The 49,172-nt window shown below is 68.0% G+C and carries 48 protein-coding genes (1 of these 48 only partly in view); 19 read left to right on the forward strand and 29 right to left on the reverse strand.

Annotation, left to right across the window (positions count from 1 at the left end):
- The 4 genes in view from AC5P99_RS10060 to AC5P99_RS10075 are tightly spaced (at most 6 nt apart) and all read left to right on the forward strand, a layout consistent with a single transcriptional unit that may run on beyond the window.
- Positions 1 to 35 carry the end of an ABC transporter ATP-binding protein gene (locus AC5P99_RS10060; RefSeq protein WP_108269906.1) on the forward strand. It extends 862 nt beyond the left edge of the window, so the window shows 35 of its 897 coding nt (coding positions 863-897); its start codon lies beyond the left edge, outside the window; its stop codon occupies positions 33 to 35.
- A complete protein-coding gene (locus AC5P99_RS10065) occupies positions 32 to 814 on the forward strand; it encodes an ABC transporter permease (protein ID WP_049449513.1) in 783 nt (260 codons plus the stop codon). Before AC5P99_RS10060 ends, AC5P99_RS10065 begins: the two co-directional genes overlap by 4 nt.
- A 6-nt stretch (positions 815 to 820) precedes the next feature.
- Positions 821 to 2,035, forward strand: a complete 1,215-nt coding sequence (locus AC5P99_RS10070) for a sensor histidine kinase (protein WP_108269904.1) — start codon at positions 821 to 823, stop codon at positions 2,033 to 2,035.
- Entirely contained in the window at positions 2,032 to 2,634 is a 603-nt protein-coding gene (locus AC5P99_RS10075) for a response regulator transcription factor (protein ID WP_005407733.1), read from the forward strand. Before AC5P99_RS10070 ends, AC5P99_RS10075 begins: the two co-directional genes overlap by 4 nt.
- Positions 2,635 to 3,284: 650 nt before the next feature.
- Here AC5P99_RS10075 and AC5P99_RS10080 read toward each other — a convergent pair.
- The 10 genes from AC5P99_RS10080 to AC5P99_RS10125 all read right to left on the reverse strand — a co-directional run bounded on the left by AC5P99_RS10080 (position 3,285) and on the right by AC5P99_RS10125 (position 11,796).
- Positions 3,285 to 3,821 (reverse strand): cytochrome b, encoded by a 537-nt coding sequence (locus AC5P99_RS10080; protein WP_088436371.1) that lies wholly within the window; start codon positions 3,819 to 3,821, stop codon positions 3,285 to 3,287.
- On the reverse strand, positions 3,818 to 4,921 hold the full coding sequence (locus AC5P99_RS10085) for a catalase family peroxidase (protein ID WP_495213114.1): 1,104 nt from the start codon (positions 4,919 to 4,921) through the stop codon (positions 3,818 to 3,820). Before AC5P99_RS10085 ends, AC5P99_RS10080 begins: the two co-directional genes overlap by 4 nt.
- Before the next feature lie 136 nt (positions 4,922 to 5,057).
- Positions 5,058 to 6,425 (reverse strand): leucyl aminopeptidase family protein, encoded by a 1,368-nt coding sequence (locus AC5P99_RS10090; protein ID WP_495213115.1) that lies wholly within the window; start codon positions 6,423 to 6,425, stop codon positions 5,058 to 5,060.
- A gap of 3 nt (positions 6,426 to 6,428) precedes the next feature.
- Positions 6,429 to 7,148: an HAD family hydrolase gene (locus AC5P99_RS10095; protein ID WP_024956412.1), complete on the reverse strand. Its 720-nt coding sequence runs from the start codon at positions 7,146 to 7,148 to the stop codon at positions 6,429 to 6,431.
- Between the two features lie 74 nt (positions 7,149 to 7,222).
- Positions 7,223 to 7,540 carry a hypothetical protein gene (locus tag AC5P99_RS10100; protein ID WP_223846454.1) on the reverse strand — a complete coding sequence of 106 codons (318 nt, stop codon included), beginning with the start codon at positions 7,538 to 7,540 and terminating at the stop codon, positions 7,223 to 7,225.
- A gap of 241 nt (positions 7,541 to 7,781) precedes the next feature.
- Positions 7,782 to 8,891, reverse strand: a complete 1,110-nt coding sequence (locus AC5P99_RS10105; RefSeq protein ID WP_038646216.1) for an AI-2E family transporter — start codon at positions 8,889 to 8,891, stop codon at positions 7,782 to 7,784.
- Between the two features lie 67 nt (positions 8,892 to 8,958).
- A complete protein-coding gene (locus AC5P99_RS10110; RefSeq protein WP_005411983.1) occupies positions 8,959 to 9,420 on the reverse strand; it encodes a hypothetical protein in 462 nt (153 codons plus the stop codon).
- On the reverse strand, positions 9,417 to 9,887 hold the full coding sequence (locus AC5P99_RS10115) for a phage holin family protein (protein WP_005407741.1): 471 nt from the start codon (positions 9,885 to 9,887) through the stop codon (positions 9,417 to 9,419). The genes AC5P99_RS10110 and AC5P99_RS10115 overlap by 4 nt, the downstream gene beginning before the upstream one ends.
- Before the next feature lie 8 nt (positions 9,888 to 9,895).
- On the reverse strand, positions 9,896 to 10,261 hold the full coding sequence (locus tag AC5P99_RS10120; protein ID WP_004153835.1) for a hypothetical protein: 366 nt from the start codon (positions 10,259 to 10,261) through the stop codon (positions 9,896 to 9,898).
- Between the two features lie 101 nt (positions 10,262 to 10,362).
- Positions 10,363 to 11,796, reverse strand: coding sequence for a Do family serine endopeptidase (locus tag AC5P99_RS10125; protein ID WP_012478904.1), 1,434 nt, complete (start codon positions 11,794 to 11,796; stop codon positions 10,363 to 10,365).
- Between the two features lie 491 nt (positions 11,797 to 12,287).
- Here AC5P99_RS10125 and AC5P99_RS10130 point away from each other — a divergent pair, with 491 nt between their 5' ends.
- Together AC5P99_RS10130 and AC5P99_RS10135 are read left to right on the forward strand one after the other, a co-directional pair.
- Positions 12,288 to 13,181, forward strand: a complete 894-nt coding sequence (locus tag AC5P99_RS10130; RefSeq protein WP_495213116.1) for a histone — start codon at positions 12,288 to 12,290, stop codon at positions 13,179 to 13,181.
- A gap of 107 nt (positions 13,182 to 13,288) precedes the next feature.
- A complete protein-coding gene (locus AC5P99_RS10135) occupies positions 13,289 to 13,981 on the forward strand; it encodes a hypothetical protein (RefSeq protein ID WP_005411986.1) in 693 nt (230 codons plus the stop codon).
- Positions 13,982 to 13,996: 15 nt separating this feature from the next.
- Here AC5P99_RS10135 and AC5P99_RS10140 read toward each other — a convergent pair whose 3' ends face one another.
- Together AC5P99_RS10140 and AC5P99_RS10145 are read right to left on the reverse strand one after the other, a co-directional pair.
- A complete protein-coding gene (locus AC5P99_RS10140) occupies positions 13,997 to 14,356 on the reverse strand; it encodes a DUF1428 domain-containing protein (RefSeq protein ID WP_005407745.1) in 360 nt (119 codons plus the stop codon).
- 91 nt (positions 14,357 to 14,447) lie between these two features.
- Positions 14,448 to 16,850, reverse strand: coding sequence for a S9 family peptidase (locus AC5P99_RS10145; protein WP_495213117.1), 2,403 nt, complete (start codon positions 16,848 to 16,850; stop codon positions 14,448 to 14,450).
- Positions 16,851 to 17,060: 210 nt separating this feature from the next.
- On the opposite strand from AC5P99_RS10145, the gene AC5P99_RS10150 reads away from it, so the two are divergent.
- Entirely contained in the window at positions 17,061 to 17,633 is a 573-nt protein-coding gene (locus AC5P99_RS10150; RefSeq protein WP_495213118.1) for an OmpO family porin, read from the forward strand.
- 190 nt (positions 17,634 to 17,823) lie between these two features.
- Complete coding sequence (locus tag AC5P99_RS10155) at positions 17,824 to 18,501, forward strand: response regulator transcription factor (protein ID WP_049449526.1); 678 nt, start codon at positions 17,824 to 17,826, stop codon at positions 18,499 to 18,501.
- 6 nt (positions 18,502 to 18,507) lie between these two features.
- Here the strand turns inward: AC5P99_RS10155 and AC5P99_RS10160 are convergent, their stop codons facing one another.
- Positions 18,508 to 18,945, reverse strand: coding sequence for a DUF6165 family protein (locus tag AC5P99_RS10160; protein ID WP_043035177.1), 438 nt, complete (start codon positions 18,943 to 18,945; stop codon positions 18,508 to 18,510).
- A 129-nt stretch (positions 18,946 to 19,074) separates the two neighbouring features.
- Between AC5P99_RS10160 and AC5P99_RS10165 the strand changes: the two genes are divergently transcribed.
- Positions 19,075 to 19,773: a TorF family putative porin gene (locus tag AC5P99_RS10165; protein ID WP_032967099.1), complete on the forward strand. Its 699-nt coding sequence runs from the start codon at positions 19,075 to 19,077 to the stop codon at positions 19,771 to 19,773.
- Here AC5P99_RS10165 and AC5P99_RS10170 read toward each other — a convergent pair.
- Positions 19,770 to 20,918 carry an MFS transporter gene (locus AC5P99_RS10170; RefSeq protein ID WP_219625406.1) on the reverse strand — a complete coding sequence of 383 codons (1,149 nt, stop codon included), beginning with the start codon at positions 20,916 to 20,918 and terminating at the stop codon, positions 19,770 to 19,772. The two genes, AC5P99_RS10165 and AC5P99_RS10170, sit on opposite strands and share 4 nt — an antisense overlap.
- A gap of 143 nt (positions 20,919 to 21,061) precedes the next feature.
- Between AC5P99_RS10170 and AC5P99_RS10175 the strand changes: the two genes are divergently transcribed.
- On the forward strand, positions 21,062 to 21,949 hold the full coding sequence (locus AC5P99_RS10175) for a LysR substrate-binding domain-containing protein (RefSeq protein ID WP_495213119.1): 888 nt from the start codon (positions 21,062 to 21,064) through the stop codon (positions 21,947 to 21,949).
- Here AC5P99_RS10175 and AC5P99_RS10180 read toward each other — a convergent pair.
- Entirely contained in the window at positions 21,918 to 22,385 is a 468-nt protein-coding gene (locus AC5P99_RS10180) for a YehS family protein (RefSeq protein WP_005411992.1), read from the reverse strand. The genes AC5P99_RS10175 and AC5P99_RS10180 overlap by 32 nt on opposite strands.
- Positions 22,386 to 22,468: 83 nt before the next feature.
- On the opposite strand from AC5P99_RS10180, the gene AC5P99_RS10185 reads away from it, so the two are divergent.
- Together AC5P99_RS10185 and AC5P99_RS10190 are read left to right on the forward strand one after the other, a co-directional pair.
- A complete protein-coding gene (locus tag AC5P99_RS10185) occupies positions 22,469 to 22,957 on the forward strand; it encodes a hypothetical protein (protein WP_005407755.1) in 489 nt (162 codons plus the stop codon).
- A 99-nt stretch (positions 22,958 to 23,056) separates the two neighbouring features.
- The gene (locus AC5P99_RS10190; RefSeq protein WP_049449531.1) at positions 23,057 to 23,809 is read left to right on the forward strand and encodes an SDR family NAD(P)-dependent oxidoreductase; all 753 of its coding nucleotides are present in this window, start codon (positions 23,057 to 23,059) and stop codon (positions 23,807 to 23,809) included.
- Between the two features lie 129 nt (positions 23,810 to 23,938).
- On the opposite strand, the gene AC5P99_RS10195 is transcribed toward AC5P99_RS10190, so the two are convergent.
- From AC5P99_RS10195 to AC5P99_RS10210, 4 genes are all read right to left on the reverse strand, one after another.
- Complete coding sequence (locus tag AC5P99_RS10195) at positions 23,939 to 24,838, reverse strand: SPOR domain-containing protein (protein WP_088436379.1); 900 nt, start codon at positions 24,836 to 24,838, stop codon at positions 23,939 to 23,941.
- Positions 24,839 to 24,859: 21 nt separating this feature from the next.
- Positions 24,860 to 26,548, reverse strand: a complete 1,689-nt coding sequence (gene argS / locus AC5P99_RS10200) for an arginine--tRNA ligase (protein WP_088436380.1) — start codon at positions 26,546 to 26,548, stop codon at positions 24,860 to 24,862.
- A gap of 113 nt (positions 26,549 to 26,661) precedes the next feature.
- Entirely contained in the window at positions 26,662 to 27,366 is a 705-nt protein-coding gene (gene radC, locus AC5P99_RS10205; protein WP_005407759.1) for a RadC family protein, read from the reverse strand.
- Positions 27,367 to 27,435: 69 nt separating this feature from the next.
- On the reverse strand, positions 27,436 to 28,062 hold the full coding sequence (locus AC5P99_RS10210; RefSeq protein WP_049449535.1) for a response regulator: 627 nt from the start codon (positions 28,060 to 28,062) through the stop codon (positions 27,436 to 27,438).
- Between the two features lie 228 nt (positions 28,063 to 28,290).
- Here AC5P99_RS10210 and coaBC point away from each other — a divergent pair, with 228 nt between their 5' ends.
- The 3 genes from coaBC (at position 28,291) to AC5P99_RS10225 (ending at position 32,378) form a co-directional block, all read left to right on the forward strand.
- Entirely contained in the window at positions 28,291 to 29,553 is a 1,263-nt protein-coding gene (gene coaBC / locus AC5P99_RS10215; RefSeq protein ID WP_495213120.1) for a bifunctional phosphopantothenoylcysteine decarboxylase/phosphopantothenate--cysteine ligase CoaBC, read from the forward strand.
- A complete protein-coding gene (gene dut, locus AC5P99_RS10220; protein WP_005411999.1) occupies positions 29,550 to 30,023 on the forward strand; it encodes a dUTP diphosphatase in 474 nt (157 codons plus the stop codon). The genes coaBC and dut overlap by 4 nt, the downstream gene beginning before the upstream one ends.
- A 75-nt stretch (positions 30,024 to 30,098) precedes the next feature.
- A complete protein-coding gene (locus tag AC5P99_RS10225; protein WP_024956364.1) occupies positions 30,099 to 32,378 on the forward strand; it encodes a phosphomannomutase/phosphoglucomutase in 2,280 nt (759 codons plus the stop codon).
- A 96-nt stretch (positions 32,379 to 32,474) separates the two neighbouring features.
- Here AC5P99_RS10225 and AC5P99_RS10230 read toward each other — a convergent pair whose 3' ends face one another.
- From AC5P99_RS10230 to pyrE, 8 genes are all read right to left on the reverse strand, one after another.
- On the reverse strand, positions 32,475 to 33,188 hold the full coding sequence (locus tag AC5P99_RS10230; RefSeq protein WP_005412001.1) for a response regulator transcription factor: 714 nt from the start codon (positions 33,186 to 33,188) through the stop codon (positions 32,475 to 32,477).
- A complete protein-coding gene (locus tag AC5P99_RS10235; protein WP_049449540.1) occupies positions 33,169 to 35,829 on the reverse strand; it encodes an ATP-binding protein in 2,661 nt (886 codons plus the stop codon). Before AC5P99_RS10235 ends, AC5P99_RS10230 begins: the two co-directional genes overlap by 20 nt.
- A gap of 36 nt (positions 35,830 to 35,865) precedes the next feature.
- Positions 35,866 to 36,516 (reverse strand): potassium-transporting ATPase subunit KdpC, encoded by a 651-nt coding sequence (gene kdpC / locus AC5P99_RS10240; protein WP_049449542.1) that lies wholly within the window; start codon positions 36,514 to 36,516, stop codon positions 35,866 to 35,868.
- The gene (gene kdpB, locus AC5P99_RS10245) at positions 36,513 to 38,570 is read right to left on the reverse strand and encodes a potassium-transporting ATPase subunit KdpB (RefSeq protein WP_049449545.1); all 2,058 of its coding nucleotides are present in this window, start codon (positions 38,568 to 38,570) and stop codon (positions 36,513 to 36,515) included. Before kdpB ends, kdpC begins: the two co-directional genes overlap by 4 nt.
- Positions 38,571 to 38,580: 10 nt before the next feature.
- Positions 38,581 to 40,290, reverse strand: a complete 1,710-nt coding sequence (gene kdpA / locus AC5P99_RS10250; RefSeq protein WP_033835003.1) for a potassium-transporting ATPase subunit KdpA — start codon at positions 40,288 to 40,290, stop codon at positions 38,581 to 38,583.
- A 12-nt stretch (positions 40,291 to 40,302) separates the two neighbouring features.
- The gene (locus AC5P99_RS10255) at positions 40,303 to 40,395 is read right to left on the reverse strand and encodes a potassium-transporting ATPase subunit F (protein WP_005407770.1); all 93 of its coding nucleotides are present in this window, start codon (positions 40,393 to 40,395) and stop codon (positions 40,303 to 40,305) included.
- 174 nt (positions 40,396 to 40,569) lie between these two features.
- Entirely contained in the window at positions 40,570 to 41,235 is a 666-nt protein-coding gene (locus AC5P99_RS10260; RefSeq protein WP_005407771.1) for a hypothetical protein, read from the reverse strand.
- Between the two features lie 19 nt (positions 41,236 to 41,254).
- Entirely contained in the window at positions 41,255 to 41,914 is a 660-nt protein-coding gene (pyrE, locus tag AC5P99_RS10265; RefSeq protein WP_005407772.1) for an orotate phosphoribosyltransferase, read from the reverse strand.
- 162 nt (positions 41,915 to 42,076) lie between these two features.
- Between pyrE and AC5P99_RS10270 the strand changes: the two genes are divergently transcribed.
- The 3 genes from AC5P99_RS10270 (at position 42,077) to AC5P99_RS10280 (ending at position 44,555) form a co-directional block, all read left to right on the forward strand.
- Positions 42,077 to 42,877 carry an exodeoxyribonuclease III gene (locus AC5P99_RS10270; protein WP_005407773.1) on the forward strand — a complete coding sequence of 267 codons (801 nt, stop codon included), beginning with the start codon at positions 42,077 to 42,079 and terminating at the stop codon, positions 42,875 to 42,877.
- Complete coding sequence (locus AC5P99_RS10275) at positions 42,874 to 44,247, forward strand: AmpG family muropeptide MFS transporter (protein WP_005412009.1); 1,374 nt, start codon at positions 42,874 to 42,876, stop codon at positions 44,245 to 44,247. Before AC5P99_RS10270 ends, AC5P99_RS10275 begins: the two co-directional genes overlap by 4 nt.
- Before the next feature lie 77 nt (positions 44,248 to 44,324).
- Positions 44,325 to 44,555, forward strand: coding sequence for a hypothetical protein (locus AC5P99_RS10280; protein WP_005407775.1), 231 nt, complete (start codon positions 44,325 to 44,327; stop codon positions 44,553 to 44,555).
- A gap of 79 nt (positions 44,556 to 44,634) precedes the next feature.
- Here the strand turns inward: AC5P99_RS10280 and AC5P99_RS10285 are convergent, their stop codons facing one another.
- Together AC5P99_RS10285 and AC5P99_RS10290 are read right to left on the reverse strand one after the other, a co-directional pair.
- The gene (locus tag AC5P99_RS10285) at positions 44,635 to 45,762 is read right to left on the reverse strand and encodes an anhydro-N-acetylmuramic acid kinase (RefSeq protein ID WP_005407776.1); all 1,128 of its coding nucleotides are present in this window, start codon (positions 45,760 to 45,762) and stop codon (positions 44,635 to 44,637) included.
- 65 nt (positions 45,763 to 45,827) lie between these two features.
- Positions 45,828 to 47,300, reverse strand: a complete 1,473-nt coding sequence (locus AC5P99_RS10290) for a M23 family metallopeptidase (RefSeq protein WP_005407777.1) — start codon at positions 47,298 to 47,300, stop codon at positions 45,828 to 45,830.
- Between the two features lie 167 nt (positions 47,301 to 47,467).
- Between AC5P99_RS10290 and tyrS the strand changes: the two genes are divergently transcribed.
- Positions 47,468 to 48,679: a tyrosine--tRNA ligase gene (gene tyrS, locus AC5P99_RS10295; RefSeq protein WP_495213121.1), complete on the forward strand. Its 1,212-nt coding sequence runs from the start codon at positions 47,468 to 47,470 to the stop codon at positions 48,677 to 48,679.
- The last annotated feature ends 493 nt before the right edge of the window (positions 48,680 to 49,172 follow it).

Below are 49,172 nucleotides of genomic sequence, written 5' to 3' on the forward strand. Positions count from 1 at the left end.
ACGCTTTCCTCGACATGACCCGGGAGGCCGCATGAACACGATGACCCGTACCGGCACCACACCCGCGCCGGTATCGGCGTGGCGCCAGGCCTTGCGCCCGTACGGCGCTGAACTGGTGGCCGAGCTGCGCCGCGCCTGGCGTACACCCGCCTTCGCGGTGCCTTCGCTGCTGTTCCCGGTGCTGTTCTACCTGTTGTTCGGCGTGCTGTTGGGCCGCGGCCATGCACCGCTCTACCTGCTGGCCACCTACTGCGTGTTCGGTGCGATGGCCCCGGCCCTGTTCGGCTTCGGCGTGCAGCTGGCGCTGGACCGAGAAAGCGGCCTGCTGACCCTCAAGCGAGCGCTGCCGATGCCGGCGGCGGCACCGTTGCTGGCGCGACTGGCGATGGCCGTGATGTTCGCGTTGCTGGTAGCCGCCCTGTTGATCGGGGTGGCGCGCGCGCTGGGTGGCGTGCAGCTGCAGGCAGTGCAGATGCTGCAGCTGCTGGCGGTGGCGGGCCTGGCAGCGCTGCCGCTGGGGGCGATCGGCCTGCTGATCGGCAGTCATGTCAGTGCCAGCGCGGCGCCGGCGATGGTCAACCTGGTCTACCTGCCGCTGGCCCTGCTGTCGGGCCTGTGGCTGCCGTTGTCGGCGCTGCCCAAGGTGTTCTCGATGATGGCACCGCTGTGGCCAACCTGGCATCTGGCGCAGCTGGCGCTGCCGGTGGTCGGGCTGCCGTCGGTGGGCAGCATGGCTGGCCACCTGCTGGTGCTGCTGGCGGTCACGGTGGTGGCGCTGCTGCTGGCGCGCCGCCGCCTGCGCCGGATCGGCTGAACTGGCATGATCGGCAGCGATCATTCCCGCCTGGATTCTTCCGTGTCGTCGAGCTGGCTTGCGTCCCTGCTGCGCCCCGCGCCGGACTCGGCGGTGGCCGACCTGCTGCGGCGTGGCAAGTCGCCCTGGAGCGGTGCGATCCACCTGCTGTGGTCGGTCTGGATCTTCCTCACCCCGGTGCTCGGCAATGGCTTCACGGTGCGCTGGCTGCTGCTGACCGTGGCCAGCTATCCGCTGTTCCTGCTGCTCTATGCGAAGGTGATGCTGGCGCCACGGCACCACGCATGGCGCTATGCGCTGGGCATGATCCTGATGGCCCTGGTGCTGCTGCCGTGGTATCCGTCGGGACTGAGCTACTTCGTGTTCGGTTGCGTGATGATCCGCATGAGCAGCCGTGGCGGCTGGTGGGTGTACCTGTTGCAGCTCACCGGCCTGAACCTGTTGTTCTGCGGCGCTGCACTCTACGTCGGTTATCCGTGGCAAGCCATGGTGTGGATGCCGGCCGTGTCGTTCATCGTCGGCCTGGTGGTGAACGTGGAGGCCTTGAGCCATCAACGGGACGTTGCCCTGCAGCTGTCCCAGGACGAGGTGCGGCGGCTGGCCACCACCGCCGAGCGCGAGCGTATCGGCCGCGATCTGCATGACCTGCTGGGCCACACGCTGTCGCTGATCACGCTGAAGCTGGAACTGGCGCGCAAGCTGTACGACCGTGATGACGCGCGCGCGCGGCAGGAGATCGGCGAAGCCGAGGCGATCGCCCGCGAGGCGCTGGCCCAGGTGCGCAGTGCGGTGACCGGCATCCGCGCCAGCGACCTGGCTGGCGAGCTGGCCTCGGCGCGCCTGCTGCTGGAATGCCAGCAGGTACACCTGCAGTACACACCGCCGCCGCCGATGCCGGTCGAAGTGGAACGTGGGCTGGCGCTGGTGCTGCGCGAGGCTGCGACCAACATCGTGCGCCACGCACAGGCGACCCGGGTGCAGGTGGATTTCATGCTTGAGGAACGACAGTTGGTGATGCAGATACGCGATGACGGCCGCGGTGGCGTACAGGCCGAGGGCAACGGATTGTGTGGCATGCGCGAACGGGCGATGGCGCTGGGCGGCCAGTTGTCACTGCAGTCGCCGCGCGGCGAAGGCACCCTAGTGACCGTGCGCGTGCCACTGGTGGCCGCGACCACGCCGCTGTCGTCAGCATCATTGGCACGGGATGGTGCCGCATGATCCGCATCCTGCTTGCCGAAGACCAGGCGATGGTGCGCGGTGCATTGTCGGCGCTGCTGGGCCTGGAGCCGGACATCGAGGTGCTGGGCAGCGCTGCTGACGGCGAGGCGGCGTGGCGCATGCTGCAGCAGCTGCAGCCGGACATTCTGGTCACTGACATCGAAATGCCTGGCCTGTCCGGGCTGGAACTGGCCCAGCGCATCGCCCGCCACGAGTTGCCGATCAAGGTCGTGATCGTGACCACCTTCGCCCGTGCCGGTTTCCTGCGCCGCGCGCTGGAAGCGGGCGTGCTGGGCTACCTGCTGAAGGACGCACCGGCCGAGAACCTGGCCGATGCCCTGCGCAAGGTGAAGCAGGGCATCCGCGCGATCGACCCGCAGCTGGCACTGGATGCGTGGTCGCAGGCCGACCCGCTGACCGATCGCGAGCGCCGCGTGCTGCGGCTGGCGGGCGAGGGCCGTACCGCCAGCGAGATTGCCGAGCAGCTGGGGTTGTCGCATGGCACGGTGCGCAATTACCTGTCCGAGTGCATCGGCAAGCTGGGGGTGGCCAACCGGATCGAGGCGTACCGGCTGGCGCGGCAGAAGGGATGGTTGTAGGGGCGTGCGCCGACGCACTGGTAGCGCCGGGCGCTGCCCGGCGGATTGTTTCCGCGACCGCGGAGGGGGTGTCACTTTCTTTGCTCGTGCACCACGCTGCAGGAGCAGCGTGGAACGGCGTAGCCGGCCCGTAGGGTGGCGCACATGGATGTGCGCCATCAAGAAAGTAACCAAAGAAACGCTCCGCCGGCCGCGAGCCGGCGTGCTTCGCACGCCGGTGCCCTGCGCTCCTCGGTCCGTCGAGGGACGGCGCGGGAACTCGCTGCGCTCAGACACCCGCACCTCTTCGCCCTCGCCGGACCTGCGGTGCTCGGCTCGCTCAAGGCGGACTGGAAGGTCAAGATCAACGGCAACAGCATCCACGCATGGCGTGGATCTACTGGGCGCAGCTGTCGCTCTTGATGTTGGGTCCGCCTTGAGCGAGCCGAGCATCGCAGGGGAATCAGGGGCGAAGAGGCGCCGGTGTTTGAGCGTAGCGAGTTCGGCGCCGTCCCCTGATTCACCGAGAAGCACAGGGTACCGGTGCGCAGCACCGGCTCGCGCTCTGGCGGCGCGTTTCTTTTGGTTACTTTTCTTTTCGCGCGAAAAGAAAAGTGACACCCCCCCGCGGTCGCGGAAAACAATCCGCCGGGAACACCCGGCGAACCCCATCAATCCTTCCCGCGCGCCATCGCCTGGAACACGCCATCCCGCCGCACCCACAAATGGAACAGCGCCGCCCCCACATGCATCAGCACCGTGGCGAACAACACATACGCCAGCAGGCTGTGCGCATTACGCAGCGCGGCATACAACGCCGGGGTGTGCGGCACGATCGGCGGCAGGTGCAGGCCGCCCCATAGCACGATCGGGTAACCGCCGGCCGACAGCATCGCCCAGCCGATCAACGGCATCGCCAGCATCAGCGCATACAGCATCCAGTGCGAGGCCTTGGCCGCCATCACCTGCCACACCGGCAGGTCGGCCGGCAGCGGCGGCGGGCGGTGGCGCAGGCGGTTGTACAGGCGCAGCAGCACCAGCAGCAGGATCGCGATGCCCAGTGGTCGGTGCAGGTCGATCAGCATCGGCCGCAGGTGCAGCGAGGCGACCATGGTCACGCCGATGAACAGCATGGCGATGATCATCAGCGCCATGGTCCAGTGCAGCACCCGCGCCAGCAGGTTGAAGTGGCCGTTGCCGGTGCTCATCGTGCGGCCTCCTTCGGTTGCTCGACGTTGCCGCTGGCGCGCTCGCGCTCGCGGCGGTTGAAGGATTGCGAGTACACCGCAGAGCGTGCGGCCAGGATCGGATCATCACTGCCGCGCACGCCACTGGGCAGGATCAGCGGATCGAAGTTGATCTGGCCGCAGGCGCCTTCCTCCTGCGACTGCATGCGGTCCAGGCTGAGTACGCCGGCCACCACCTGATCACGCGATTCGGGCCACGGTACCGACGGATCATCGATGGCATCGCGAGGCTCGGCGGTGGTCACGACCAGGTTCCAGCGCACCGGGCCGCTGGCCAGGCGTTGTTGCAGTTCCTGGCTGAGGAAATCGACGCTGGCCTGCTTGCGCGTTTCCGCATCCATCTCCACCACCGGCGCCTGCGGCTGCCAGCGCCAGCGCACCGCGCGCTTCTGGCCCTGCGCGTTGGTGAACCAGAAGCTGTTGACGCTGTTGAAGGTGGTGTCGGCCCAGCTGCTGGTCCACGGTGCCGTCCTGGCCCACTGCTGGAACGCCTGTGCACTGGGGTATTTCGCCAGCACCGCGGCCATCTTCTGCGGGTCGGGCTTGCCGGTGGCCGGGTCGGGAATGGAGGCGCGCGTCTGCTCGTAGAACGCCTCGGCATCGGGCACCGCGAAGAACGGGAAGCTGTTCATTGCCATCCGCCATTCCTGGCCGTCATCGCCGACCATCTGCACCGCCAGGCTGCGTACGCGCGCGGTGTTGTCGGCGCCGTAGGGATCACCGCCGCCGATCGACAGGCGGCCCATCACCGGCACGCGGCGCTGCGAGAAAACCCGTGCACTGGACAGGGTAGGGGCCTGTGCACTGGGTTCGAACCAGCCGCTCACGCAGATGCCCTTGCTGTGCGCCCGGCGGAACCCGGGATGTGCCGGGCCGGTGGCTTCGATGGTGTCGGTGAAGCGCTGCGCGGTCAGGCGGTCGCCAATCCAGCCGGCCAGCCAGGCGAAGGCCAGCGCGACGGCACCCAGAATGAGTGCGATCAGTGCGATCCAGAGCAGGGGGGAATGCTTGCGTGGCGCGCCCTGCGTCTGGCCAGCGCGGGTGTAGCGGAAGAGCGACATGGTCGGAGTCCTGCCTTCACGGAGCGTGTGGGTGGTCGACCCACACATCCTCGCAGAACCCGGCCGGGGCCGAAATTCAATTTTTCGTCAGAATTTCCGGGGACGGCGTGCCGACCAACGGTCGGCACCCAACCGATCAGCTGTAGCGCTGCTTCAGCATCGTCCACGCCGAGCGCAGCGCCAGCGCTTCGCCACCGGCCGGACGGCCCGGGCGCTCGCCGTCGTTCCAGGCATACACGTCCAGGTGCGCCCAGCGCTGGCCGTCTTCCACGAAGCGTTCCAGGTACAGCGCGGCGGTAACCGAGCCGGCCATGCGCGAACCGGCGTTGGCCAGGTCGGCGATGCCGCTGCTCAGGTAGCGCAGGTAGGGGCGCCACAGCGGCATGCGCCAGACCGGGTCGCGGGTCGCGTCACCGGCCTGCAGCCACTGCTGGGCCACCGTGTCGTCGTTGCTGAACAGTGCCGGCAGGTCCGGGCCCAGGGCGATGCGCGCGGCACCGGTGAGGGTGGCGAAGTCCAGCACCAGGTCCGGTTTCTGCTCACCGGCGAAGGTCAATGCGTCGCACAGGATCACGCGGCCCTCGGCGTCGGTGTTGTCGATCTCCACGCTCAGGCCCTTGCGGGTGGCGATGACCTCGCCCGGACGGAACGCATCGGGGCCGATCGCGTTTTCCACAGCGGGCACCAGCAGGGTCAGGCGCACCGGCAGCCCGCGCGCCATCACCAGGCCGGCCAGGGCCAGTGCGTGCGCGGCGCCGCCCATGTCCTTCTTCATGTTGCGCATGCCGTCGGCCGGCTTGATGTCCAGCCCGCCGGTATCGAAGCACACGCCCTTGCCCACCAGCACCAGTGCCGGGTCGGTCTCCCTGCCCCAGCGCAGCACGACCAGGCGCGGCGCACGATGCGAAGCGCGGCCCACGGCGTGGATGGCCGGGAAATTCTGCTTCAGCAGTTCGTCGCCGGTAATCGCCTCGACCTGCGCACCATGTGCATCGGCCAGCGCGCGCGCGGCGTCTTCCAGCTGCTGCGGGCCCATGTCTTCGGTCGGGGTGTTGACCCAGTCGCGCACGCGCAGGCTGGCGGCGATCAGGTCGGCCACTTCGCCGGTCGGCGAGGCCACCAGCTGCGCCGGTGCGCGGTTGCGCCTGCGATAGCGGTCAAAGCGGTAGCTGCCCAGGCCCCAGCCCAGCTGCAGCAGCGCCAGTTCGGCGGCCGGCAGTTCATTGGCCAGCTGCCAGACGCTGCCTTCCGGCAGCGCGTGCGGCGCATGCGCATAGCTGTAGGCATCGGCACGATCACCCACGCCCATCACGGCACCGGCCAGGCCGTCGGCGCCCGGCAGCAGTGCCACGCTGTGGGCGCCGGCGTTGAAGCCCTGCGATGCCAGCCACGCCTGCGTGGCAGCCGGCTGGCTGTCCTTCCAGGCGGCGAACTGCTCGCGGTCCAGCACGTACAACGGCAGCGCCGCAGCGGTGTCGGCGGTGAAACCAGTGATCTCGCTCATGCGTCAGGTACTCCGGGGTGCGGCGGCGTCGAGGTTGGCATCCAACCAGTCGGCCAGGCCGGTAAGGGTGTCGAACTGCAGGTCCGGCTGCAGCTGCGGATGGGTCCAGGTGGCTGCGTCGCGGTTGATCCAGCAGCCGCGCAGGCCGGCGGCAATCGCCCCGGCCACGTCCATGTCGACATGATCGCCGACGTGCAGCACCTGTGCCGGTGCCGCACCCAGGCGGGTGCACGCGGCATGGAAGATGCTGGCTTCGGGCTTGGCCGCGCCGTGTTCGCGCGAACCCAGCTGGAAGGCGAAATGATGGGCCAGGCCGATCCGCTCCAGGTCGGCGTTGCCGTTGCTCAGCGCCGCCACCGGTACCCGTGCGGCAATGCGCGCCAGCGCGTCGATCGCATCGGGATAGCACTCCACCTGGTTGCGCGCGGCGTAGAACACTTCGTACGCAGGCTCCAGCAGATCGAGGCTGGCACCGCTGGTGTGCAGTGCTTCGTGCAGGGTCAGCCGGCGCAGCGCACTCAGGTCGTGGTGGAGGTGCGGATGGGCGTGGTACAGCCGCTCGCGCAGTTCGCGCATCGCCTCCACCGGATACATCGCGGCGGTAGCGGGGCTGTGTTCGCACATCCAGGCGTGCAGAACCTGTTCGATGCGGGCGCCGATCGGAGCGAACGGCCACAGCGTGTCGTCAAGGTCGAGGGTGATGGCTTGGACGGGGAAATTCACCCCGCCATTCTACCCCTGCCCGCGCGGGCTTTCATGCGACGCGGCGGGCGGGTGGGCACTGTGGCTGGGCCGGGTCAGCGCAGGTTGTACGAGCAGGCGATGGTGGTCTGGCCGTCGAACTGCTGCACGTCCAGGTTGTGCCGCCCAACTTCCTTCGTGTAGGTGCCTGCTACCGGGTCGGACATCTTCGCCAGTGCCGCGACCTGTTCCACACTGGCCGAGCTGAAGTACGCGGTGAAACTGTCGATGCCATCCTCGCCGCTGTCGCCGTCATAGGACTGCAGCCGGTTCACGGGCTGGCCCAGCACCATCAAGGGCGTGGTCAGCCGGAACTCGCCGCTGGATTCGCCGTCCTGCACCCTTGCCGGGGCCGGTGTCAGCATCCGGGCCATGGCGTCGAACTGTATGGGCGTGAGGTGCCGCTTGCAGGTAACCGCCTCAGCAAGCTGGGTGCGCGCCTGATCGGCAGTCGGCGGTGTCGCGGCGAACGCGGGAGCGGCAATGCAGGCCAAGGCAAGGCAACGCGTGGCGAGAGAGTTCATCCGAGCGGATCCATCCGGGTAGGGCGCCATAGTCTGCCACTTCGTCCCTGTTTCTGGTTCCGCCACCTGCGTCCATCCGTTGTTGATGCCGTCACTCCAGCAGGCGTGCCCAGCCCTGCATGCCGTCCAGGCGTGCCAGCACCAGCTTGATGCACACCAGCAGCGGCACCGCCAGCAGCAGCCCGATCATGCCCCAGGCCCAGCCGAACACCATCAGCGCCAGGATCAGCACCAGCGGCGACAGCTTCATCCGACGGCCCAGCACGATCGGGGTCACCATCTGCCCTTCCAGTGTGTGCAGGCCCAGGTAGGCGGCCGCTGGCAGCAGGGCCTGCAGCGGTTCGCGGAACTCGACGAAGCCCATCAACAGCATCAGCGCCACGCCGATCAACGGACCCACATACGGCGCAAAATTCAGCAGCGCGGCCACCGTGCCCCACAGCAGCGCTTCCTGCAGGCCGATACCGAGCAGCATCAGCACGCCGGCGAACACCAGCCCGACCAGAGTGTTGATGACGCTGATGGTCAGCACGTAACGCGAGACCTCGCGTTCGATCGAACGCAGGATGTCCGTGGTGAAGCGCTGCTGCTGGCGGTTGGGGAACAGGGCGATCGCCGCGCGCTGCAGGCTCTGCCCGTAGATCATGAAGAACAGCGTCAGCAGCACCACGGCCAACACCGAGGCAGCCAGCCGCGGCGCACGGGTCAGCATGCGGTAGGGGTCGTCCAGCTGGGTGCGGATCACCTGCACCTTGTGGTTGCTGTCACCACCGGCCACGCGGGCGAAGTTTTCCGCCGCCTGGTTGGCCTGCTGCACCGGCTTGGTCAGGTCCTGCACCTGGCGGGCGACCTTGCGCAGCTGCTGTGGGGCTTCCTGCGCCCATTCCATCGCCGGGCCGATCAGCTGCACGGCCAGCGAACCGGTCACGCCCAGGCCGGCGCCGAGGATCAACAGTGCGCCCAGCGCGCGCGGAATCCACAGCTTCTGCAGCAGGCGCAGGATCGGGTTGCCGACCAGGGCGAAGAACATCGCCAGCAGCACCGGCAGGATGATGTCCTGCGCGGCCCACAGCGTGTAGCCCACCGCCAGGGTCGCCAGCACCACCAGCGACATCGGCCCGCGCGGGCGCGACGGTGGTGGCAGCGCGGCCTCTGGCTCGTCGGGGCCGGCCGGTGGCGGGGACAGGAGGGACTCGCTCATCGACGCATCAACCGGAAAGGGGAGCGCATTATCCGCCGGCCGCGATCGGCGCGGCGGATTCCATGGATCAACGTTCGGACAGCTCGGTGGCCGCTTCGGCCGGACGCGGTCCGCGCAGGTCCGGTTCTGGCTCCGGCACGGAGCGTGGTGCCGGTGCCGGCCGTGCTCCGGCAGCGGAGGCCGCTGCCTGTGCCTGCTCGCTGGCATCGTCGGCTTCTTCGGCCGCATCGTCGGCGGTGGCCGCAGCCTGCGCCGCCATCGCCGTGGCGAACGCCGCCTGCGCACTGGCGAACAGGTTCGAGACCGAACCGACCATCTGCAGCCAGCGGGCACCGTTGACCTTGCCCGGCACCTCCAGCTTGCCGGCGATGAAGCCACCGGCCAGGCCGACCACCACGATGCGCAACGGCGACCAGCCCTGTCGCCATACCTGGCCGAGGGTGGACCAGTGGTCCTGTGTCTCGCCCAGGCGCACGGTCACCACCTGTTCGCAGCGTTTTACCCGCCGCTGCAGCGCGCCGAACTTCATGGCTTGCCCTCGGGCAGCTGCACGCCGGCATCAGGGTCGTCTTCGCTGGGTTCGTCAAACAGGCCCAGGCGTGACAGCTGACGCCGGGTGGCGTGCATGCCGGTGTGGTGGAAGAAGTAGGACACCCGCCAGATCGCATAGCCGGTGACGGCCAGGCTCAGCAGCGAGGTGATCAGCAGGGCCTGCAGCCAACTCAGGCCCCAGCTCTGCAGCAGCGCGATGAGGGTGGCGGCCATCAGCAGCCACGCCGATGCACCAAACACGATCGCCACGCCGGCCCAGGCCAGCGCGCGACCGAATGCGCTGCGCGCCAGCGCGAAGTCGGCCGAGGCCAGCCGGCGCAGTGAACGCAGCGTGTGCTTGGCCGAATCGGCAGCGGCACGACCGGCCGCGCCGACCTGGCGGATGCTCTCATCCAGCGGCGGGGTGGCCGCCGGATCAGGCGCTTGCGTGTTGTCTTCGCTCACGCTGCGGCTTACTTGTCGCTGCTGCCGCGGGCCAGCTTGGCGATGATCCAGCCGGCTGCGAAGGCGACGCCGAACGAGGCCAGCGGACGTTCGCGGATCAGTTCGGCGGCGCTGTCGATCAGGTCCTTGCCCTTGTCCATCAGCGCATCGACCTGTTCCTTGGCGGCGGCACCGCCGAACTCGGCGGCGGCCAGGCCGGACAGTGCACTGTCGGACAATTCAGCCTTGACGTTGGCCTTGCCGATGCGAAGCTCGTCGGTCGCTGCACCGGTTGCACCCTTGATCGCACCGCCGGCGGCCGTAGCGGCCTGCTTCAGGTGGGAACCGGCTTCACCCAGGTGTTCCTTCAGGTTCTCGGTATTGGTGGGGCTCATCGAATCACTCCTGTTGCGATGGGGGAACGGGAGTCGGCGGTGCCGACCTGGACTGACAGCAATAGCATTGCCGGGGTATAGGGGGTGTTACGGCAGGGCGATCAGCGCATCACGAGCTGGCCCTGCTGCTGGCCATTGTTGCGCAGCACGCGCAGCACCAGCGTCGGCGGGCGCTGCTGGAAGTTGGCGCGCCAGCTGGCCAGGTCGGCGAATTCACCGACGGTGGCATCGGTGATGATGTCGCCCTGCTGCAGGCCGTTGCTGGCGGCGCGGCTGCCGCGCTTGACCTCGCTGACCAGCACGCCGCTGGCGCCAGACTGGCGCAGCGACTCGGGCAGGTCAACGAAGGTGGCCCCGCCCAGGCGCGGGTCCAGGCTGTCGCCGGTGACCGCGCGTGCCTGTTCCTTCAGCGTCGCCTTGATCTGCAGCGGCTTGCCTTCGCGGCGTACGTCCAGCGTCATCGGGCTGCCGACCGCCGCCAGGCCTTCCACGTTGTGCAGGGCTTCGGCGCTGTCCACGCGCTGGCCATTGGCCGACACCACCACGTCGCCCGGCTTCAGGCCGGCGGCGGCGGCCGCCGAACCGGCCAGCACGCGGGTGATCAGCGCACCGCGGGTTTCGCCCAGGCCCAGGCCCTGCGCGATCTGCGCGGTCAGGTTCTGGCTTTCCACGCCCAGCGTGCCGCGCACCACCACGCCGTGCTTGACCAGCTGGTCGACCACGCTGCGCGCCAGGTTCGAGGGAATCGCCAGGCCCAGGCCGATGTTGCCGGCCATGCTGCCCTGCGGGTTGAAGCTGGCAGTGTTGATGCCGACCAGCTGGCCCTGCAGGTCGACCAGCGCGCCACCCGAGTTGCCCGGGTTGATCGACGCGTCGGTCTGGATGAAGTTCTGGTAGCCCAGCCCGCGGATGCCGCTGCGGCCCACCGCCGAGACGATGCCCGAAGTGACCGTCTGGCTGAAGCCGAACGGATTGCCGATGGCCACCACGAAGTCGCCCACCCGCAACTGGTCGCTGTTGCCGAGCTTGATGTCGGTCAGGTTCTGCGCCGGAATGCGGATCAGCGCGATGTCGGTATCGCGGTCCGAGCCGAGGAATTCGGCCTTGACCGTGCGCCCGTCGGCCAGTGTCACCTGTACGTCATCGGCGTTGTCGATGACATGGTGGTTGGTCAGCACCAGGCCCTCCCTGGCGTCGATGATCACGCCCGAGCCCAGCGATTCGTTGATGCGTTCCTGCGGGATGTCCGGGAACAGACGGCGGAAGAACGGGTCGTTGAAGAAGGGATTGCGTACGCGCACCACCTGCTTGGTGTTGACGCTGACCACGGCCGGCATCGCCTTCTCCAGCATCGGTGCCAGTGACGGAACCTGCTGCCCGGCCACTGCGGCTGGCAGTGCCGCCATGGTCGGCACCACCGCTGGAAGCGGAGCGGCGTCGGCACGGTTGTCCAGGTGGGCGTTGATGCCGGTGGCAACGAAGCCACCGAAGGCGGCGGCGATTGCGAGCGTGAGCAGGGTAGGTAGCGGTCGCATGGGAGTCGGTTCGCTGGCGGGAATGGGGGCGGTTCGGCTCTACGGTAAAACAAGCTGAATGAGTGTGTCGCGATCTGGATAAATGCGCCATGAAAACCGCGCGTCGGGAGCGCGGATCGCGACGACCAGCGCTGGGCCGGTGACGACAGCGGCGGCGGCGCCCGGCAGTGTGCGGACGTCAGCCGCAGGTCGCGCGGATACAGGACGATACTTGCGCAGTTCTGCGCATCCCGGTGCCGCGACGCGCCATATTGCATGCCTTCCGCGGCATCCGGGCGGGTGCACACAACCAATGCCTGTCACGACGCGGATCATGCGGCGCAGCACTGAAAAAAAGGGGTTTCCTGTAAACACGGTGTGCCTGCAGGGATGGTCGACTACACCATCGCCGTCGCAGCAGATGCGATTGGTGGCGCATGCCCCGTTCCACGATCGTCAATGTCGGTATAGCATCGCCCCGTTTTGATACTTAAGGCCCCCAGGAGGGCAACATGAGCAACGGTAATGGTGTGTCGGTCGTGACCGACGCTGTCGAGAACGTCAAAGAAACCGCCACCAACGTTGGCGAGACCATCGCCCACGCTGCCGAAGACGCAGTGAAGTCGGTCAAGAAGACCGTCAAGCGCGCCACCAAGGCTGCCGGTACCCGCGTTGCCAAGGCCAAGAAGGCCGTGGCCAAGGTCGAGAAGACCGTTGCCAAGAAGGCCGAAAAGGCTGCCAAGTCGGTCGGCAAGACTGTTGCCAACGCCAAGAAGAAGCTGGAAGCGGCCAAGAAGAACGCCAAGGCCGAAGCCGCTGCCCTGAAGAAGGAAGTGGCCAAGAAGAAGGCCGCTGCAGGCAAGGCTGTGACCAAGAAGGCCGCCGCTGCCAAGAAGACCACCAAGGCCGCCACCAAGGCTGCCGGCAAGAAGGTCGCCACCGTGAAGAAGGCTGCCACCAAGAAGGCCGCCGTCGCCAAGAAGACCGTTGCCAAGAAGACCGCGGCCGCCAAGAAGGTGATCGGCAAGAAGGTCGCCACCGCCAAGAAGGCTGTGGCCAAGAAGACCGTCGCCGCCAAGAAGGTCGCTGGCAAGAAGGCCGTGGCTGCGAAGAAGGTTGTCGGCAAGAAGGTTGCCGCCACCAGGAAGGTCGCCACCAAGAAGACCGCCGCCGCCAAGAAGGTTGTCGGCAAGAAGGCTGCTGTGGCCAAGAAGGCCGTCGGCAAGAAGACCGCTGCTGCCAGGAAGGTTGTCGGCAAGAAGACCGCCGTTGCCAAGAAGGCAGCTGGCAAGAAGGTTGCCGCCACCCGCAAGACGGTTGCCAAGAAGGCTGCCCCGCTGAAGAAGGTCGCCGCCAAGAAGGCTCCGGCCAAGAAGGCCGTGCGCAAGGCCGCCAAGCGCAAGTAATCGCGCCGTGACCGAAGGCCCTGCCACCCACCGGGTGGTGGGGCCTTTCGCGTTTCCGGGACACTGTCCGGGGCAAGATGCAGGTTCTTCCCGCCGGAGCCCCGGGCATGCGCGGTATCGACTTCAGTTCCTGGCAGGGCGTGCTGTCCACCTTGGCCGGCCTGGTCCTGATCACCCTGCTGGGCGTGGGCATCCGCCTGCTGGTGATGCAGACCCTGCAACAGCGCCGCGAGCGCGAGAACCGGCAGATCAACGAACGGCTGCGCACGCTGATGGCGGCCTACAAGACCCTGGGCGGTTCGTTCACCGGCGAACTGGGCGTGGATCCCAGCCATCGCCGCGACCTGCGCCAGCGCGAAGATGCCGAAGGCATCGCCGAACCCCGCTCGGATCGCGCGCGCCGCATCCGCGATGCCGTTGAAGCGGCGCTGTCGGACATCCTGCTGCTGGGCACCGACGAACAGGTGCGGTTGGCTGCGCGCGCTGCCAACGATCTTGCACAGGGGCGACCGGTGCATACCCACGAACTGGTGGTCTCGCTGCGCGACTTCGTGCGCGAAGCGCTGGACCTGGCGCCGATTCCGGCCGACCTGCAGATACCGCCGCAGGGGCCGACCCGGCCGGGCGGTGCCAGTGGCAAGGGCCGCAACGACGGCGATGCCAAGGGCGGTCGTGCGGGTGGAGGCGGCGGTGGCGGCGGTGGCGGAATGGGGGCCGGCATGGGCGGTGTGGGCCTCGGCGCCGGCGCCGCACTGGGCGCCGGCCATGCCTCCGCCAGCGATGGAACGGACGCGCGCTGAGCACGTCCGCCCGGTTCAGCGGGTCAGTTCGTAGATCGGCACGAAGCCACCGTAGATCATCCGCGCGCCGTCGAACGGCATCGGATTCGTCGCTGGATCAAACCTTGGGTCTTCCATCATCTTCTTCATGCCGGCGTCGCGGGTCGGCTTGTCCGGCCATTCGATCCAGGAAAACACCACCGTCTCGTCCGGCGTGGCTTTCACCGCGCCGAAAAAGTCGGTGGTCTTGCCGTGCGGTACGTCGTCACCCCAGCACTCGACCACGCGCAGCGCGCCGTACTCGATGAAAACGGGATCCCCTGTGCGTGCATGGGCGAGGAACTTCTCTTTGTTGGCGGTGGGCACCGCCAGGACGAAACCATCGATGTAGCTCATTGCCTGCCTCCGGATGGACCGTGCCGCATGCACGGCCTTCAAGTACACGACGAACCAGAGCGTCGGGGATCGACATCCTCTGGGCGCCCGTTCAGCCCGGGCCACCGGGCAGCGGTGCCAGCACCGTATCCGGTGGCTGCTGGCCGGCCAGGTGGCGCACGAAGTAGTCCCACATGCGGTGCGTGTAGGTGGCGTCGTTGCGGAACAGCTCGTGGTCCTGCCGGGCCAGGTACAGCAGGTCGTAGCTGCGCTGGGCCTTGTTCAAGGCGGCGGCCAGCTGCAGGGTCAGCGCCGGCGGTGCGTTTTCGTCCAGCTCGCCATAGACCAGCATCAGATGCCCGCGCAGGTTGCCGGCCAGCGCTGCGTTGTCGAGCCCGGCAAAGGGCGCCGGCACGCCATCGGTCATGGCCGTGGCTGGCAGCACGCCACCGAACAGCCGGTCCATGCCGTGCAGGGCGCCGCCGTACATGCCCTGGAAATTGTGACTGCCGGCCGAGGCCACGCCAACCTTGTAGAACGCCGGGTAGCGCAGCAATGCCCGCGCCGCGCTGTAACCGCCGAACGAATGCCCGTAGATGCCGACCCGCTGCAGGTCGATGCCCGGGTAGCGTTCGCCCAGCTGGCGCAGCGCGGCCACATGGTCATCCAGCTGCACATCGGCGCCGTGCAGGAAGCTGCTGTCATGGAAGGCCTTGTCGCGGCCGCCGGTGCCGCGCGCATCGATGCTGACCACCACGAAGCCAAGCTCGGCCAGGCTGGCGCGTGACACCGGATTCAGCGCGGACACCGCCTCGGCGTAGGTCACCGGGGCATTGCTGATGAAGGCGCCGCCGTACATTGCATCGATCACCGGGAAGCTGCCGTCATCGCGATAGTCGCGGGGCAGGTAGACGGTGGCGAAGATCGGCGTGCGCCCGTCGGCGGCCAGCAGACGTTCGCGCCGCGGTGGGCGCCACCCCGCAGCAAGCACTGCCCGGTTGTCCGCCGCTTCCAGCACCAGCAGCTCGCGACCGTCATCGCTGGCCCGCAGCAGGGTGCGTGGTGGCTGGTCGAGACGGGAAATGGTGTCCACCAGATAGCCACCGCTGGGCGACAGCGCCTGGGGTGCGCGCCCGCCGAACAGCGCGCCGGTACCGGCATCGGCCATGTGGTCGTAGCCATCGGCGGCCAAGCGTTGGATCGGCCCTCCCTGCAGCGATACCCGGTACAGGCCGCGCACGTAGGGGTCGCCATCGTCGACGCCACCGGCGCTGAAGTACGCCCAGCCACCGACAGCGTCCACACCCAGCAGGTCGCGCACCGCCCAGTGGCCGCGGGTGAGCTGGCGCAGCACTTTGCCATCGGACAGGCGCACCCGGTACAGATGGCCCCAACCATCGCGCTGCGAGAACCACACGGCGGTGTCCTGCCCGGGCAGGATGGCCACCGCTGGCCGGTTGTAGGAATACACGTTGAGCTGCAGGCGAGTGTCGCTGGCTTCTTCCAGAACCGTGCGCAGTGCACCGCTGTTGGCATCGATCTCCACCAGGCGCAGCCTGCGCGGTGTGCCGAAGTGCGCGATCACGGCATACAACCGATCGCCGTCCCAAGCCAGGATGCCGGCCTCACTGAGCGTGTTCCAGCCCTCGGGCAGCGCGATGTCATGCTGCCTGCCGCTGGGGATATCGATCACATACAGGCTGTCGCATACCTGCTGTGCATCGCCCAGTACTCCCAGCTTCACGGTATGCACGCGCGGCCGCGCGCTGTGGGTCGGGCTGCTTTCCAGATAGGGATAGTCCTGCAGCGCGCGCTCGTCGTAGCGGATGCCGGCTGCGTAACGGCCATCGGGTGACCAGCTCACCGCAAACGGTCGTGCCGGCATCCGGCCCTGACGGCGTGGAATGCCGCGCAGGGTGAAGTCCGGCAGTACGCCATAGCCATGCCCAGCTTCACCGCCCCGGGTCAGTCGCTGCGGCGCCGCTCCAGAGCGCTGCAGCCACAGGTTGTGGTCGCGTACCTGCAGCCAGGCATCACCGCCGGGCGACGGCAGTGCATCAGCCGGCGGCAACGCCTGTTGTGCGGCCGTGCACTGCAGGCGTGGCCATTGGCAATCGACGGGCACTTCTCCGCTGAACCGCAGGCGCAGGCCATCGTCCGCCTGCTGCACGCTGGCCAGGCGCAGGCGTGGCCCGCTGGCACCGAGCGGTGCAACCGCAGCGTCCAGCGCAGTGGGTTCGAACAGGGTCTGGCGTGTCGCCTGGACGGGATCGACCAGTACCGCCTGGCGCCGGCCCTGAGTGTCTTCGCGCTCATACCAGAATCGTCCATCGGCCAGCCAGTGGGGCAGGACCGAAGCATTGCGCAGCGCGCCGCGCAGATGACTGTCATGCACGCGTTCGGCGCGCTGGTAGTCGGCCGCCTGCAGCGCATGTGCGGTGTGTGGCGACAAGAGGGCAATGCAGGCAAAGACAGCGGCGCGGACACACGTCCGCAGCGGATCGGAAACGAGCAAGGCAACCTCCTGTTGCAATCGTCGAAGGATTACAGATGCACGCGCGCCGCGCGCGTATGCCAGACGGAGCCTGAATCAAGCCCAAAAATTCAGCAATGCGAAGACCATCGTTTTCAGGGAGCGTTGTGGCGAATAACGGAGAATTTACATTCCCGATGCGATGGCGCCCTGGCGCTGCTGCACACCATAAGAAAGTAAAGGTGTACCCCCATGAAGAATTCGCTGATTGCTCTGGCCCTGGCCGCTGCCCTGCCGTTCACCGCTTCGGCTGCTGAGAACCTGTCGTACAACTACGCTGAAGCCGACTACGCCAAGACCGACGTCGATGGCATCAAGGCTGACGGCTGGGGCGTCAAGGGTTCCTACGGCTTCCTGCCGAACTTCCACGCGTTCGGTGAATACAGCCGTCAGGAAGTCGACCACACCAACATCAAGGTTGACCAGTGGAAGGTCGGTGCCGGCTACAACGTCGAAATCGCCCCGTCGACCGACTTCGTTGCCCGCGTTGCCTACCAGAAGTTCGATCGCAAGCACGGCCTGGACTTCAACGGCTACAGCGCTGAAGCCGGTATCCGCACCGCCTTCGGTGTCCACGCCGAGGTCTACGGCATGGTCGGCTACGAAGACTACGCCAAGAAGCACGGCGTCGACATCGACGGCCAGTGGTACGGCCGCCTGGGTGGTCAGGTCAAGCTGAACCAGAACTGGGGCCTGAATGGCGAGCTGAAGATGAACCGCCACGGCGACAAGGAATACACCGTCGGCCCGCGTTTCAGCTGGTAATAGCTTCCTCGGCGCGCCTGCGCGCTGAAGATGCCTCGACAGGCCCGGCTCATGCCGGGCCTGTTGCGTTGTGACGACCCGAAACCGCAGCTGAGCATGTTCCGGGGCCGCTGCTGCGTTGCAATAAATTGGATTCCGCTGCTCCCGGGGCGGCCCTACGGTGGGCACTTCGTATCGTCGGATCCATGTGATGCCGCCTGCCGTTCCCGCTCTGCCCCTCGATCGGCCCCGCCGCCTGGCAATGCTGGCGCCGCATCCCGTGCTGCGCCTGGGGGTGGAGGTGGTGCTTTGCCAGCACGGTGGCGTGCAGGTCTGTGGCAGCTTCACCCGCGAAGATGATCTGCTCGATCTGCTGCAGCGCCAGCCGGATGGCATCGACCTGTTGCTGATCGACCTGTTGGCGCCGTGCGGACCCGAACAGGGCCTGGCCCTGTTGCGGCTGTTGTCGCGGCGCTGGCCGCTGCTGCCGGTGCTGGTGCTGTCTGCGCACTGCAATGCCAGCACGGTGACCATGGCGATGCAGGCCGGCGCGCGCGGCTTTCTGTCCAAGGGGACCACGCCGGAGATGCTGCGGCGCGCAGTTGACGTACTGGCGCGTGGCGGTCGCTTCGTGCCCCCGGAGTTGCGCACGCAGTTGAGCCGATCGCGCATGCGGCGCACACCGGCGCCGGTGCTCACGCCCTTGAGCCGACGCGAGCGCGAGGTGCTGCGGCTGGTCCTGCAGGGCTGCACCACCGGGGAGGTGGCGCGGCGCTTCGGGCGCACGGCCAGTACGGTCAGCACGCAGAAGCGGACCGCCTACGAGAAGCTGGGCATCCACAGCGATGGTGAGCTGTTCCGCATCCGGCACCTGCTCGAATGCGGATGAGCGGGCTTACTCGCCCTGGTACTGCTTTTCTTCGACCAAGGCCGAACCGGCCACGCGGTTGATCTCGTTCTTCACCTGCACGCGCTCGCCATTGGTGCCATAGACACCGCGTGCCAGCTGGATGAAGGCATCGTCGAACACCTGGGCCGCTTCCTTGTCGCGCAGCTGGTCCTGGATGTCCCACATGCGCTCGTTGATCACTTTCAGCTGCTGCTTCAGCGCGGCCAGTGCCGGTTGTGCGTGCAGCAGCTGCTGCAGCAACGGCAGCAGGCCGTCCAGCTCGGTGCGGACGTTGGCCAGCTTGGCGGCATCGTCGATGCGCTCGGCCTTGATCTCGAGAATGGTGATCTTGTCGATCAGCTCGCCGATCGATACCGGAGTCAGGATGGCGTCCACGCGGTTGGTTCCTGGAAACAGGGCGCCATGATACCGCGCTGCTGGCATTGGCCGCAGTCCACGGGATTTACGCCGAATTTGCGCCACGGGCCCGGCAGCACCCTCGATCCGTTACGGCCCTCGCCTCGACACTGCGTTCCCGGCGGCGTGACCGCCTTCGACGAGGAACACAGTGCAGTGAACAGCAAGGGGATGATGGCGGCGCTGGTGGCCGCCCTGGCAGGGCTGCTCGGGATCGGCAGCGCGCAGGCACAGGTGCAGGTCAGTGGCAGTGCGGCGTTGACCAGTGACTACGTATGGCGCGGCAGCTCGCAGAGCGACGGCGACCCGGCGGTGCAGGCCGGCGCGAAGGTCTCGATCCCAGCGGGCTGGTACGCCAGCGTGTGGGGGTCCAACGTTTCGTTCAAGCCGGACAATGGCGCGCGCAGCGAGTTCGACCTGGTGGCGGGCTGGTCCGGCGCACTGGCACCGGACTGGAGCCTGGATGCCAACCTGACCCGTTACGTGTACCCGGGCACCGGCCGCGCGCTGGACTGGACCGAGCTCAACACCACGGTGACCTGGAAGCAGCGCGCCTGGCTGCAGGTCGCCCATTCCAACGATGCGTTGGCCGGTGGCCATCGCGGTACCTATGCCCAGCTGGGTGTGCGTGTGCCGTTGCACGAACGCCTCCGCCTGGAAGCAGCGGTGGGCCAGTACTGGCTGGCCACCGCCCAGGGCCCGGACTACCTGCATGGGCAGCTCAGTGCCATCGCCTCGCTGACCCCGGCATGGGAACTGCGCGCCACCGTGCATGACACGGACAACGCAGCCAAGCGCCTGTTCCCCGGCAACGCCGGTGGGCGATGGGAGCTAGCGCTGCAGGGCAGCTTCTAGTCGGCCAGCGACGCCTGGCGCGCGCGCAGCGCGCCGGGCAGCCACAGCAGCAGGGCCAGCGCAGCCACGGCAGCGCCGGCCACGCAGACGCCCGTCCAGCCGAAGCGCTGGTAGACCTGCGCAGACAGCAGCGAACCCAGCGAACCGCCGATGAAATAGCCGGTCATGTAGCCGGCATTGAGGCGGTTGCGTGCCGCCGGTTGCAGTGCGTAGATCAGGTTCTGGTTACTGACGTGCAACAGCTGTGCGGCCAGGTCCAGCACCACCACGCCCACCAGCAGCGCCAGCAGCGAGTGTGCCGACAGCCCCAACGGCAGCCACGACAGCAGCAACAGCAGCAGTGCAATGGCGGTGGCACGCCCGGTCTGGCCACGGTCGGACATGCGGCCAGCCAGGCCGGCCGCCAGCGTGCCGGCTGCGCCGACCAGCCCGAACAGGCCGATGGTGGCGTCGCTGTAGGCATACGGCGGCTGTGCCAGCAGGAACGCGAGCGGGGTCCAGAAGATCGCGAACATGGCGAAGCTGCAGGCGCCCAGCAGCGTGCGCTGGCGCAGCACCGGTTCCTGCACGAACAGCACGCCGATCGAGCGCAGCAATGCGAAATAGCCCAAGCCGGCGCTGTGGTGGAATCGCGGCAGACCGCGCTGCAATGCCAGTGCGGTCAGCACCAGGGTGGCAGCGGCGATCGCATACACCAGGCGCCAGTCGCCCAGGCTGGAAAGCAGGCCGGCCACGGTGCGCGCCAGCAGGATGCCCAGCAGCAGGCCACTCATCAGCGTGCCGACCACGCGACCGCGATGTTCCGGTGCGGCCAGCGTAGCGGCGAACGGCACCAGCACCTGGGCGACCACCGAGAACAGGCCGGTGATGGCGGTGCCCACCAGCAACCAGGTCAGTGACGGTGCGCAGGCACTGATCACCAGTCCGCCGGCCGACAGCAGGCTCATCACCACGATCAGGCGGCGGCGTTCGAACAGGTCACCCAGCGGCACCAGCAGGATCAAGCCGGCGGCATAGCTCAGCTGCGCGGCGGTAACGACCATGCCGACCTGGCCGAACGGCACACCGAAGGCGTCGGCGATGGTGTGCAGCAGTGGCTGCGCATAGTAGTTGCTGGCCACGGCCACGCCGGTAGCCACCGACATCAGCAGCACCTGCCAGCGGTGCAAAGGGGGGAGGGACGGGCTCACGCGGTGTTCCAGGAAGCGGGGGGCACAGTGTCCACCTGCTGCGGCCATGATGGAAATGAATCATCATCATCCTTGCCATCTGTAAACGAGATAGTCGGATGAATCTCAAGCAGCTCGAATTTGCCGTTGCCCTGGCCGAGGAGGGCAAATTCACCCGCGCAGCCGAACGCTGCCATGTGGTGCAGTCCGCGTTGAGCCACCAGATTGCCTACCTGGAGCAGGAACTGGGCACGCCGCTGTTCGAGCGCCTGCCGCGGCAGGTGCGGGCGACGGCAGCGGGTGAGGCGCTGCTGGTGCACGCACGCCAGGTGCTGGTCAGCCTGCGCCACCTGCGCGCCGACGTGGCCGCGGTCAGTGGCGAGGTGCGCGGCCTGCTGGCGATCGGGCAGATCTCCTCGCTGACCGATATCGATGTGGTGGCGATGCTGGCCGCGTTCCAGCAGGCGCACCCGCAGGTGGAATTCCAGTTGCGGGTGGACAAGAGCGAGGACCTGATCGCGCAGGTGCAGTCGCGTGACCTGGATGTTGCACTTGTGGGGTTGGCGCCCTCGGCCGGCCTGGACGGGGTCTGCCACCAGATGCTGCAGGAAGAAGACCTGGTGGCGGTGCTGGCCCCCTCGCATCGGCTGGCTAGGCGCAAGCGGCTGCCATTGACCGAATTGCAGGACGAGGCGCTGGTCGACTTCCCGCGCGGCACCGGTGCGCGGCGTCAGACCGACGATGCTTTCGTCGCCGCTGGCCTGCCGCACACGGTGCGTTTCGAGGTCAACCTGATGGAACTGGTGGAGCGCTTCGGCCGCCATGGTCTGGCGGTTGGCATCGTGCCGGCGCTGATCGCCGAAGGCTTCCAGGGCGTGGTGCGGATTCCGCTGCAGCCAACCCCGACCCGCCGCGTGCACCTGGTCTGGCAGCGGCTGCCGACACCGGCGGCGCGGGCGTTCGTCGAGGCCGTGCTCAGCCGCGCAGGCGCAGGCTCAGGCCCTTGAGGAAGTTGCGCAGCATCTGGTCCAGGCAACGCCGGTAATTGGTGTGCCCGGGCTGGCGGAACAGCGCACCGACTTCCGACTTGGAGACGTTGAAACCGGCGCTGGCGAAGATCTCCATCAGATCGACGTCGCGCAGCTGGAACGCCACGCGCAGCTTCTTCAGCACCAGGTTGTTGTCGATGCGGGTTTCCACCGCGCGCTGCGGCTGGCTCTCGTCGCGACCGCGCAGGTGCACGATCAGGCCATCGAGGAAGTGCGCCAGCGCGCTGTCGCTCATCGCTTCGAAGCCGGCTTCGTCCTCGCGGCGCAGCCAGGCCTTCACCTGTTCGGGATCCACGGCGAAGGCCGGGTCGGCCATCTGGCACAGGGTCACCACGTGGTGGTCGCCCAGGTCCAGGGAATAGCGCACGCTGCGCAGGACATCGTTGTTGATCATGGCCCATTGTACCGGCCCCTGGTGTGTCACCGGAGTGTCATCGAACTGCAGCATCGTGGGCACTCGTTCGCTGAGACCCTTGCATGCGCCGGTATCTGTTTTCCGCACTGCTGCTCGCCAGCAGCTTCGCTGCCTTCGCCCAGGACCGTTTCGTACCCGTCGAGCGGCGCCTGAGTGCATCCCAACTGGCCGAGGTCGGGCTCAGTCCAGCGCAGTTGCAGGCGCTGAACCGGGTACTGCGCGAGGCAGAGCGCGCGGCCACCGGGCCGACGGCAGCGGTGGCCCCCGCCGCTGCGCCGCTGCCTGCCAATGTGCCGGCACCGGCAGCAATGCATCTGGGCCTGGAAGAAGGACCGGTCAATGCACGCGTGGTCGGAGAGGTCGCAGGCTGGCAGCCCGGCACGCTGTTCACCCTTGATAACGGCCAGCAATGGCAGGTGATGAAGGGGCAGATGAAGCTGCGCAAGGTGCTGCAGTCGCCGCAGATCGCCGTTGTTCCAGGAATTGCCGGGCGCTGGTTCCTGCAGGTCGACGAAGACCTGCCCAAGGCCCGGGTATTCCGCGTGCGCTGAGCCGCGCACGCCTCGGGCGTGGTCAGCCGGCATCGACAACGCAAGGGCGGGCCGACGGTGCCAGAATGGGCGTCCGGTTTTTCCCCCTGGAGTTGCCTGATGACCCGCACTGTCCTGATTACCGGCGCCACGTCCGGCTTCGGCGCCGCCGCCGTCCACCGCTTCGCCCAGGCCGGCTGGAAAGTGATCGCCACCGGCCGCCGTGGCGAACGCCTGCAGCCGCTGGTCGATCGCTACGGCAAGGACGTGGTGCATGCCGCCGCCTTCGACATCCGCGATCCGGTTGCGATGGAAGCGGCGCTGCTGGCACTGCCGCCCGCCTTTGGCGAGATCGATCTGCTGGTCAACAACGCCGGTCTGGCGCAGGGCACCGCGCCGGCACAGACCGCCAAGTTGTCGGACTGGACCACGATGATCGACACCAACATCACCGCGCTGGTGACCCTGACCCACCGCCTGCTGCCGCAGCTGGTGGAGCGCAAGGGCGCGATCATCAACATCTCGTCGGTGGCCGGCGTCTACCCGTACCCGGGTGGCAACGCCTACGGTGGCACCAAGGCTTTCGTCAGCCAGTTCTCGCTGGGCCTGCGTTCGGACCTGCACGGCACCGGCGTGCGCGTGACCACGATCGAGCCAGGCATGGCCGAAACCGAGTTCACCGTGGTGCGTACCCACGGCGACCAGGCGGCGTCGGACAAGCTCTACAACGGCGCCAACCCGATGACCGCCGAAGACATCGCCGAACAGATCTTCTGGGTGGCCAGCCTGCCGCCGCACCTGAACATCAATCGCCTGGAACTGATGCCGGTCAGCCAGTCCTTCGCCGGTTTCCAGGTCGCCCGCGAAGGCTGACCAGTGCCGTGCGTCCTGTAGAGCCGAGCCCACGCTCGGCTTCGTCTGGATTCAGCTGAGCATGGCTCGGCTCTACAGAAACAAAAAAGCCGGGCATTGCCCGGCTTTTTTCCATTCAGACCCGATGGTTCACTGCGCCTTGATCGCCATCGCCTGCAGGCCGGTGCCATCCAGCTTCTGCTTGGCTTCGGACAGTTCACCGGCGCTGCCATACGGCCCCATGCGCACGCGGTACACGGTCTTGCCGTTGATCTGTGCTGACTCCACGCGCGCCGCAAGTCCCATCATCGCCAGCTTGGCCTTGGTTGCTTCGGCATCGCCGGAGGCGCCGAAGGCGCCTGCCTGCAGGATATAGCGGGCGTTGTCGGCGGCCGCCGGTGCGGCAGTGGCCGGGGTACCCGCCGTTGCCGTTGCGGTTTCCGCGCGCGCTGCCGGCGTGGCGGCGGCGGTGCTGGTCGAGGCCGTGCTGGCCGGCGGCGTTGCCGCAGCCGGACGTTCACTCAGCGGTGCCGGCAGCGGACGGCTGGTGGCGGTCACCTGCGCGGTGCTGGACACGCTGGCGGTGGCCGCCGGTGCCGGTGCGGTCGTGGTCGCCGGCGGAACCGGCTTGCCTTCCAGTGCCGCCTGCGCGCGCTGCGCTTCGGCCTTGGCCCGGCGCTGGTCTTCGGCACGCGCGCTGGCGGCCAGTTCGGCGTCGGACATCTCGACTTCCTTGCCCGGCAGCAGGGTGTAGAAATCGTACTGGGTGGCGGCCGGCTTTTCCGGTTCGGCCTGCTTCGGCGCAGCCGGCTGCGCGGCCGGCTGGGTACCGACATCGCTGTCGGCATCGGCGACCGGGGCCGGCTGCGCGTTCGGGTTCGGCTGCGGACCGGCGCGCAGGAAGCCATCGCCCTCGCCCTTGAACAGGTTCGGCGCCGCCAGGAACACCACGGCCGCGATCGCTACACCGGCCACCAGCCACACCCATCCGGGGGTGCCCTGGCTGCCGCTGTTGCGTCGTGCCTGGCTTTTGCCGCGTCGTGCTGCCATGTGTACTGCGTCTCCTGATGCTTACATTTTTTCCGGGGCGCTGACGCCCAGGAGTTCGAGGCCATTGGCCAGTACCTGGCGCGCCGCACAGGCCAGGGTCAGTTTGGCGTTGCGATCGGCGGCATCTTCCACCAGCACCGGCGTCCCGTGATACCACGTGTGGAACGCATGCGCCAATTCACGCAGGTACTGCGCCACCAGATGCGGTTCCAGCGCCACGCCGGCCGCTTCCACCACTTCCGGATAGCGCGAGATCTCGTTCATCAGCAGCAGCGAGGCGTCGTCGGCCAGGCGGCCGAGGTTGGCCAGGCCGTTGCCCTGGTCGTACACCAGGCCCTTCTCCTGCGCCTGGCGCAGCAGGCTGCAGACGCGGGCATGCGCGTACTGCACGTAGAACACCGGGTTGTCGTTGCTCTGCTGGCGGGCCAGGTCGATGTCGAAGGTCAGCTGCGAATCGGGCTTGCGCGCGATCAGGAACCAGCGGGTGGCATCGCGGCCGGCTTCCTCGATCAGGTCGCGCAGGGTGAAGTAGCTGCCGGCACGCTTGGACAGCTTCACTTCCTCGCCGCCACGCATGACGGTGACCATCTGGTGCAGCACGTATTCCGGCCACCCCTGCGGGATGCCCACTTCCATCGCCTGCAGGCCGGCGCGCACGCGGGCCAGCGAGCCGTGGTGGTCGGCGCCCAGCTCGGTGATCGCGCGCTCGTAGCCGCGCTGCCACTTGGACAGGTGGTAGGCCACGTCGGGCACGAAGTAGGTGAAGGTGCCGTCGGACTTGCGCATCACGCGGTCCTTGTCGTCACCGAAGTCGGTGCTGCGCAGCCAGAGCGCGCCACCTTCTTCATAGGTATGACCCGACGCCTGCAGCTTGGCCACCGCTTCGGCTACCTTGCCGTCGGCGTACAGCGAGCTTTCCAGGAAATAGATGTCGAAGTCGACGCCGAACGCGGCCAGGTCCAGGTTCTGCTCGTTGCGCAGGTAGGCCACGGCGAAGCGGCGGATCGCCTGCATGTCGTCCGGGTCCTTGGCGCCGACCACGGTGCTGCCTTCCAGGTCGACGCTGGCGCCGGCCATGTAGGCGCGTGCGACGTCGGCGATGTACTCACCGCGGTAGCCACCTTCCGGCCAGCCGTCCTGGTCCGGCGCGATGCCCTTGATCCGTGCCTGGGTGGACAGCGCCAGGTTCTCGATCTGCACGCCGGCGTCGTTGTAGTAGAACTCACGCTTGGCGTTCCAGCCGTTGGCATCGAGCACGCGCGCCACGCAGTCGCCGATCGCCGCCGCGCGGCCATGGCCGACATGCAGCGGGCCGGTCGGGTTGGCCGACACGTACTCCACGCCCACCGTGCGGCCATTGCCGGACAGGTTGCGGCCGTAGTCGTGGGCTTCCTTGATGACCGACGCGGCTTCGCGCTGGTACGCGGCCGGGGCCAGGTGGAAGTTGATGAAGCCGGGGCCGGCGATCTCGACCTTGCTCACGTCCTCGCTGCGCGGCAGCGCCTCGACCAGCGCCTGCGCCAGTGCGCGCGGATTGCTGCGCGCGGCCTTGGCCAGCAGCATCGCGGCGTTGGTGGCGAAGTCGCCGTGGTCGCGGGTCTTCGGGCGCTCGACCACGAAGTCCGGCGGCAGGGAGTCGGCGGGCAGGGTGCCATTGGCGCGCAAGGCTTCGATGCCTTGGCTGATCAGGGCGCGGAGGAGATTTTTCACGAGGCCTGCTGTGAGAATGAGCGGCGGAATCGCCCATTTTAGCGCAGATACCCGCGCCCACGCTGACCAGAACATGCCTGTGGGGGCGACCGATGGCGCCTGAAGGGCCGCGCTCAGCCGAACAGCCGCGGCTGGGGCGGGGATAGCAGGCCCCGTTCAGCAAATGAAACGGGACGGCCCTCGCCGACCACGAAGTGGTCCAGCAGGCGCACGTCCACCATCGCCAGCGCCTGCTGCAGTTCGTCGGTGATGCGGGTATCGGCGCTGGAGGGTTCCGGGTCGCCGGAAGGGTGGTTGTGGCTGAGGATCACCGCCGCCGCGTTGTGCAGCAGGGCGCGCCGCACCACTTCGCGGGGGTAGACCGGTGCGGCGTTGATGGTGCCGTGGAACAGCTCTTCACAGGCGATCAGGCGGTGGCGGTTGTCCAGGAACAGGGCCATGAAGACCTCGCGGGCCTGGCCACGCAGCCGGTGCTGCAGGTAGCGGCCGACCGCCGCCGGATTGTTGCCAACCGCCTCGCCGTGCTCCAGCTCGGCCGCCAGGTAGCGATGGGCCAGTTCCAGCCCGGCAGCAAGCGTGCAACTGCGTGCCGGGCCGAGCCCGGGCAGGCGGGCGAGCTCGGCGGCGGGGCGGTCGAGCAGTACCCTCAACGGGCCGTGCGCCTGCAGCAGGTCGCGCGCGGTCTGCACGGCATCGCGGCCACCGAACCCGGAGCCGAGAAACAGGGCCAGCAGTTCGGCGTCGGAAAGTGCCGTGGGCCCGCGCGCGATCAGCTTCTCGCGGGGGCGTTCCTGTTCGGGCCAGTCATGGATGGGCATGGCCCATCATCGCCAGACCTTGCGGTGGCTCCCATCGGGGCATGCCGCGGACTGGGGTCGGAGGTTGCCTCAGCCGCGCCGGGTCTGCAGGTAGTCGAACAGTTCCTGGTTGTTCTGCAGGCCCAGCTTGCGCTTGGCTTCGGCCTTCTGCCGGCTGATGGTCTTCGGGCTGCGCCCGCAGCGCTCGGCGACTTCGTTCACGCTGAGGCCGGCTGCCAGCAGCTCCAGCACTTGCTGTTCGCGTGCCGACAACGGCGCCGGCTGACGCGGAAACAGCAGGTCGCGCGCCTGCAGGTGGTGGCGCAGCTGTTGGGAGACGAATACCTGCCCGGCCAGCGCGGCGTTCAGCGCGTGGGGCAGTTCGGCGAAATCGGCGCACTTGTCGACCAGGCCACTGATACCCTCCCGCAGCAGGCTGTCCAGCAGGCCGGGATGGCGGGCGCCGGTCAGCACCACCACCGGCAGGCCAGGGCGGCGCATGCGCAGCGCGTCGATCAGCTCCGGACCGTCCGGACCGGCACCCGGCATCGACAGGTCGGTCAGCACCGCATCGCAGTCGTGGTGATCCACCAGCTCCAGCAGCTGGGCGCCGTCGCGCGCACTGCCGACGATGTCCATCAGGTAGGTCTGCAGCACGATACGGATGCCATGCAGGACCACGGGATGGTCGTCGGCGATGATGATGCGCGGATGCACGCGGCTCCTCGAAGGTCGAACAGGCCACGGCGGGCGGCAGCCAATGCCTGATTCTGCAAAAGCGCAGACCCTTAGAGGTATAGGAAAGGTCCGAAACTGGTACCGGGTGAATCCCGGGTCAACGGAGACGGACTCCATCTGCTGATAGCCGCCCGCTATGTGCGCCCTGCACCGGGACATTACCGACCATCGGGTAAGCTAGCGCCCTCGTTTGCACAGGAATTCCAGGTGGCTGACTCCCCCAACGCTTCCCCCGCGCCGGCCCGCGCGCCGGAAGGTCAGAAACTGCTGTTGTGCGTCGGAGGCGGGATCGCGGCCTACAAGGCCCTGGAACTGGTGCGGCGCCTGCGCGACGCCGGTGCCCAGGTGCAGGTGGCGATGACCGCCGGAGCACAGCAGTTCGTCACTCCGCTCAGTTTCCAGGCCCTGTCCGGGCAGCCCACCCGCACCACGCTGTGGGACAGCGCCGCCGAACAGGCCATGGGCCACATCGAGCTGGCCCGCTGGGCCGACCGCATCGTGGTCGCCCCGGGTACCGCCGATCTGCTGGCCCGGCTGGCCCAGGGCCACGCCGATGATCTGGTCAGCACCCTGTGCCTGGCCAGTACCGCGCCGCTGACGATCTGCCCGGCGATGAACCACCGCATGTGGCTTCATCCGGCCACCCAGGCCAACATCGCCCTGCTGCGCCAGCGCGGCGCGCAGGTGGTCGGCCCGGTCGACGGTCCGCTGGCCGAAGGCGAATCCGGTCCCGGCCGTCTGGCCGAACCGGGCGACATCGTTGCCGCGCTGGCTGCCAATGGCAGTGCTGCAGCGGCGGTTGTCGCACCGGAAACCCGCGCGCTGCAGGGCCTTCGCCTGCTGATCAGCGCTGGCCCGACCTATGAAGACATCGATCCGGTGCGCTACGTCGGCAACCGCAGCAGCGGCAAGATGGGCTTTGCCCTGGCCGCGGCCGCCGCGACGATGGGCGCCCAGGTGGTGCTGGTCAGCGGTCCGGTACAGCTGCCGACGCCAGCCGGCGTGCAGCGCGTGGACGTGCGCTCGGCCGCGCAGATGCGCGATGCCGTGCTGAAGTCGTTGCCGGCCGACATCTATATCGGTGCCGCCGCGGTGTCCGACTACACGCCACGCCAGGTCGCGCCGCAGAAGCTGAAGAAGACCGCCGACAGCCAGTCGCTGGTGATCGAGCTGGTGCGCACGCCGGACATCCTCGCCGAAGTCGCTGCACAGACGCAGTCGCTGAAGCTGGTGGTCGGCTTCGCCGCCGAGACCCACGACGTGGAGAAATATGCGCGTGGCAAGCTGGTCGACAAGCGCCTGGACCTGGTGATCGCCAACCAGGTCGGCATCAGTGGCGGCGGTTTCGAGAGCGACAACAATGCCGCCACGGCCTTCTGGCAGGACGGTGAACAGGTATTCCCGGCCACCTCCAAGCGCGAGCTGGCCGAACAACTGCTGGCGCTGATCGCGCGGAGACTCCAGGCATGACCCAGGCTTTCACTTCCCAACCGCTGCAGGTCAAGCTGCTTGATCCGCGTTTCGGCGACAGCTGGCCGCTGCCCGCCTACGCCACCGAAGCCAGCGCCGGCATGGACCTGCGCGCGGCGCTGGATACCGCGCTGACCCTGCAGCCGGGCGACACCGCGCTGGTGCCCAGCGGCCTGGCCATCCATATCGCTGATCCGCACCTTTGCGCGGTGATCCTGCCGCGTTCCGGGCTGGGCCACCGCCACGGCATCGTGCTCGGCAACGGCACCGGCCTGATCGACGCCGATTACCAGGGCCCGTTGCTGATCAGCGTCTGGAACCGTGGCCGCGAGGCCTTCACCATCGAGCCGGGCGATCGCATCGCGCAGCTGGTGGTCGTGCCGATTGCCCGCGTCAGCCTGCAGGTGGTGGATACTTTCACCGACAGCGTGCGGGGAACGGGTGGATTCGGCCATACCGGGGTGCGTTGACGGGGGACATCGATGAGCGGCATCGGGGAAGGGCAGCGGGAACGGTCGTTGGGACGCAGTGCGCCACTACTGGGGGTGCTGCTGGTCCTGCTGGCCGGCTGGTTCGGATGGAGCGCGGTGCAGCAATGGCGGCAGGAGGCCAACGGCCAGGCGCTGGAAGAAGCGCGTGACCAGGCCGTGCAGGGCTTGCAGGAGGCGGCAGCCGGCCAGCTGAAGCAGCTGCAGCAGCAGTTGAAGAACGAACGCGTGCAGCAGGCACTGCAGGCCGGTGACGCCGCGGCAGCGGCGCTGGCCGTGCGCGAGAGCTGGACCGGCGTGGAGCAGGCTGACGTGCTGACCGCCGATCTGGCCACGGCCTATGCCGACCCGGCCACCTTCGGCTACGCACGCCTGGCCCTGCTGGAACAAGCGCTGGCCGAGGGCAAGCCTGGCCTGCGCGTGGTGCGCGATGCAGGTGGCAATCGCCTGGGTCTGGCGGCTCCGGTGCAGCTGGGCAGCCTTGGCCCGGCAGTGCTCTACGTGCGCCAGCCATTGCTGCGGCTGACCTCGCCGCTGGACCAGGTGAGCGCCCCGTCCACCGGCTTCCTCGGCCTGCGCCAAGGCACGCATGACCTCGTTGCCCAGGGCGACGCCGGCCTGGCCGAGAGCGCCGAAGCGCTGGCGCGCCCGGTTCCGGGCACGCCGTTGCGGCTGGTGGCCGCCGTACCGAATGTCGAAGCGGGTCCACTGGGCCTGGGTTCGCTGGCCAGTGCCATCGTCGCGCTGCTGCTGGCGTTCATCGCCGTGCTGCTGGTCGTGGGTCGCGGCCGGCTGCCGAAGTCGCTGCCGTTGCCGCGCCGTGCGGCCGTGGCGGAAGCGGATCATGGCCCGACCCTGAGCGAGAGCCTGCAGATGGCGCCGCCACCGGTGGCCGCCGCCAGCGCCGCGGACACTGCGCCGCCGCCGCCACCGGTCCCTGCCGGGGAACTGGCCGCCGGCATCTTCCGCGCCTACGACATCCGTGGCGTGGTCGGCAGCGAACTGACGCCGAAGACCGCCGCGCTGATCGGCCAGGCCATCGGTACCGTGGCGCTGGAACAGGGCCTGCGCGAGGTGGTGATCGGCCGTGATGGCCGCCTGTCCGGCCCGGAACTGGCTGCGGGATTGGCCGAGGGCCTGCGTCGCACCGGTTGCGCGGTGATCGACATCGGCCTGGCACCGACGCCGGTCGTCTATTACGCCGCCTTCCACCTGCGTACCGGCACCTGCGTGGCGGTCACCGGCAGTCATAACCCGCCCGAGTACAACGGCTTCAAGGTGGTCATCGGCGGCGAGACGCTGTCAGGCGATGCCATCACCGATCTCTACCAGCGCATCGTCGAGGGGCGCCTGGCGCAGGCGGCCGAGCCGGGCGATTACCAGCAGCGCGATGTCAGTGCCGACTACATCCAGCGCATCGCCGACGACGTGCAGCTGGACCGCCCGTTGAAGGTCGTGGCCGATGCCGGCAACGGCGTCGCCGGTGCGCTTGCACCACAGCTGCTGGAAGCCATCGGCGCCGAAGTCATCCCGCTGTACTGCGATGTCGACGGTACCTTCCCCAACCATCATCCCGACCCGAGCGAGCCGGCCAACCTGGAAGACCTGGTGCAGACGGTCAAGCGCTTCGGCGCCGACCTCGGCGTCGCCTTCGATGGCGACGGAGACCGGTTGGGCGTGGTCACCGGCGAAGGCAGGATCATCTATGCCGACCGCCTGCTGATGCTGTTCGCCGCCGACGTGCTGATGCGCAACCCCGGCGCGATGGTGATCTACGACGTGAAGTGCACCGGCAAGCTGTCCGACCACGTGCTGCGCAATGGTGGCAGCCCGTTGATGTGGAAGACCGGGCACTCGCTGATGAAGGCGAAGATGCGCGAGACCGATGCCGAGCTGGCCGGCGAGATGAGCGGCCACTTCTTCTTCAAGGAGCGCTGGTTCGGTTTCGACGATGGCCTGTATGCCGCCGCGCGACTGCTGGAGATCCTGGCGCAGCGCGAGGAAACCCCGGACGAGGTGCTGGCCGAGCTGCCGGAGATGGTGGCCACGCCGGAACTGAAGGTGCCGGTGGCCGAAGGCACGCCTCATGCGCTGGTGGCGATGCTGGTGGCGGCGGCACAGTCGCCGGACAACCCGTATGTGGGCGGCCGCCTGTCGACCATCGACGGCCTGCGCGTGGACTTCCCCGATGGCTGGGGCCTGGTGCGTGCTTCCAATACTACGCCGGTGCTGGTGCTGCGCTTCGAGGGCAACGACGAGGCGGCACTGGAACGCATCCAGGCGTTGTTCCGCAGCCAGCTGCAGCCGGTGCTGGGCGACACTCCGCTGGGGTTCTGACCCCTTTGGAAGCTGCAGCAGAATGGGTAGTGCCGGCCGCTGGCCGGCAAGCCCATGAACCTCACACACCCTGCAGTTGCCGGCCAGCGGCCGGCACTACCCCTTGAAACGCAAGCCCACGCCCGGCTCGGTGAACAGGTAGCGCGAATCCAGCGCTGAATCGCCCAGCTTGTGCCGTAGCTTGCCGACCAGGATGCGCAGGTAGTGGGTGTCGTGCTGGTGGGTCGGGCCCCAGATTTCCTGGAGGATCTGCGGCTGGGTCACCACCCGCCCGGCATTGCGCAGCAGCAGCGACAGCAGTGCGTACTCCTTGCGGGTCAGCGCCACCGGCTCGCCATCCAGCGCCACTTCGCGGCGTACGAGATCCACATGCAGATGGCCATCGTCGAACACCGGTGGCGTGCCGTCGCTGGGCACGCTGCGTGTGCGCAGCAGCGCCCGCACCCGCGCCATCAGCTCCTGGGTGCCGAACGGCTTGGTCACGTAGTCATTGGCGCCGGTATCCAGTGCGCGCACCTTTTCGGCTTCACCCGCACGCACGGTCAGCATGATCACCGGCACCTGGCTCCATTGCCGCAGTTGCTCCAGCACCTCATGGCCTTCCATGTCCGGCAGGCCGATGTCCAGGATCACCAGGTCCATGTCCTCGCTGGCCGCCAGCTGCAGGCCTTCCTGGCCGGTGGCCGCCTGCCGCACCTGGTAGCCCTGCGCGCGCAGGCTGATGTCCAGGAACCGGCGGATCTGGGTTTCATCATCGATCACCAGCACGCGCGGGGCCGGCGCGCTGGCGTCAATTGGAGTCGGGCTCATCGTGGGAGGCTGGCTTGAGCAGGGGCAGGGTGATGCGGATCAGGGTACCGCGACCGTCGCGTCCGGGCAGCGCCTGCACGCTGCCGCCATGCGCACCGACCATGCCCTGGCAGATGGTGAGGCCCAGGCCGGTGCCGTGGCGGCCACGGTCGCCGCGCTCGACGCTGTAGAACATGTCGAAGATGCGCGCGCGCTCGTCATCGGGAATGCCGGGGCCGGCATCGATCACATCGATGCGCAGCTGTCCGTCCAGTTCGCGCGCCTGCACCTGCACGGCGGCATCGGGTGGCGAGAACTTGGCCGCGTTTTCCATCACGTTGAACACCGCCTGTTCAACCAGCGCCGGGTGTACCCAGATCGGCGCGAGCGTGGCCGGAATATCCAGCTCCAGCCGCACCTTGGGCTGGTAGCGCTGCAGGCGTCGCGCCGCCGAGCCGATCAGCTCGTCCACGCCGATCCAGTCGCGGTTGATCTTCAACCCTTCGTGGCCGAGCCGGGTCATGTCCAGCAGGTTCTGGATGTAGCGGTCCAGCCGCTCGCCTTCGACCAGGATGGTGTCCAGCAGGGCACGGCGATCAGCCGTATCCATCGCCGCACCGTAGCTGGCCAGGCTGTCGGCCGAACCGATCATCGCCGCCAGCGGCGAGCGCAGGTCGTGTGACACCGAAGAGAGCAGGGCCGAGCGCAGCCGCTCGGTCTCGTTGCTGACGTGGGCCTGCTCCAGTTCGGCCACCAGCCGCGTGCGCAGCGCGGCCTGGGCGATGTCGTCGACCATCGCCTCGGCCAGCTGCCGCTGCTCGGGCAGCAGGCGCGCCTGTGCGCCGGGCAGGTAAAGGCCCGCCACGCCGATGGCGCGGTCTTCGCCATCCAGCAGCGGCAGGAACCACCATTGCGCACCGGCCAGGGTGTCGGTGAAGCGCCCGCTCGGCTGGCCGTGGCGCAGTGCCCAATCGGCGGCGGCCAAGTCGGTATCGCCCGGCTGGCTGCGGCCACCGGTTGCGGTATCGGCGCCGATCCGTAGCCACGCTGGAACGTCCATGGCCTGTTCCAGTGCATGCCGACCCGCCTGCGCCACCTCGCCGTTGCCGGCCGCGCTGGCCAGCTGCCGTCCCAGCTGCTGGCGCGCACGCGCATGTCGATTCGCCGCACGCAGCGCGATCACCTGCATGCGCAGGCGCGAGGCCAGGCGTCCGGCCACCAGCGCGGCGGCCAGGAACAGGAACACGGTGATCACGCCCTGGCGCGCGCCGATGGCGAAGGTGAAGCGCGGCGCGATGAACAGGAAGTTGTATGCGAGGAAGCACAGGATCGCCGCCATCACCGCCACGCTGGCGCGCGTGCGTGCGGCCACCAGCACCACCGCCACGATGAACACCATCGACAGGTCGGCCATGCCGACCCAGCGTTCGGCCAGCCATGCCACCGCGCAGGCCAGCGCGGTGGCGATCAGCGCCTGCACCGGTTCGTAGCTGATGCCGCGCATCGGCGGCAGCAGGCCCTCGCGGCGCGAACGCGCACGTGCCTGCGGGGTGCTGATGATGGTGATCTCGTAATGCGCGCCGCGCTGGATCAGCTGCTGGGTCAGGGTGCGGTTGAACATCCGCGCCAGTGGACGTTCGCGGGTCCGGCCGAGCACCAGGGTCGACACGCCGTTGTGCGCGGCATGGTCGAGCAGGGCATCGGCGATGCTCGATCCATGCAGCAGTTCGGCGTCGCCGCCGAGGCGCCGTGCCAATGCGAAGGCCGCATCGATCTCGCGCCGGGTCGCCTCGTCCTGGCGTCGGCCCTGCACGGTCACCACCGTCCACGGCGCATCGCGGCGTTCGGCGATGCGCCGCGCCACCCGCACCAGGTATTCGCTCTGACCGCCGCCATCAATGGCCACCAGCACGCCACGACGCAGTGGCAGGTTGCTCTCGCCGCGCGCGGCGCGCGCTTCACGCAGGCTGCTGTCGACGCGGTCGGCGGCCTCCTGCATGGCCAGCTCGCGCAGTGCGGTGAGGTTGGCCGGCGAGAAGAACGCCTGCAGCGCCTGCGCGGCCTGTTCGGGCACATAGACCTTGCCCTGCTGCAGGCGCGCGATCAGCTCGCGCGGCGGCAGGTCGACCAGCACGATGTCATGCAGGCGGTCGAGCACGCCATCCGGCACGGTCTCGCTCACGCGTACGCCGGTGATGCGCATCACCACGTCATTGAGGCTTTCCAGATGCTGGATGTTGACCGTGGTCCAGACGTCGATGCCGGCGTCCAGCAGCTCCATCACATCCTGCCAGCGCCGCTCGTGGCGGCTGCCGGGTGCATTGCGATGGGCCAGTTCGTCCACCAGCACCAACGCCGGATGCCGTGCGAGCACGGCATCCAGGTCCATCTCCTGCAGGGCATGGCCGTGGTAGGCCACGTCCTTCAGCGGCAGCTGCGGCAGGCCCTCCAGCAGCGCCTGGGTATCGGCACGGCCATGGGTTTCCACCAACCCGACCACCAGGTCGACGCCGCGACGCAGCTGTTCCTGCGCGCGGGTCAGCATGGCGTAGGTCTTGCCCACGCCCGGCGCCGCGCCGAGGAACACGGTCAGCTTGCCGCCGGCTTCGCGTTGCAGGCCTTCGACCAGGGCATCGGCCTGGCGGGTACGCGCATCAGTCATGGGTGCCATTGTGCGCGCAGCCGGTGCCGGCCGGCATCACGGCGCCTTGGCCGCGTGGTCCAGCGCGAAGTTCAGCGTCACCACGTTCACCCGCGGCTGGCCGAACAGGCCCCACTGGCGACCTTCGGTATGCGCCTGCACCAGTGCCTGCACGCGTTCCACCGGCAGGCCACGGGCACGCGCCACGCGGGCTACCTGCAGCTGCGCCGCCGCCGGCGACAGCTGCGGATCCAGGCCGCCGGCGGACTGGGTGACCAGGTCCGCCGGCACCTGCGCGGGGGCGACGCCTTCGCGTGCGGCCACCGCCGCGGTGCTGGCGGCAACACGCTCGGCCAGCGCCGGGTTGCTGCGCGCCATGTTGGAACCGGCTGCCGCCATCGGGTCGTAGTTGGCCGCCGACGGACGTGCCTGGAAGTAGCCGTCACCGGCGAACGGCTGCGACAGCCATGCCGAGCCGCGCACCTGGCCGCTGCCATCGCGCAGCAGGCTGCCCTGGGCCTGGGTCGGGTAGGCCAGGCCGGCGAAGCCGGTGGCGATGCCGGCGTAGACCGCACCGGCCAGCAGCAGGGTGGCCAGGCCCAGGCCGATCGCCGGGCGCCAGCTGGCGCCGTCCTGCAGGCTGGCCACCCGGGCCTCGGCCTTCGGTTCGCGGGACAGGGAAGTGGAGGTGGAAGCAGAACGGTTCATGCGCCGAATACCAGGACAAGAAGGAGGTCGATCGCCTTGATCGCTGCGAACGGCAGCAGCACGCCGCCGAGGCCGTACACCAGCATGTTCCGGCGCAGCAGCGCCGTTGCGGTGGCCGGGCGGAAGCGCACGCCACGCAGGGCGAGCGGGATCAGGGCGGGAATCACCAGGGCGTTGAAGATCAGCGCCGCCAGCACCGCGTTGCGCGGGCTCGACAGCTGCATCACGTTCAGTGCGGCCATGGTCGGAACGGCCGCGGCGAACAGCGCCGGCAGGATCGCGAAGTACTTGGAGACGTCGTTGGCCAGCGAGAAGGTGGTCAGCGCGCCGCGGGTGATCAGCTGCTGCTTGCCTACTTCCACCACTGCCAGCAGCTTGGCCGGGTCCGAATCGAGGTCGACCATGTTGCCGGCCTCCTTCGCCGCCTGCGTACCGGAGTTCATCGCCAGGCCGATGTCGGCCTGGGCCAGTGCCGGGGCGTCGTTGGTACCGTCACCGACCATCGCCACCAGACGGCCACCGGCCTGCTCCTGGCGGATGCGCGCCAGCTTGTCTTCCGGTCGCGCCTCGGCGATGTAGTCGTCGACACCGGCTTCGGCAGCGATCGCAGCGGCGGTCAGCGGATTGTCGCCGGTGATCATCACCGTGCGGATGCCCATCGCCCGCAGCTGCGCGAACTTCTCGCGCATGCCGTGCTTGACCACGTCCGACAGTTCGATCACGCCCAGCACGTGGCGGCCCTCGGCCACCACCAGAGGGGTGGCACCGTTGCGTGCGACCTGCTCGACACGCCCGGCCAGTTCAGCCGGCACACTGCCACCCAGTGCCTGCACGTGGGCACGGATCGCATCGGCGGCACCCTTACGGATCTGCCGCCCATGTTCCAGATCGACGCCGGACATGCGGGTCTGCGCACTGAAGGCCAGGTAGTCGGCATGGTCCGGCTCGGCGGTGGCGCAGCCCTGTTCGCGCGCCAGGCGCACGATCGACTTGCCTTCCGGGGTCGGGTCGGCCAGCGAGGACAGCAGTGCCGCCTCGCGCAGCTGGCTGGCGTCGATGCCGGCCAGCGGATGGAAGTGGCTGGCCTGGCGGTCGCCGTAGGTGATGGTGCCGGTCTTGTCCAGCAGCAGCACGTCCACGTCTCCCGCGACTTCCACCGCCTTGCCCGACTTGGCCAGCACGTTGGCGGCCAACGCGCGGTTCATGCCGGCGATGCCGATGGCCGGCAGCAGGCCGCCGATGGTGGTCGGGATCAGGCAGACCAGAAGCGCGATCAGCAGCAGCGGGTCAACCTGCACGCCTACCGCTGCGCCAATGGCCGGCAGCGTCGCCACCACCACCAGGAAGGTCAGCGTCATCGCCGCCAGCAGCAGGGTCAGTGCGATCTCGTTCGGCGTCTTCTGCCGGTTGGCGCCTTCCACCAGCGCGATCATCCGGTCCAGGAAGCTGTGGCCCGGCTCGGCGGTCACCCGCACGATGATCTGGTCGGACAGCACCTTGGTCCCGCCGATCACACCGGAACGGTCGGTACCGGCCTCGCGCAGCACCGGTGCCGATTCGCCGGTCACCGCTGCTTCGTTGATGGTGGCCAGGCCCTGCACGATCTCGCCATCGGCCGGTACCAGCTCACCCGCACTGACGATCACATGGTCGCCCGGGCGCAGCTCGGCGGCTGGCAGCTGGGTTTCCGCGGCATCCGGCTGCGGTGCGGCCAGGCGGCGCGCCACCAGGTCCTGGCGGGCGCGGCGCAGCGATGCGGCCTGGCCACGGCCACGTGCTTCGGCCACGGCTTCGGCGAAATTGCCGAACAGCACGGTCACCAGCAGGATCGCGGTCACCGCCAGGCCAAAGCCCAGCGGCGCATTGCCGGTCAGAGTGACGATCGCGGCCACGATCGTGCCGGCCATCACCACCGCCATCACCGGGCTGCGCACCAGATGCATCGGCGACAGCTTGCGCACTGCCTCGACCAGTGCGCGGCGCAGGCCTGCGCCATCCAGCAGGGCAGGGCGCGGTGCAAGGGAACTACGGGTTGAACTTGCGTGGGTACTCATTGCGGTGTCCTCAGTGCAGTCCCAGGCTCAGGTGGTCGGCGATCGGGCCGAGTACCAGCGCCGGCATGAACTGCAGCACGGTCAGGATGACGATCACCGAGACCAGGGTCAGGGCGAAGGTCGGCGTTTCGATCTGCAGGCTGCCGGCAGACTCCGGCGCCTGGCGCTTGGCAGCCAGCTGTGCGGCCACCACCAGCGGGATGATCAGCAGCGGGAAGCGGCCCAGCAGCAGCACCAGCGAGCAGCTCAGGTTCCACCACAGCGTCGCGTCACCCAGCCCTTCGAAGCCCGAACCGTTGTTGGCATAGGCCGAGACGTACTCGTAGAACACCTGGCTGATGCCATGGAAGCCGGGATTGGAGGTGCCCGCCAGGCCGGGTACGGCCAGGGTGATCGCGGTGAACACCAGCAGGGTGATCGGCTGCAGCAGCACCAGCAGGGCCAGCAGGCGTACCTGTGGCGTCTCCAGCTTGCGGCCGAACAGTTCCGGCGTACGCCCGGTCATCAAACCGGCCAGGAACACGCCCAGCAGGAGGTACACGATGAACTGCTGCAGGCCGCAGCCGATGCCGCCCCAGATCGCGCTGACCAGCATGTTGACCATCGCGATGCCGCCACTGAGCGGCGCCAGCGAATCGTGCATGCCGTTGACCGAGCCGTTGGAGACCTGGGTGGTCACCGCCGCCCACAGCGCAGTGCCGTCGGCGCCGAAGCGCACTTCCTTGCCTTCCATCAGCAGCGGGGTGGCGGCGCTGGCGCTATGCCCTTCGCTCCACATCATCGCGCCGGTGGACAGCAGCGACATGCCCAGCATGCAGCTGAACACCAGCGCGCCGAAGCGGCGCCGGCCGGTGAACGCACCGATCATGAAGATCACCGCCATCGGCACAAGCAGGATGCCGACGATCTCCAGCGCGTTCGACAGCGGGGTCGGGTTCTCCAGCGGGAAACTGCTGTTCGGGCCGTACCAGCCGCCACCGTTGGCGCCCAGCTGCTTGGCCGCGACCATTGCCGCTACCGGGCCCAACGGCAGCTTCTGTTCGGCCATGCCGGCGCTGGCATCGATCGGCGTGGCCTGTGGGCCACCGGCCATCGTCGACGGCACGCCCTGGCTGGTCAGCACCAGCGTCCACACCAGGCACAGCGGCAGCAGGAAGCGCACGCACAGGCGCACCACGTCCACGTAGTAGTTGCCCACCGCCACCTGGCGGTCATCGCCGGCCCCGGTGGTCGCCGCAGCCTGCGGCGCACGCGAGAACAACGCGCGCAGCGTCGCCACCGCCAGCGCCAGGCCCATCATCGGCGTCACCACCTGCAGGCCGGTGATGCCGGTCATCTGCGAGAAGTAGGACAGCTGCGCCTGGCCCGAATAGTGCTGCTGGTTGGTGTTGGTCAGGAACGAGATCATCGTGTGCAGCGCGGTGTCCCAGCGCATGTTCGGGATCTGGTCCGGGTTCAACGGCAACCAGGCCTGGGTCATGAACACCGCCTGGGTCAGCACCGCGACCACCACGTTGCTCAGCACGAAGGCCAGCACATAGCCGCGCCAGGACATGGCGCGCGATGGATCGACGCCAAGCACCTTGTACAGCGGCTTCTCGATCCAGTGGAACAGCACGTCGACCTTCATCGGCGTGCCGCGCATCACGCGCGCCAGGTACAGGCCCAGCGGCCACGCCAGCAGCAGGCTGGCGGCAATAATCACAAGCATCTCAGTCATGGCCGGCTCCGCTCAGAACGACTCGGGCCGCAGCACGACATAAAGGAGATAGGCGGCGGCAACCAGCACCAGCACGCCACACAACAACGACAGCCAGGGGGACATTGCAATAGCGTCCTGGTGGAACCCCTCCACCTCAGGCCGCCATCGTCGTCCTACCCCCCATAAACGCACTACGCGCCGGACCGGGCCGACGCGTAAAGAGTGCATAAATTCCGTGGGCCAACCCGTAACCAGGCCCGGGGTAGCGCCGGGCCATGCCCGGCGGAGGCAGCGCCGTCAGCCCGCCGGAGCGTCCGCCGGCACCAGCCCCTTCAGCTCGCGATAGCGCTGCAGGGTGCTGTCGATCTCGGCCTTCAACGCCTGCTGCTGCTGCACCAGCCCGGCCTGCAGGCGCTGCTGCGCCTGCAGCTGCGCATGCCGCTTGCGGATCGCCTCGGCCTGCTTGTCGGCCACCTTGGCGCCGGCCAGCTCGCGGTCTCCCGCCGCCGACAGCAGCGCCACCAGCGACTCACGCAGGCTGGTGACGTTGTACTCGGCGGTCTTCAGGTTGTTGTCCAGCACTTCCTGGCGCTCGGCAAACACCCGGCGCAGGTCGGCCTCGCTGCCGTAGGTGGACAACATGGCCTGCTCGGTGCGCTGGCGGGTCTGCTCGGCCATCAGGTCCAGCTGTTGCTGCTGCGCAGCGGTGCTGGCAGCGGCACGCTCCTCGTCGGTCAACGCGCGCTGGACCTGCGCATTGCGCAGGCCCGTGCTCGCATTGAATTCCTCGCGGGCATGGTTGACCGCGTCGGCCGGCAGCGAATCACTGCAGATCCGCTCCTTGCCCTCGTTCCAGCAGTACAGCTTCTTTTCCGCCTTGCCGCTGTCGCGCGACTGCGCCGGTACGGTGAACGGCACGACCAGCAGCAGGCCGGCGAAGAGGACAGCAGGAACTCGGGACATGACCTTTCCCCTGGGTCGGTCAGCGGATCGAACGAACGCCGTACTGGGCCCGATAGGCTTCCAGCGGCTGCCGGTAACCCACAAGTTCCGGGTTGCCGGAGGCGAAATCAAGCAGATCGGCCAGCGATGCCACGGCGATCACCGGGATACCGGCTTCTTCGGCCACCGACTGCGCGGCAGAACGGCGGTCGGTCTCCGAAGCGATCTCCTGGCGGTCCAGCGCCACCACGATGCCGGCCGGGGTGCCACCGGCGGCGCGGATGATGCCCAGCGCTTCGCGGATCGCGGTACCCGCGGTGATCACGTCGTCGACGATCAGCACGCGCTTGCCCTGCATGTCGGCGCCGATCAGCTGGCCACCCTCGCCATGGTCCTTGGCTTCCTTGCGGTTGAACGACAGCGGCAGGTCGCGGCCACGCTGGGCCAGCTCACAGGCCATCGCGGTGGCCAGCGGGATGCCCTTGTAGGCCGGGCCGAACACCACGTCGTACTTGATCCCGCTGGCATCGATGGCATCGGCATAGCACGCGCCGAGCTGGGACAGCAGCGAGCCGGAGTCGAAGCGCCCGGCGTTGAAGAAATAGGGGCTCAGCCGGCCGGACTTGAGGGTGAACTGGCCGAAGCGAAGGGCGTCGGCGGTCAGGGCCAACTGCAGGAAACGGTGGCGGTGGTCGCTCATCAAAACTCGATTCATCTTCATTTGGAGCACAAATCCTAATCCAGCTGGGCGTTTCGCGCTCGTCCGGCCCCGTGTGAAGGCGCTGGCGGGCCCACCCGGCGGACTGCGCAGCCCTGCAGTCAACCGGTATGCTTGCCCGGTTTCCCGCCGTAGGTCTTCCGCATGCGCATCATCAGTTTCAACGCCAATGGCATCCGTTCCGCCGCGACCAAGGGCTTCCTCGACTGGTTCCGTGCCCAGGATGCCGATGTCCTGTGCATCCAGGAAACCAAGGCCCAGGAAGACCAGCTGAGCGACCCGATGTTCCGCCCGGACGGCCACCACTGCTTCTACCGCGACGCCATTACCAAGAAGGGCTACAGCGGTGTGGCGATCTACAGCAAGCGCGAGCCGGACCAGGTCATCACGTCGCTGGGCTGGGCCCCGTTCGACGACGAAGGCCGCTACATAGAGGCACGCTACGGCAACCTCAGCGTGGTCTCCTTCTATATCCCGTCCGGCAGCTCGGGCGACCTGCGCCAGGGCTTCAAGTTCGAAGTGATGGAATGGCTGCGGCCGATCCTGGAGGAGTGGGCGCGCAGCGGCCGCGACTACGTGCTGTGCGGCGACTGGAACATCGTGCGTTCGGCGCTGGACATCAAGAACTGGAAGTCCAACCAGAAGAATTCCGGCTGCCTGCCGGAGGAACGCGACTGGCTCAACGCCCTCTGCGCCGACCACGGCCAGGCCACCGATGTCACCGCCGGCCGCGGCTGGGCCGATGCCTACCGCCTGCTCAACCCCACCGGCGAGGACTACACCTGGTGGAGCAACCGCGGCGCCGCCCGTGCCAACAACGTCGGTTGGCGCATCGACTACCAGTTCATCACCCCGGGCCTGCGTGACCGCCTGCGAAGCTGCTCGATCTACCGCGACGAGCGCTTCTCCGACCACGCCCCGTTCACCGTGGACTACGACCTGTGACCGAGGCTGCCAAGCCGCGCCGACCGTGGCAGCAGGTGTTGTCCAACCTGAGCCAGCGCAAGGTGCTGGCGATGCTGCTGCTCGGCTTCAGTTCCGGCCTGCCGATCTATCTGGTGGGCAACACGCTCGGCTTCTGGATGCGCAAGGAAGGCATCGAGCTGAGTACGATCGGCTTCCTGTCATGGGTCGGGCTGGCCTACACCATGAAGTTCCTGTGGGCACCGATCGTCGACAAGACCGACGTGCCTCTGTTCGGCCGCTTTGGCCGCCGCCGTGGCTGGATGCTGCTGTCGCAGCTGGTTGTGGTGGTGGGCCTGGTCGGCATGGCGCTGGTCCAGCCCAAGGGGGGCCAGATCCAGTTCCTGGGTATCGCCTGGCAGCACATCGTCGTGTTCGGCGTGATGGCCGTGATCGTGGCGTTTGCTTCGGCCACCCAGGACATCGTCATCGATGCCTGGCGCATTGAAAGTGCTGACAACAGCGAGCAGCTTGGACTGCTGACCTCATCCTCGGCACTGGGCTACCGCACTGCATTGCTGGTCACCGATGCGCTGATCCTGATCATCGCGGCCCGTGTCGGCTGGCAGGTCTCGTACGAGATCATGGCCGTGCTGATGGCGCTTGGCGTGGTGGCCGTGGTCATGGCCAGGGAACCCGCCAGGGAGGTGGCTGCCGTGCAGGCGCAGGCGACCTCGCTGTGGACACCGCGCGGATTGTTCGACGCCGTAGCAGGACCGTTCATCGCCTTCGTCCGCGAGCACCGCAGCGGCGCGATCCTGATCCTGGTGGCCATCAGCGTCTATCGCATGGCCGACTTCGTCATGGGGCCGATGGCCAACCCCTTCTACGTCGATCTCGGCCTGGACGAGGACACCGTGGGCGCGGTGCGTGGTTCGGTCGGGCTGGTCGCGACCTTCGTCGGTATTGCCGCAGCGGGCCTGGTCTCGGTCCGCTGGGGGGTGCTGGCGGCGCTGATGGTAGGCGCTGTGCTGGGGCCGGCCTCCAACCTGGCGTTTGCCTGGCTGGCCTATTCCGGCCCGGACACAACCCATTTCGCCGTGGCCATGGCAATCGACAACTTCGCCAGCGGCTTCGCCGGTACGGCGCTGATCGCCTACATGTCGAGCCTGACCAGCATTGGATACACCGCCACCCAGTACGCACTGCTGAGCTCGTTCTACGCGATGCCCGGCAAGGCGCTCAAGGGGCTCTCGGGGTGGTCGGTACAGACGCTCGCACAGGGCCGGACGCTGCTGGAAGGCTACGCGCTGTTCTTCGTCGGTACCGCGCTGGTGGCGATCCCGGTGGTGATCCTCTGCGCCCTGCTGATCCTGCAGCAGCGCCGTCGCCAGGCCGCCGGCTCGACCTGATTGCCTGCCCGCCCGGTCTGCGGGATCATCGCCCCGACGCGCCGAGGGGGCGGTGCCTTGCGAACGGGGAAGTGAGCATGGCCGACGTTGTGCTGCGGGATCTGGACCCGCTGCTGCTGGAACGTATCAAACGCGTCGCGGTCGCCCGCGGCTGGACCCACGAACAGACCTGTGCCGCCTTGCTGGAGCAGGGCCTGTTCAGCAGTGAACTGGAAGTCCGCTCCGGCTTCGGCGATCCGGAAGTGGATGCCCTGTCCGATGCCATTGCCGCCCTGCAGGCCTTGCCCGCAGGGCAGGGCTTCGATTAGCGGCCGCGCCGCAATGCTGTAGAGACGAGCCCACGTCCGGCTGCCCGGTAGATCCACGCCACGCGTGGATGGCGCCACCTCACGCCAGGTGGATCGCACCCAGGATCCGCGGGCCCTTAGCTCCGGTCACGCTTGGCAGGTTGCCGGCCAGCCCGTCCATCGTCCGCTGCGCCAGCCATGCGAAGCCCATCGCTTCCACGTACTCCGGGTCCAGCCCGTGCACGGCGCTGGATTCCACCTGCACGTCCGGCAGCCGCGCCGCCAGGCGCTTCATCAGCTGCCGGTTGCGTACCCCGCCGCCACAGACCAGCAGGCGGCGGGTCTGCGGCTGCTGCGCCAGCAGCGCATCGGCCACCGTTGCCACGGTCAGCTCCAGCAGGGTCGCCTGCACGTCGGCCGCCGCGTACTGGCCCTCGGCCATGTGCGCCTCGGTCCAGGCCAGGTGGAACTGCTCACGGCCGGTGCTCTTCGGCGGCGGCAGCGCGAACCACGGGTCCGAGCGCCAGCCCGCCAGCAGGCCCTCGTCCACCGCGCCGCTGGCGGCGTACGCGCCGTCGGCATCAAAGGTGCGGCCGGTGTGGCGCTGGCACCAGGCATCCATCAGCGCATTGGCCGGGCCGGTATCGAAGCCACGTACCGCACCTTCGCGCGGAATCAGGGTCAGGTTGGCGATACCGCCCAGATTGAGCACGGCGCGGTCTTCGTCGGCCGTGCCCAGCATGGCCAGGTGGAAGGCCGGCATCAGTGGCGCACCATGGCCCCCGGCCGCCACGTCGCGGCGGCGGAAGTCGGAGACCGTGGTGATCCCGGTCAACTCGGCGATGCGGTTGCCGTCGCCCAGCTGCACGGTGAAGGCGGGGTCGGCCAGCGGCCGGTGACGCACGGTCTGCCCATGCGAGCCGATCGCGCGCACCTGGCTGCGGTCCACGCCAGCCTCGGCCAGCAGCTGGTTGGCAGCCCCGGCGAAGCTCATCGCGATCCGGGCGTCCAGCTCGCCCAGCTCCTCCAGCGAATCCAGTGGACCACCTTCGCCCAGCGCCACCAGCCGTGCACGCAGCACCGGCTCCCAGCGGGCGGTCAGGCCGTGCACGAAGCGGCAGCCTCCGCCGGCAGGAAACTGCACCAGCGCGGCATCGATGCCGTCGGCACTGGTGCCCGACATCAGGCCAAGGTACAGGGGGGCGTCAGTGTCGGCAGTCGTGTTCATGGCGGGCATAAAAAAAGGACGCGGCAAGCTTGTGCTGCCGCGTCCTTCTTCGTCAACGCAGGGGCTCAGCCGCGCTTGCGGCCGGTGCTGCTCTTGTCCTTGGCGCTGGCCACCTCGGGGGCGGCCTCGTCGCGGCTGGTCGGTGCCGGGCTGGCATCGGCGTAGATCAGCTTCTCCATGCCCTGGATGCGGGCCATCGCCGGCGCGGTCTGCGCGCGGAAGGCGACCAGCTCGGCGCCCTTCAGCGGCTCCGGCGGCGGCATGGTCACGGTCAGTGGGTTGCGGTGCTCGCCGTTGACGCGGAATTCGTAGTGCAGGTGCGGGCCGGTGGCCAGGCCGGTCGAGCCGACATAACCGATCACCGTGCCCTGGGCCACCCGCTGGCCGGTCTTGATGTTCGCAAAGCGCGACATGTGCCCATACAGGGTGGTGTGGCCACGGCCGTGGTCGAGGATCACCACGTTGCCGTAACCGCGCTGCACGCCGGCGAACTGCACGCGGGCGTCGCCGGCGGCCATGATCGGGGTGCCGGTGCGCGCGGCGTAGTCCACGCCCTTGTGCATGCGCATCTTGCCCAGCACGGGGTGCTTGCGCGCACCGAAGGTCGAGCTCAGCCGCGCGAACGGGATCGGCATGCGGATGAAGCTCTTCTTCAGCGAACGGCCGTTGATGTCGTAGTACTCGGACTTGCCGTTGCGGTCGAAGCGGAAGCCGGAATAGGTCTTGCCACCGGTGGTGAAAGTCGCCGCCAGAATCTTGCTGGTGTCCACCTTCTCGCCTTCGCGCCAGGTTTCATCCATCACCACGCTGAAGCGGTCGCCCGGCTGCAGGTCCTTCGAGAAGTCGATGTCGTACTTGAAGATGTCGTCGGTCATCGTCGCGATCGCCGACGGCGACAGCCCGGCGCGGCGGGCCGCGGCATACAGCGAGCTGGTGATCTCGCCACTGGTGACCACCGTGCGCGTGGAGGTCTCGCGCTTGGTCACCTTCTCCTTGATGTCGTCACCGGCCAGGCTCAGCTCCACCCGGTTGTCGGCATCGCGGTCGAAGCGGATGCTGCGCAGGTCGCCGGACAGCGGCATGTCGAAGGCGATCTCGGCGCCCGGGCGAAGCTTGGTCAGCGCCTCGCGCGCGCCCGGGTGGTCCAGCACCCGGTGCAGGGTGGTCGCCGGGATACCGGCCTTGTCGAACAGATCGCTCAGGGTCTGGCCGCGTTCCACGCGCAGCACCTGCCAGCTGTCACCGGGCACCTGCTGCTGGCGGGCCATGGCCAGCGGCGGCAACGGCAGTGCCAGGCTGGTATGGCTGTCGGCAAAGGGGGCGTCGATGGTGTGCGAGAAGCCCGGCACGATCGTCGCCACCAGGGCGCCGATGGTCGCGAACAGGCTGGCATGCATCCAGTGGCGCCGGGTCCAGCGCTCGTTGAAGGCGGCGGGAAGATGTTGCCTGAGCTTCCGATGCAGGGCGTTGTCGTGCAGGACGTGGAGGCGTTCCTGGAAGCGCTGCTTGCGTGCGCGCCCTTGTTCGGAATTGTGCATCGGCGGTTTTTTCCTGGTGGCCCGGGAGCGGGGGCCTGATCGCCGGTTACCATAGACACCTGAGAAAACCGCGTCAAACCCTTGTGCCCATTGGCTTTTGTGAAGCCAATCGGGTTAACTTTGCTTTAACACCCCACACAAGAATCGGCGTTGCCGGGAGTAGTCACGTGTCCTCGATTGAAGAAGCCCTTGCCCAGATCGGCCGTGGTGCCGACGAGATCCTCAAGCTCGAGGATCTGCGTGCGCGCCTGCAGGAGGGCCGCCCGCTGCGGATCAAGGCCGGCTTCGACCCCACCGCGCCCGACCTGCACCTGGGCCACACGGTGCTGCTGAACAAGATGCGCCAGTTCCAGGACCTCGGCCACCAGATCATTTTCCTGATCGGCGACTTCACCGGCATGATCGGCGACCCGTCCGGCAAGAGCCTCACCCGCAAGCCGCTCAGCCGCGAGGACGTGCTGGCCAACGCCCGTACCTATGAGGAGCAGGTGTTCAAGGTGCTGGACCGCAGCCGTACCGAAGTCCGCTTCAACTCGGAGTGGTTCGGCAAGATGGGCGCGGCCGACATGATCCGCCTGGCCGGCCAGCACACCGTGGCACGCATGCTCGAGCGCGACGACTTCGCCAAGCGCTACGCCGCCCAGCAGTCCATCGCCATCCATGAGTTCCTGTACCCGCTGGTGCAGGGCTACGACTCCGTGGCCCTGGAGGCCGACGTGGAGCTGGGCGGTACCGACCAGAAGTTCAACCTGCTGATGGGCCGTGGCCTGCAGGAGCACCACGGCCAGAAGCCGCAGGTGGTGCTGACCATGCCGCTGCTGGAGGGCCTGGACGGCGTCAACAAGATGTCCAAGTCGCTGGGCAACTACATTGGCATCAGCGAACCGGCCATCGACATCGTCACCAAGACCATGAAGGTGGACGACACCCTGATGTGGCGCTGGATCGAGCTGCTGTCCTTCGACATCAGCCAGGCCGAAGCCGTGCAGCTGCGCGAGCAGGTGGCCAATGGCGGCCTGAACCCGCGCGTGGTCAAGCTGCGCCTGGCGCGTGAACTGGCGACCCGCTTCCACGACGCCGCAGCGGCCGAGCAGGCGATCGCCGGCTGGGAAGCGGCGGTGACCGGGCAGGGCGACATCACCCAGCTGCCGCTGCAGGACGTGGCGATCCCGGTCGAAGGCCTGCGTATCGCTGCGCTGCTGACCGCGGCCGGCCTGACCCCGAGCAACTCCGAAGCCAACCGCAAGCTCAAGGAGCGCGCGGTCAAGGTGGACGGCGAAGTAGTGGAAGATGGCCAGCAGGTGCTGCAGCCGGGCTTCGAAGGCCTGTTGCAGGTCGGCAAGCGTACGTTTGCCCGCGTGCGCCTGGTTGCTGCCTGAGACAAAGAAAGGGCCGGCGCTAGCCGGCCCTTCCTTATGCTCTTGTAGAGCCAAGCCCACGCTTGGCTGCTCTTCGCGGGAACCTACCGCAGCGCGCCGGATGAACGGATGCAACATCCGGTGAAAAAAATCGCCACACCCCCTTCACAAATGATGCGAATGGGGACATACTTCTCCTCCCCCGTCGCAGGGGTCGCCACCAAGGGGCTTCAGCGACAACAGGGCGCCCACCACCGCCGAACGAGATGATCGAACGAAGGTGTTGACGGACTGAAAAAGTCTGGCATAATGGGCGGCTCGCTACGAAGGAAACTTCGCAGAACACGGGAACGGCGCTGAGGCCACTTCCCAAGATCTTTGAAAGTATGCGCAGGTATCTTGTGAAGGCGCCTGCAGGAAGGATGATTGTCCATCTTGCAGACGTTTGATCAAGCAACTATTAATTGTTTTAAAGCAAGCGATACGTTGCCAGCATCAATCATCTGCAGCTTTA

This window comes from Stenotrophomonas sp. YJH_SMC_80, from assembly GCF_059372495.1.

Coding starts and splice junctions, on each gene's coding strand:
- AC5P99_RS10110 (WP_005411983.1), bottom strand. CDS start 9,420: ATGAAGTTCGGCGCGCTGCAGCGGCGGGTAAAACGCTGCGAACAGGTG.
- AC5P99_RS10170 (WP_219625406.1), bottom strand. CDS start 20,918: ATGTCGGTGGCTACCGGCGTGGCCGTGGCCAGCAACTACTATGCGCAG.
- AC5P99_RS10075 (WP_005407733.1), top strand. CDS start 2,032: ATGATCCGCATCCTGCTTGCCGAAGACCAGGCGATGGTGCGCGGTGCA.
- dut (WP_005411999.1), top strand. CDS start 29,550: ATGACCCAGGCTTTCACTTCCCAACCGCTGCAGGTCAAGCTGCTTGAT.
- radC (WP_005407759.1), bottom strand. CDS start 27,366: ATGCCCATCCATGACTGGCCCGAACAGGAACGCCCCCGCGAGAAGCTG.
- AC5P99_RS10270 (WP_005407773.1), top strand. CDS start 42,077: ATGCGCATCATCAGTTTCAACGCCAATGGCATCCGTTCCGCCGCGACC.
- kdpA (WP_033835003.1), bottom strand. CDS start 40,290: ATGACTGAGATGCTTGTGATTATTGCCGCCAGCCTGCTGCTGGCGTGG.
- AC5P99_RS10195 (WP_088436379.1), bottom strand. CDS start 24,838: ATGGCAGCACGACGCGGCAAAAGCCAGGCACGACGCAACAGCGGCAGC.
- AC5P99_RS10290 (WP_005407777.1), bottom strand. CDS start 47,300: ATGCACAATTCCGAACAAGGGCGCGCACGCAAGCAGCGCTTCCAGGAA.
- AC5P99_RS10185 (WP_005407755.1), top strand. CDS start 22,469: ATGCGCCGGTATCTGTTTTCCGCACTGCTGCTCGCCAGCAGCTTCGCT.
- AC5P99_RS10160 (WP_043035177.1), bottom strand. CDS start 18,945: ATGCCAGCAGCGCGGTATCATGGCGCCCTGTTTCCAGGAACCAACCGC.
- AC5P99_RS10135 (WP_005411986.1), top strand. CDS start 13,289: ATGCGCGGTATCGACTTCAGTTCCTGGCAGGGCGTGCTGTCCACCTTG.
- AC5P99_RS10285 (WP_005407776.1), bottom strand. CDS start 45,762: ATGAACACGACTGCCGACACTGACGCCCCCCTGTACCTTGGCCTGATG.
- AC5P99_RS10175 (WP_495213119.1), top strand. CDS start 21,062: ATGAATCTCAAGCAGCTCGAATTTGCCGTTGCCCTGGCCGAGGAGGGC.
- AC5P99_RS10230 (WP_005412001.1), bottom strand. CDS start 33,188: ATGAGCCCGACTCCAATTGACGCCAGCGCGCCGGCCCCGCGCGTGCTG.
- AC5P99_RS10065 (WP_049449513.1), top strand. CDS start 32: ATGAACACGATGACCCGTACCGGCACCACACCCGCGCCGGTATCGGCG.
- kdpB (WP_049449545.1), bottom strand. CDS start 38,570: ATGAGTACCCACGCAAGTTCAACCCGTAGTTCCCTTGCACCGCGCCCT.
- AC5P99_RS10190 (WP_049449531.1), top strand. CDS start 23,057: ATGACCCGCACTGTCCTGATTACCGGCGCCACGTCCGGCTTCGGCGCC.
- AC5P99_RS10090 (WP_495213115.1), bottom strand. CDS start 6,425: ATGAGCGAGATCACTGGTTTCACCGCCGACACCGCTGCGGCGCTGCCG.
- AC5P99_RS10280 (WP_005407775.1), top strand. CDS start 44,325: ATGGCCGACGTTGTGCTGCGGGATCTGGACCCGCTGCTGCTGGAACGT.
- AC5P99_RS10105 (WP_038646216.1), bottom strand. CDS start 8,891: ATGAGCGAGTCCCTCCTGTCCCCGCCACCGGCCGGCCCCGACGAGCCA.
- AC5P99_RS10085 (WP_495213114.1), bottom strand. CDS start 4,921: ATGTCGCTCTTCCGCTACACCCGCGCTGGCCAGACGCAGGGCGCGCCA.
- AC5P99_RS10130 (WP_495213116.1), top strand. CDS start 12,288: ATGAGCAACGGTAATGGTGTGTCGGTCGTGACCGACGCTGTCGAGAAC.
- pyrE (WP_005407772.1), bottom strand. CDS start 41,914: ATGAGCGACCACCGCCACCGTTTCCTGCAGTTGGCCCTGACCGCCGAC.
- AC5P99_RS10100 (WP_223846454.1), bottom strand. CDS start 7,540: ATGGCCCGGATGCTGACACCGGCCCCGGCAAGGGTGCAGGACGGCGAA.
- AC5P99_RS10235 (WP_049449540.1), bottom strand. CDS start 35,829: ATGACTGATGCGCGTACCCGCCAGGCCGATGCCCTGGTCGAAGGCCTG.
- AC5P99_RS10255 (WP_005407770.1), bottom strand. CDS start 40,395: ATGTCCCCCTGGCTGTCGTTGTTGTGTGGCGTGCTGGTGCTGGTTGCC.
- AC5P99_RS10080 (WP_088436371.1), bottom strand. CDS start 3,821: ATGAGCACCGGCAACGGCCACTTCAACCTGCTGGCGCGGGTGCTGCAC.
- kdpC (WP_049449542.1), bottom strand. CDS start 36,516: ATGAACCGTTCTGCTTCCACCTCCACTTCCCTGTCCCGCGAACCGAAG.
- AC5P99_RS10180 (WP_005411992.1), bottom strand. CDS start 22,385: ATGATCAACAACGATGTCCTGCGCAGCGTGCGCTATTCCCTGGACCTG.
- AC5P99_RS10155 (WP_049449526.1), top strand. CDS start 17,824: ATGCCGCCTGCCGTTCCCGCTCTGCCCCTCGATCGGCCCCGCCGCCTG.
- AC5P99_RS10070 (WP_108269904.1), top strand. CDS start 821: ATGATCGGCAGCGATCATTCCCGCCTGGATTCTTCCGTGTCGTCGAGC.
- AC5P99_RS10120 (WP_004153835.1), bottom strand. CDS start 10,261: ATGAGCCCCACCAATACCGAGAACCTGAAGGAACACCTGGGTGAAGCC.
- AC5P99_RS10150 (WP_495213118.1), top strand. CDS start 17,061: ATGAAGAATTCGCTGATTGCTCTGGCCCTGGCCGCTGCCCTGCCGTTC.
- AC5P99_RS10140 (WP_005407745.1), bottom strand. CDS start 14,356: ATGAGCTACATCGATGGTTTCGTCCTGGCGGTGCCCACCGCCAACAAA.
- AC5P99_RS10260 (WP_005407771.1), bottom strand. CDS start 41,235: ATGTCCCGAGTTCCTGCTGTCCTCTTCGCCGGCCTGCTGCTGGTCGTG.
- AC5P99_RS10125 (WP_012478904.1), bottom strand. CDS start 11,796: ATGCGACCGCTACCTACCCTGCTCACGCTCGCAATCGCCGCCGCCTTC.